The organism is Vibrio sp. 10N.222.52.B12 (assembly GCF_002875385.1).
GTDB lineage: Bacteria > Pseudomonadota > Gammaproteobacteria > Enterobacterales > Vibrionaceae > Vibrio > Vibrio jasicida.
In genome coordinates, this window is the sequence record NZ_MDAW01000174.1 from 1 (window position 1) to 52841 (window position 52841).

Sequence of the window (52841 nt, forward strand, 5' to 3'; positions counted from 1 at the left end):
AGGTCTATATTTTTAAAGAGCGATTCTTCTTTGTGACTCACATCACTTCGGAAGAGGCGGCCATTCTAGCGAGATAATTTTTTGTGTCAAACACTTTTTTCAAATTATTTCGCTTTTCTTTCTGACCTTATCGACGTTGCTTGAACCCTTGTGAGCGCTTGCCCTGTCGATGAGGTGGCATTATAGAGATCGCGCTCACGTTGGCAAGTGTTATTTTGCAAAAATTGCAAAAATAATGGTTAAACGTCGACTTTTCATTCAAAGGCTTATTTATCCAACTTTACCCCAAAGAGTTAAACAACTTATCCACAGAGTTATCCTTTTTTGCCCATTTTTACTTACTGTAAATAAAGAAAGCTGCTTTACAGCAGCTTTCTTTATTTAGCCGATACGTGTGTTTCGGCGTCTAAATGACTAGATGCCAGAACCATCTTGTTCTGCGCCCTCATCTTCATGAAGACCACACTCTCGTTTTAAACCGAAGAAGCGGGTTTCTTCTTCTGACATGCCTGGTTCCCACTTCCTTGTTGTATGAGTATCACCTACCGAAAGATATCCTTGGTCCCATAGAGGGTGATAACTTAAACCATGTTCTTCTAGGTAGTAATGCACATCTTTATTCGTCCAGTCGATCACTGGTAAGAATTTAAATACACCATTTTGAATCGACAAGATTGGTAGACCTGCACGAGATTGGCTTTGCTCTCGACGCAATCCTGAAAACCAAGTACCGACATTTTGCTCACGCAGAGCCCGTCGCATTGGTTCTACTTTGTTTATCTTGTTGTACTTTTCAATTCCCTCTATACCTTGTTCCCAAAGTTTTCCGTAACGTGCTTCTTGCCAATGGGCGCTTTCTTTTGCTCGGTATACTTTAAGGTTGAGGCTCAGTTGCGCTTTCAACTGGTCAATAAATTGATAAGTCTCCGCAAATAGATATCCGGTGTCCGTTAGGATGATTGGAATGTCCGGCTTTTGTTGTGTCACAAGATGGAGCATCACTGCTGCTTGGATACCGAAACTGGATGAGACTGCGAACTCCCCTTCCAAATTCTCCAATGCCCACTTTACTCTCTCTTGTGCCGAAAGCTGTTCGAGATCGACATTGATTTGAGCAAGACGGAGGATTTGCTCCGTCTTAGTTAATGTCAGTAACTCTGCTAGCTCCGGGTTGGACGCTACAGAATCAAGCATGGAAATCCCTCTTTGATATAAACACTTCTTGGATAATGCCAGCTCGAATCGTGAAATCGCCAAATGCTTCGCCTTCTTCACGTTCGGCAGCCCAACGAGCCACCAGCTGATCAATCTCTTCTAAGATTTGCTTATCCGTAATGTTCTCTTTATACATCTTCGGTACTCGAGTACCGCCGCGGTTACCACCTAGGTGTAAGTTGTATCGACCCGGAGCTTTACCAACTAAGCCGATTTCTGCCAACATTGCTCGGCCACAGCCATTTGGACACCCTGTTACACGAAGAATGATATTGTCTTCTTCCGATAGACCATGCTTTTCTAGAATATCTTCAACATCAGTAACAAACTGAGGAAGATATCGTTCAGCCTCAGCCATCGCGAGCGGACAAGTAGGAAATGCGACACACGCCATCGAGTTCTTACGCTGCTCACTCACACCATCATTCATTAAGCCATGTTCACGAGCAATCTTCTCGATCTTCGATTTTTGGCTTTTTGGTACACCAGCAACAATCAAATTTTGGTTTGCCGTCATGCGGAAATCGCCTTTGTGGATTTTGGCAATTTCAGCAACACCTGCCTTAAGTGGTTTACCCGGGAAATCCAACAGACGACCGTTTTCGATGAAGAGTGCTAGGTGATGCTTACCATCGATCCCTTCAACCCAACCAATACGGTCACCACGTTCTGTTAATTCGTAAGGGCGACTTTGCTCAAACTTAACACCAGCACGCTTTTCTACTTCTGCTTTAAAGACATCACTTCCGACACGATCTAATGTGTACTTCGTTTTTGCATTCTTACGGTTCGAACGGTTACCCCAATCACGTTGCGTTGTTACTACAGCAGCCGCAACATCAAGCGTTTTCTCTAATGGGATAAAACCAAAGTCATCCGCTCTGCGTGGGTAAGTTGACGTATCGCCATGCGTCATCGCTAGACCGCCACCAACAAGCACGTTAAAACCAACCAACTTACCGTTATCTGCAATCGCTACGAAGTTAAGATCGTTAGCGTGTACGTCTACGTCATTTTGCGGTGGGATAACCACTGTGGTTTTAAACTTACGTGGTAGATAGTTCTTACCTAGAATCGGTTCGTCTTCTTCCGTGCTTTCTACTTTTTCACCGTCTAACCAAATCTCTGCGTAAGCGCGTGTCTTCGGTAATAGATGTTCACTGATCTTCTTCGCCCACTCGTAAGCCTCTTGGTGTAGCTCCGACTCCACTGGATTAGTGGTACACAACACGTTACGGTTAACATCACCTGCGGTGGCAATCGAATCAATACCAATGCTGTTGAGCGTTTGGTGCATCAACTTGATATTTGGTTTTAGCACGCCGTGGAACTGAAACGTTTGACGAGTCGTAAGACGAATACTTCCATATAAAGAGTGCTCAGTTGCAAACTTGTCGATCGCTAGCCATTGCTTTGGCGTAATGATACCGCCCGGCATACGTGCACGAAGCATGACATTGTGCAGCGGCTCCAACTTTTGCTTAGCACGCTCATTACGGATATCGCGATCATCTTGCTGGTACATTCCGTGGAAACGAATCAATTGGAAGTTGTCTGCAGTGAAGCCACCAGTAATGCGGTCTTGTAGATCTTGTTCAATCGTTCCACGCAGTAAATTACTTTCTCTTTTAAGGCGCTCATTATCCGAGAGTGGACCAAGCACCTCACCTAATACTTCTTGGCTGTTTGATTGTTGATTCGCGCTCATTAGTACACATCCCTTTGGTAACGTTTCGCTTTACGTAGATCGTTGATAAATTCTTCGGCTTCTTCACGAGATAGCTTGCCTTGTTGCTCGGCTACAAATACCAGCGCATCGTGAACATCTTTTGCCATACGAGTGGCATCACCACATACATAGATGTAGGCACCATATTGAATCCATTGCCACACTTGTTCAGCGTTTTCTAGGATGCGATGTTGAACATAAACCTTCTCTGCTTGGTCACGACTAAACGCAACATCAAGGCGAGTCAGCAAACCTGACTTGAGGTACTTCTGCCATTCAACTTGGTAAAGGAAATCTTGAGTAAAGGTACGGTCACCAAAAAACAACCAGTTCTTGCCTTCCGCGTCACGGTTATCACGCTCTTGAATAAAACTACGGAAAGGCGCAATACCGGTACCAGGGCCAACCATGATGATTGGTGTGTTGTCATCTTGTGGCAGTTTGAAGTTATTGTTGTGCTCAACAAACACTTTCACTTCACCACCTTCTTCCAGACGTTGAGCGAGGAAACCTGATGCTCCGCCATAGCGCTTCTCATCACCTTTATCGTATTCAACTAATCCTACGGTTAGGTGAACCTCTTCATCAACTTCGGTTTGGCTTGAAGCGATAGAATATAGACGAGGTGTCAATCGACGAAGTAAACCAACCAACTCTTCTGCACTTAGCTTGGTCTTCTTCTCCGCAAGCACATCTACGACTTGAGTGTTTGCTGCGTACTCACGAAGTTTGTCTTTATCTTCCACTAGCTTTTGTAGTTTCTTACTACCAGATAGCTCTGCAAATTTGGTGACAAACTGAGGGTTTGATGCGGTGATTTCATATTTGCTAACCAATGCACTATGAATAGAAAGGCTTTCACCATCCACTTCTACACTTTCTACACCGGATAGACCAGCCTTAGCTAAGATGGCATTGGCTAATTCTGAACTATTATCGAACCACACACCTAAAGCATCGCCGGCTTGATAAGTTAAACCTGAGTCTTCGAGGTCAATCTCTACGTGGCGAACATCTTTGCCCGAATCACGACCCGTGATTTTCTGGCTAGTCAGTAACGTTGCGGTATATGGGTTTTGCTTGTTATAAGCAGAGTGACCAGGAGCGACTTGACCAACAGGAAGTTGAACCACTTCCGCTTCGTTACCAGAAGAAAGCGCTTCTTTTACTTGCTCAAGCGCTTGTTTACGCCACTCTGCGGCCGGCGCTTCGTAATCCACATCACAATCAATGCGATCGATGAAGGCAGTTGCACCTAGCTTAGATAAGTAAGTATCGAAGTCTTTACCCGTTTGGCAGAAAAATTCGTAGCTAGAATCGCCAAGAGCGATCACCGCATATTGCAGGTTTGGTAGCTTAGGCGCTTTCTTTGATTGAAGGAATTCATGCAGCTCAATGGCATTATCTGGCGCTTCACCCTCTCCATTAGTGGACGCAACGATGATTACATGCGTCTCTTTAGCAAGATTTTTGCCTTTGTAATCACTAGCATCAAATAGCTCTACAACAATGCCTTCTGCTTTGGCTTCTTGCTCTAGTGCTTCAGCAACACCTTTCGCATTGCCGGTTTGAGAAGCAAAAATGATGCTTAGCTTACCTGCTGGTTTTGCAGCGACAGAAGCAGCAGCCTGTGCTATTGGGCCTGCAGCTGCTGAACTTGGTTGGTTTTGCGCTAAACCCCAAAAATAACCACTGACCCAAGCGAGTTGTTGTGAAGATAACTCAGAGACAGTTTGCTGGAGTGAACTAAATTGCTGGTCATTCAGAGGGCTTGCGATTGGTGGGTTTCCACCTTGCCCATTATTTTCTTCCGACACATTCTTGTAAGACTCATTCTTTTGAAAAGACATTGTCACGACATCCCTATTCATTGCGTGACGATAGATTAACCACTCTCCCTAATAACAAGAAAGAATAGATGTGAATGTTTTATAACTTTTTGGAAGTAAGAAAATCAAAGTTAGGGTCAACGATCTTCAATCCGAACTTGTTGAAAGCCGACTGCCATGGCCGATTTAGAGGCCGTATCGAGGTCATCATAGAGACATTCTTCCCCATGAGTATCGGTAAGACAGACAAAACCACCACGGGCATGCCTAAACTCAACAACCCAACCTCCTTCTTGTATTGAAGGTTCGATAATGGCTTCTACCAGCTGGTTATCACGAAATAGATGTCTCAATTCATTTATTGTCATCGCAATCCTTGCTCCAACTTTTATACATTGCTCCTAAATAAGCATGGTCGAAGTCTGAAAACTTGGGCGATTAATTCGATTGAATATAATGAAGTGATATAAAAAAACGCCGCTTATAAGGCGACGTTTTAAAGGAATAAGTTAATTATGTTTAGAAAGAGTATTGAGCACCAACAAAGAAGCCATCAGCAAAAATGAACTCTTTACCTAAGCTCGATAAGAACTCTTCTGACTCAAGGTCAATCACACGGTAGCCACCACGGAAGGTCAATTCAGATTCCTGGAAAGGGATACGGTACTGAACACCAGCCATTAGGTCGGTGCTCTTGATGCCTTTGCTATCGCCGAAGTTCATCTCACCAATCACATCGAAGTTGGTATTAGGTACGGTGATTTCTGCGTAGCCATACCAAGCCCAGATAAGTTCATCAAACTCTTCCGTACGGGCATTTGTACCCGCATCCACATACTTAGTGTCACTCAAATTACTAAAGGTCAGACCCGCATCGAAATGCAGTAAGTCATGTTCAAGAATTTGGTAGTAAAGAGTGAGATCTAATTTGTCGAAACCCATGTAATCTGCATCAACGTTAGAATAACGAAGGCGAGCATTTGGCACGTATTTTATGTCGTGCTCAACCGCAGCATAGAAAGAACCAGTTGTATTGCTATCTCTTCTTACTTCATTAACTTTAGTATCTGCCACCCACACTTCTGCACCTACAGTGGTAGTAAAAGAAGAAGCTTCTTCATTTGCAAAACAAGGATAAGACGCTGCCAACGATAGTGTCGCTAAAGCGATGGTCGCTTTATATGTCATGTAATTTTTACTCCGAGATAGCTGATTTCAACATTAAGGGGCATGTGAGAAATATTATCATACTCTCACTGCCCTCTATCAACTAAATCTCTACAATCCGTTACTTGTAGCGCGGCTGGGCAACGAAGTTTTTGAAAAACCAGATACCAAGTGCTATCACAATTAACCAGGGCAATAATTTCAATACCGCTCCAACCATACCAAGTAAGAACATCACGATTAACGCAATACCCGTCGCGGCAAATACAGTCACCATCGTAATACCAGTCACGAGCAAAGTTGCCGCAAATACTAAAATAAAGATCAGCTCCAACATAATCACTTCTCCTTTGTTTTAGTTTTACTAGAGCAGGTTCTGTACCAACTTATTAAAACAAGAATAAAACCATGATCTATAAGTAAAAATAAAGCCAGAGACATTTCTGCACTCTGGCTTTTCTATTTGTGAGTTGGTAATTTTCACCAACCACTGGTGAAATTTACACGTTCAATTCTTTTGGAATCTTCGCCAGTGCATCTTGCAACACCTCTAAACCAGAACCTGGCTTGTGTGCATTCTCACTGATGTGGCGACGCCATTGACGAGCACCAGGCATACTTTGAAATAAGCCCAACATATGACGAGTGATATGGCCAATGTAAGCACCCTTTGCAAGTTGTGCTTCGATATACGGGTACATCTCTTCAACGATCTCACTGCGCTTCTTCACTGGTGCGGTTGAACCAAACAATTCTTGGTCAACAGATGCTAGCAAGTAGGGGCTTTGATAAGCTTCACGACCAATCATCACACCATCTAAATGTTGTAGATGCTCTTTCGCTTCTTCTAATGACTTTACGCCACCGTTCACAGCGATAGTCAGGTGAGAGAAATCTTTCTTCAACTGGTAAGCGCGTGGGTAATCCAACGGTGGAATCTCACGGTTTTCTTTCGGGCTTAAACCACTTAACCATGCTTTACGCGCATGAATAGTAAATTGTTCACAGCCACCTTTCTCCGACACAATCGATACGAAGTCAGTTAAAAACTCATAAGAATCTTGGTCGTCAATGCCAATACGCGTCTTTACCGTAACAGGAATATCAACCACATCTTTCATCGATGCGATACAGTCAGCGACCAACTGTGGCTCGGCCATTAGGCACGCGCCGAAACGGCCATTTTGAACACGATCAGATGGGCAACCCACGTTTAGGTTAATCTCATCATAGCCACGCTCTTGGGCTAACTTAGCGCACGTTGCCAAATCAGCTGGGTTTGAACCGCCAAGTTGAAGGGCTAACGGGTGCTCTTCTTCGTTATAAGCTAGGAAATCTCCTTTTCCATGAATGATCGCACCTGTTGTTACCATTTCGGTGTACAGCAGGGTTTCTTTGGTCATTAAGCGATGGAAGTAGCGACAATGACGATCCGTCCAATCCAACATTGGTGCTACAGAGAGCCTGCAAGAATGAGTCATGATATAAACACCCGTTTTTACGTTGCCAAGGTAGAGCGCGGCATTGCGCCCCAAAAATTAAGTCGGGTATTGTATACCCACCGTGCAATGGATGCGAGCGCTGTGAATCGCCGCCCCAACACCCTATTTCGGCATTGGTATCTCGTTCTGTGATATCCGTTGCTCACTCTACTCTTCATCGACTTGCTTTAGTTCATGATTTTCGGTCTGATAGTAGGTAAAATGCAGTATTTCTAAACGAACTTCGTATAGAAATGGTTTATCATAAAGCACGTCCGATAGTTATGGTGAAAGATTTGGACCCAACAATCCTTGAACAAATTGAACAAATCTGCGCTGAGCGCGGAGTAAGATTGACGCCGCAGCGCCGACGCGTTTTTGAGCTAATTTGTTCTAATCGCCGCGCCTCTAGTGCGTATGAGCTATTGGAGCAACTGAAAGAGAGTGAGCCTCAGGCTAAGCCACCGACTGTTTATCGAGCATTAGATTTTCTTCTAGAACAAGGCTTTATTCATCGAGTGGAATCAACGAACAGTTTTATTACTTGTTGTTCGTTCAATACTCAACAGCATTTTTTCCAACTGTTAATTTGCAATAAATGTGGCGATGTCGTTGAACTCGAAGACGAGACGCTGATATCCTTATTAGCCAATAACGCCGAGAAACATGGATTCAAGCTAACGAATCAAGTTATCGAAACCCATGGCGAATGCCAGGCGTGTTCCTCGGAGACGAAAGAAGAAAGATAGAAGAACGTTATGCGCGCTGAATTTGTAAACCCGTTTTTAGCTTCTTTAATGAATGTTCTAAAAACTATGGCTTCGCTAGAACTGAAGCCACAAAAACCGCGAATCAAGAAAGATGAGATCGCACGAGGTGACGTTTCTGGTCTTATTGGTATGGTTGGCCCACAAACTCGTGGTTCAATGTCGATTACCTTTGATGAAGCGTTAGCACTAGAAATCATGCAGAACATGCTTGGAGAACGTCCAAACGGACTGAACGAGGAAGTGACTGACATGGTTGGTGAGATCACTAACATGGTGACTGGTGGTGCGAAACGTATTCTAGCGGAAAGTGGGTTCGACTTTGATATGGCAACGCCAGTTGTGGTATCAGGTAGAGGCCATACCATTCGCCACAAGTGTGAAGGCTCAATCATCATCATGCCTTTCTCTTCACAGTGGGGAAATGCCTTCATCGAGATTTGCTTCGAATAATAGAGAATAAATAAGTTGGTAAATGCCAACCTATTTGTTTCTGTCTCAGACAATAAAAAAGGTCAGCACTTGCTGACCTTTTCTTTTTCTATCTATTCAAACATTAAGCTTTAAAAGCTTTGAATGCGTTGATTAGACCGTTTGTAGAGCTGTCGTGTGAACTGATTTCAGAACCGTCAGCTAGCTCAGGTAGGATTTGGTTTGCTAGTTGTTTACCTAGCTCAACACCCCATTGGTCGAAGCTGAAGATATTCCAGATAACGCCTTGAACGAAGATTTTGTGCTCGTACATTGCGATCAGGTTACCTAGCGTGCGAGGTGTGATTTGCTTAACTAGGATAGAGTTCGTTGGGCGGTTACCTTCAAATACTTTGAACGGTACTAGAGACGCCATTTCTTCTTCACTCTTACCTGCTTTCGCAAATTCTGCTTGCACTGTTTCTGCTGGCTTACCAAATGCCAAAGCTTCTGTTTGTGCAAAGAAGTTAGACATCAGTTTTTGGTGGTGGTCGCTTGCTGGGTTGTGGCTGATTGCTGGTGCAATAAAATCACATGGGATCAACTTAGTGCCTTGGTGAATCAGCTGGTAGAACGCGTGCTGACCGTTAGTACCTGGTTCACCCCAAATGATAGGACCAGTTTGGTAAGTCACTGCGTTACCTTCACGGTCAACATACTTACCGTTAGATTCCATGTTACCTTGCTGGAAGTACGCCGCGAAACGGTGCATGTACTGGTCGTACGGTAGGATTGCTTCAGACTCAGCGCCATGGAAGTTGTTGTACCAAATACCGATCAAAGCAAGAATTACAGGGATGTTGATTTCTAGATCTGTCGATACGAAGTGGTTATCCATCTCGTGAGCACCGTCTAGAAGCTCGATAAAGTTGTCGTAACCTACAGCCAATGCAATTGAAAGACCGATTGCTGACCATAGTGAGTAACGACCACCAACCCAATCCCAGAACTCAAACATGTTGTCTGTATCGATACCAAACTCAGACACTGCAGGAGCGTTAGTAGAAAGCGCTGCGAAGTGCTTGGCAACGTGTGCTTGATCGCCAGCAGTTTCTAGGAACCAATCACGAGCAGAGTGCGCGTTTGTCATGGTTTCTTGAGTCGTGAATGTCTTAGACGCGATCAAGAATAGTGTTGTCTCTGGATCGACTTTCTTCAGAGTTTCAACGATGTGAGTACCATCAACGTTAGAAACGAAGTGCAGGTTTAGGTGGTTTTTGTATGGTGCTAGTGCTTCAGTCACCATGTAAGGACCAAGGTCAGAACCACCGATACCGATGTTTACGATGTCTGTGATTGCTTTACCTGTGTAACCTTTCCACTCACCGCCAATTACGCGATCAGTGAATGATTTAATTTTCTCAAGAACTGCGTTTACCGCAGGCATTACGTCTTCGCCGCCAACCATTACTGGCTTGTTAGAACGGTTACGCAGTGCAGTGTGAAGAACAGCGCGATCTTCTGTTTTGTTGATCGCTTCACCACTGAACATCGCTTCAATTGCTGACTTAAGCTCAGTCTCGTTAGCAAGAGCGAAAAGGTGCTTCAGAGTGTCCTCGTTGATTAGGTTCTTTGAGTAATCGACTAGGATGTCTGAGCCGAAGCGTGCTGAGTATTTGTCGAAACGCGCTGCGTCTTGAGCAAATAGCTCTTTCAGATCCATATCTTGTGCAGATTCGAAATGCGCAGTTAGCGCTTTCCAAGCTTGTGTTTGCGTTGGATTGATATTTTTCAACATGGTCTTTATCCCGATGTTACAGTAGGTTCCATTCCTTACAGTCTAGCGAAAACTGCGGAATCCCCGATTTAGCAAATAGAATATAAATAAGATGTTAGGGCGAATTGCCACAAAACAAGTCTTTGTAATTTTTTTTCAGCCATCAATTATGACGGAGTGCCTTTACACTCACATTGAGTTAGGTCACGTTCCCTGTTTCGAATTTAAACAATTCATTTATGATGCTGAGAATCATATCATTTCGTAATGACAGGCTCTAATTGGATTAGGATAGACGCCAAATCAAATTTTTCCAAAGGAACGCATATGTGGGCACAAAAAACACTGCAATTAAAAGCGCGTAAACGCGGTTTCCATCTGGTCACTGATGAAATTGAACAACAATTACCACAAATCCAATCGCTTTCAGTAGGTTTGTTACATTTGTTTATTCAACATACGTCCGCTAGCCTGACCTTAAATGAAAACGCAGATCCAACAGTACGTATGGACATGGAAGCCCATTTTAATAAGTTTGTGCCTGAACGAGCGCCTTACTACCAGCACACTTATGAAGGCGATGATGATATGCCAGCCCATATTAAAGCGTCTTTACTTGGCAGTAGTGTGACGATTCCTATCCAAAACGGTCAGTTAGCTTTGGGAACATGGCAGGGTATTTACTTAGGTGAGCACCGAGATTACGGCGGAAGCCGTCGTGTCATCGCAACCATCAACGGTGAATAGTTCAGATAAAACAAAGGCTAACCAACTGGTTAGCCTTTGTTTTATCTCAATTTAGAAGGGCTGATTGATCATTACTCGGAAGGTGCCTTCATCAGCGCCTTTGGCCATTTCAGCACGAACAACAATACCCTCGACTTGGAAGCGCACTGCACCACCGATGTTCCACTTCATGTCTTCATGTAATGTTTTAAGATTGTATTCATCTGCAACTCTACCCACTTCGACAAAAGCTACCCACTGCCACCATGGTAAGTCGTAGTAGTTAATCAATGGAATATCATCGAGCGGTTGCCAATCTGGTAATACACGATACTCAGCAGAGTAGTGAATCGCGCTGCGTCCATGGTAGCGACCAGCTGTATAACCACGTAGACGATACAAACCGCCTAAACGAACTTGTTCTTGTTCTGGTGGACGACTACACACTGCACCATCACATTGATCCCACGTCGGCGTATCTGCAGTGAAAAAATCAAAGGCGAGCACTTGTTGATCGAACCAATCCCCTAACGGCCCCAATGAATAATATTGGCTGTTTTGAAATTCCCACTTTAACCACAGATCCTCTGATTGCAAACTGTCCGCGCCAGTGGTTAGGTCGAAAGAGGTATGAGAGCCACGCGTCGTGTTACGTACACTGTCTCGATTATCCCAATCAAAGGTCAGAGTAAAGCCCGTCGCTTCTTCCTTTTTATCATTGTAGATATCCAACTCTCGAGACGAGTAAAAAGGCGTGAAGATGATGGAGCTCACTCCCGAGTCAATTGGAGAAGCAAAGCTAACATCTCGAACCGGTTGGAATGCGCCAAGTAACCCATGTTCACGGACATTCCCCCAAGGCAGTAAGTACTTGAATTCAAGCTTATAGTTATCTTCGTCTCCATTAGTCACGGTTTTATCTTCCGTTGAAGAGTCATTCGAGCCTTGGTTGCCTAAGTAGTACGGATTATCGTTAAAACGCGCTTGGTACATCTGCGTACTGAACAACAGATTTGAAGATAGAGCGTAATTGAAGGCAGAAAGAAAACCGACATAGCTATCTTTCTCAGAATAAAGTCCCATTCCGAATAAAGCCGCTTGAGGCTGACCGACACCTTTCGCAACCCCGGCTAAACCGACGGTGCTCCCCATGGTATCCGTACTGAAATAGAAAGGAACAAATGCTGAATCTTTCTCTTTCGCCAGCGTCTGTGGAGATAAAAAAAGGCTGGCAGAGAATGCCAGCACTGAAAATAATATTTTCTTCATGGGTTACTTCGAATATTCCATTTCGACACGAGAAGTCAGTTTAGTCACTAACTCATAAGCAATGGTGCCAATGTGGCTTGCCACCTCTTCTGCAGGCAGTTCTTTCCCCCACAGTATTGCTTCATCACTGACCTTATCTGTCGCATCAGGGCCGAGATCAACAGTCAACATGTCCATTGAGACTCGACCGGCAATAGGCACTTTGCGACCATTGACCAAAACGGGTGTGCCATTCGGGGCAGTTCGTGGGTAACCATCGCCATAGCCAACCGCAATGACCCCTACTTTGGTATCACGCTCGCTGGTCCACATACCACCATAGCCAACACTTTCGCCTTTCTTCACCTCACGAACTGCGATCAAGTGCGATTTTAGTGTCATGACCGGTTGATAGCCAAGTTCTTGCGCCGTTTTATCATTGAATGGTGAAACACCGTACATGATGATCCCCGGACGAACCCAATCCAATTGACTTTGTGGCCAAGCAAGTAAACCAGCTGAAGCTGCAAGAGAGCGCTCTCCCTGACAACCAGCAGTCAAAGACATAAAACGTTCAATCTGCTCAGGAGTGATGTTGCTGTCTAGCTCATCTGCACAACCGAAGTGACTCATGTAACGGAGTGGTTTCGCTACGTTTGAACACTCTTTTAAGCGTGAAACGAATTCGTCGTATTGCTCTGGACGAACCCCCAAGCGATGCATACCGCTGTCGATTTTAAGCCAAACGACCACAGGGGTTTCCAGCTCTGCTTGCTCCAGAGCAACAAGCTGTTCTTCACAGTGCACAACCGTTTGAATGTTGTTGGTCACTAAAATAGGTAAATCACCTGGTGAGTAAAAACCTTCTAGCAGCAGAATGGGTTTTACCACACCACAAGCGCGTAATTGCAGCGCTTCTTCAATTCGTGCAACACCAAAGGCATCGGCGTGTGTCGCATGCTTCGCGACATGACGTAGACCATGGCCGTAACCATTGGCTTTGACCACCGCCATCACTTTGCTGTCTGGTGCTTGCTCTTTTACACGTTGCAGGTTGTATTGCAACGCAGACAAGTCAATGCATGCCATCGCGGCTTTCTTGTAACTCATTGCATTACTCATCATCAATATCAAATGCTGGACCCGCGTAATTATCAAAGCGCGAGTGTTGTCCTTGGAAGGTCAAGCGTACTGAACCGATAGGACCATTACGTTGTTTACCCAAGATAATTTCTGCGGTGCCTTTGTATGGGCTATCTGGGTGATAAACCTCATCACGGTAGATGAACATGATCAAGTCTGCATCCTGCTCGATAGAGCCTGATTCACGCAAGTCCGAGTTAACTGGGCGTTTATCAGAACGTTGCTCTAGGGAACGGTTAAGCTGCGATAGAGCGACAACTGGCACGTTCAGCTCTTTTGCTAATGCTTTAAGTGAACGTGAGATCTCTGCAATCTCAAGAGTACGGTTATCCGACATTGCAGGGACACGCATCAACTGAAGGTAGTCGACCATGATCATTGATAGACCACCATGTTCACGAGCGATACGACGTGCTCGCGAGCGAACTTCTGTTGGAGTTAGACCTGAGCTGTCATCAATGTACATGTTCTTCTTCTGCATCAGGATACCCATGGTAGAAGAAATACGTGCCCAATCTTCATCGTCTAGCTGACCAGTACGGATCTTGGTTTGGTCAACACGAGAAAGAGACGCAAGCATACGCATCATCAACTGCTCTGCTGGCATCTCTAGCGAGAAAATAAGCACTGGCTTTTCTTGCTGCATCGCGGCATTTTCACACAAGTTCATCGCAAAGGTCGTTTTACCCATCGATGGACGCGCAGCAACAATCACCAAGTCAGAGCCTTGTAGGCCTGCCGTTTTCTTGTTGAGGTCAGTAAAACCAGTATCGACACCTGTCACACCATCTTGTGGTGTTTTGTACAGAATCTCGATACGTTCAAGTGTTTTTTCAAGAATGTTATCCACGTTTTGTGGGCCTTCATTCTCACTGGTACGAGCCTCTGCAATTGCAAAAACTTTACTCTCGGCTAGGTCAATTAAGTCTTCAGAGCTACGACCTTGAGGATCGTAACCTGCATCCGCAATCTCATTGGCTACACCAATTAAACCGCGCACAATCGCGCGTTCAGCAACGATATCGGCATAAGCATTAATATTCGCAGCACTTGGTGTGTTTTTGGCCAGATCGGCAAGGTAAGCAAAGCCACCCACATCTTCAAGCTGTTCATGACGCTCAAGATGTTCAGAAAGTGTGATTAAGTCGAGAGGCTTACCCGCTTCTAGTGTGGTTTTCACGCCTTCGAAAATAAGACGGTGTGGACGGCTATAGAAATCACTGCTGACAACACGCTCTGCAACGGTGTCCCAACGTTCATTGTCCAGTAAGAGACCACCAATCACTGATTGCTCGGCTTCCAGTGAGTGAGGTGGCACTTTGATTGCGTCTACCTGACTGTCTGAAGGTTTGCGATTTCTGTTTTCCGCCATGACTTTGCTCGATAACTACTAATGACCCAAGATTATAACCTTAAACCCAACCAAGATGCTTCCCCGATGCGACAATTACTTGTTAAGAATTCAACAAGTGAATGACTAACAATCTGCTTTTCATCGCAGTTAACTTTTGTGATTTAGTTAGAATCGATTTATCCGCAGTGAAACAGATAGTTCACTAAGTTTAGTCGTTCGAGAGGGAGCCTACACCTTGGTTCTTACGTTTAGGTCTAATAAAATTTAACCTACCATTGACCCAATAAAATATCTGTATCAGTATCATGCCCCTCCTTTTTTAATTACGTTCGAGGTATTTGTGTCCCGATACTGGTTACTTGGCTTTAGCTTACTTTGCACGGGAGCATCGTTCGCTGAAGAATCAGTACAGCCAGAGCAAGAAATTGAAGTGCCCGATCCTCTACTTACTGAGGTCGAGTTCGGCTATCAAGCTCACACAGGTAACACGGACTCTCGTTCCCTGAATGCTCGTCTGAGTGCTGAATATACTTCTGGCCGACACCGTTCAAACGGTGAATGGAAGTATTACAACCTTTATAAAGATGGTGAAGAAGACAAGCGTTCTTCGACCTACACCGCGCAAAGTGACTACAAGTTAGGCTCAAAGACTTATTTGTACGGCAGTTTTAAAGGGGTTGATTCGCGCTACAGTGCTTACTTTAAAGACTACACACTTTCTGGCGGTCTGGGTTACCAGTTCGCCTATACAGAGAATTTCACGCTAGAGGCGGAGATCGGCCCTGGCTTTCGTTATCAAGAACCAAACCTTGATGAGATAGACGATGACGATATCGTCTTTCCTGATATCGTTCGAGAAGGCATTTTCCGTGGGAATATCAATACCACGTGGCATGCTTTGGATAACTTAAGTTTTTCTGCCGACATTACCTTAGTAAGTGGTAAAAGCAACACGCGTGTCGATAGTGATCTCAGCGTGACTAACGACATCACTGAAGATATCGCCTTAAAGTTGGCACACTCGCGTCAATACCACGATAAAGTGCCAGAGGGGCTCAGTAAAGCAGACAGTGTATTCTCTGTAAACTTACTGTTCGCCTTCTAATTCTCACTTTTTTCTCTGAAAATCAGACATAAAAAAAGCACCTCAAAAGAGGTGCTTTTTAATATTTCGTCTTGGTACTGAATTACTCAGCAGCAACAACTTGTACGTTCGCAGTAGCGAAAACTTCAGAGTGAAGTTGAACGCTGATCTCGAACTCACCAGTGTTACGTAGAGCACCTTCAGGAAGGCGAACTTCGCTCTTAGCAACTTCAACGCCTGCAGCTGTGATAGCGTCAGCGATGTCACGAGTACCGATAGAACCGAACAGTTTACCTTCGTCACCAGCTTTAGAAGCGATAACAACTGCTTCTAGAGCGTTAACTTTCTCAGCACGTGCTTCAGCAGCAGTTAGTTGCTCAGCAACTTTAGCTTCTAGTTCAGCGCGACGAGCTTCGAACATTTCAACGTTGCCTTTAGTTGCCATAACTGCTTTACCTTGAGGGATAAGGAAGTTACGAGCGTAGCCAGACTTAACGTTTACTGTATCGCCAAGACCACCTAGGTTACCGATTTTATCAAGTAGAATAACTTGCATTGTTTAATCCTCTTTCTTAATAAAACGAACCGATTACTGATGCTTGTCAGTGTACGGTAGTAGAGCTAGGTAGCGAGAACGCTTGATAGCGCGAGCTAGTTGACGCTGGTACTTAGCGCTTGTACCAGTGATACGGCTAGGTACGATTTTACCAGCTTCAGTGATGTAGTTTTTAAGAGTTGCTACGTCTTTGTAATCAATCTCTTGTACGCCTTCTGCAGTGAAACGGCAGAATTTACGACGACGGAAGAAACGAGCCATGGGCTATCTCCTGATCTTAAATTTGAGTAATGTTGTCGGCGTGTAACACTAATTTCCCAACGCCATTTCGGCCGGTCTGATAAGCGACAAAACCGCCTACCTTAATGTTACTGCCTTGTACTAAATTCTGAGTTAATGCTTGTGACCCAAGCCCACTAACCACTACCGGCATTCGACAATATACTTGTCGAGGTAGATTAGCTTCGATAACGGTAGAGCGATGCTCTAGCCAAAATCGACAGTGCTCAATGCCACCAGGGCTTTTACTACGAATGGGCGGCTTGGCAATGGTGCCACTCAGCTCCATTCGATTGGTCATAAGAAATATTACTCAGCAGCTGCTTCTGGCTTAGCTTCAGCACGCTCTTCGCGACGAGGAGCACGCTCTGCACGCTCTTCTTTCTGCTTAAGCATGATAGATTGCTCAGTGATAGCCGCTTTAGTACGCATGATCATGTTACGTAGAACTGCATCGTTGAAACGGAAAGCAGTTTCTAGCTCATCGATTACAGCTTGGTCAGCTTCAACGTTCATTAGAACGTAGTGAGCTTTGTGAAGCTTGTTGATTGGGTAAGCCAGTTGACGACGGCCCCAGTCTTCTAGACGGTGGATTTTACCGCCAGCTTCAGTGATTGAACCAGTGTAACGCTCGATCATGCCAGCAACTTGCTCGCTTTGATCAGGGTGCACCATGAATACGATTTCGTAATGACGCATTGGTTGCTCCTTACGGATTATTAGCTTCCACGATTGGCTCGGTCGTCCAGAGGAAGCAAGGAACTAAAGAAAATTGACCGAGAATTAAGGAAGACGGATAGTACAGAAAGGAAGCAAAATAGGCAAGTGATTATTTGCGTCACTCAGACGATATTTTCTTCGCTCTAGCCCTAGATACGACAAAGGCTGCCAGCAAAGTGACAGCCTTGGAAGCTTAAGACTTCAATGCTTATTTTGCTTTTGCTAGCTCTTCACGCATTTGGTCGATCACTTGCTTGTAGTCTGGCTGACCGAAAATTGCAGAACCTGCGACAAACATGTCCGCGCCAGCTTCCGCAATTTCACGAATATTATCGACTTTCACACCACCATCAATTTCAAGGCGAATATCACGGCCAGACTCATCAATCATCTTACGTACAGCGCGCAATTTATCCAGCGTATGAGGGATGAATGATTGGCCACCAAAGCCAGGGTTTACTGACATTAGAAGAATTAGGTCAACTTTATCCATGATGAATTCAAGGTGTGACAGCGGTGTAGCTGGGTTAAGTACTACACCAGCTTGACAGCCATGTTCTTTGATCAACTGCAATGTACGATCAACGTGCTCTGATGCTTCAACGTGGAAGGTAATCATCGATGCACCCGCCTTCGCGAAGTCTGGAATGATGCGGTCTACGGGTTTCACCATTAGGTGAACATCGATTGGAGCCGTGATGCCATAGTCACGAAGTGCTTTACAGATTGGCGCACCAAAAGTCAGGTTTGGTACGTAGTGGTTATCCATTACATCGAAATGCACCACATCCGCACCCGCTGCGAGTACTTTTTCCACGTCTTCACCGAGACGAGCAAAATCAGCCGATAAAATGGATGGAGCAATAAGAAAATCTTTCATACCTGACCTCAGTAGTGGCGAGCAAACAACAAATAATGTTGCGCGCAATTCTACCGAAGCCAGTGGGGAGATCCACTACTTAGACGTAATAGTGTGAGAATTATGAGGCAGAAGTATCCGAGTTCGGCGCATTAAAAAGAGCCAGTAACTCATCGACTTTGTTTCGGCCGCTGCCATTACGGCTAATAGTACGCTTAACTTTAACAACGCTCAGATCAGCACCATGATACAAGCGGCGCGTGAGTGTCGTATCGTGGTTAGAAATCAAAACAGGAATGCCGCGTTCAGTCGCTGCCCTCTCTGCGATGTCCGCCAATGCGGCTTGGTCATCAAGCGTAAAGCCATTTCCAGCGTAAGAGGTAAAGTTTGCTGTGTTCGATAGTGGGGCATAAGGTGGATCACAGTAAACCACACTGCCCTTACGTGCTCGACTGAATGTCTCAGGATAGCCTTCACAAACGAAAGTGGCTTTCTTCGCTTTTTCAGCAAAGAATTCCATTTCAGCTTCTGGAAAGTACGGCTTCTTGTATGAGCCAAAAGGCACGTTGAAGCCGCCTTTTTTGTTATAGCGACAAAGGCCATTAAAACCAAAACGGTTCATGTATAAGAAGGCCAGTGATCGATACATCACATCGTCTGTGTTGTTGAACTCAGCACGAATACTTAAATACGCTTCTTTACGATTGTTCTCAGCAACAAACCAGCGTTTCGCTTCTGAGATGTACTCTTCAGGACGCTCTTTCAGTAAGTTGTAGAGATTGATCAAATCAGGGTTGATGTCGGCCAATAGATATTGGTCATAATCAGTATTTAGAAATACTGAACCTGCACCAACAAAAGGTTCAACTAGCTTTCGAGCCGGTGGCAAATGACGTTGGATGTCTTCAACCAGACCGTATTTTCCTCCTGCCCACTTAAGAAAGGCTCGTTGCTTTTTCATCTACTGCTCTATCTATCGACCAAAAATTAAGGCTGCGGAATGTAACATATTTTTCAACGAAGCTCAGGATTATTTCACGCGATCAATTTCACGATGCACCTGACCTAAAGATTTTGCCCAAGGACTCAACGATTTCAGTGATTCTGGCAAACTTTCCACCGCATCGCGTGCAAGTTGGATAGTCGGATAATCTTTATAGGTCACAATGTACCATTCCGTCCCGCTGCGCACGGTTGGGTAGATTCTCACTTGTTGGCTAAGTTGGTGTTCATCCAAAAAAGCTTGCACATCTTCCATTGACGTCATTGCGGCTAGCTGCAAGGTATATGCTCTTGGCGAAATCGCTTTGAGCTCTTTTCGCGCAAAAGAGAATTTTACGATCTGCTTGCTGGAAGGGCTCGGTTCTGTTGATGCAACCTGCTCTTTTTGAACCACATTAATCAATGACGAAGCAGCGCTAGTTTTCGCTTGAGGAACAGACTCTTCAACCACTTGTTTGATGTCATCTGTATTGGCTTCCTCTGGCTTTCCTTCCAACAGCGCATCCACGACGTCAGATTCAATCACAACGCGTTGCTGTTTATCTTCAGAGCCAACACTTGCCACTTCATCCGTTACCGCTGGAGGCAGTGAATCAGAATCGTCCGTTGCCTTAGTTAAATCCGCTTGCTCATTGGTATCATTTTGCGCGGTTGCAGAATCTGCACCACTGACTTTTGATTCTGGGGTCGTTAAGGTTGGAATGGCCGTTTGTTCAATACTACCAGTGATCAGCTGAGCTTTATCGTCAGCACTTGGTTGATTGAACATCCACCAGTACCCACCCGCTGCTAACAGTAATAGAACCAGCACCACCAATGCGATATTTAGTGGTGAGCCAACAATTGAGCGGATAATGATCCTTTTTTCCACTTTCATTTCTCCTAACGCCATGATGTCGCCCGGTACAGGGTCGACTTTTTTAAATGCATCTCGAACGCGTTTTTCGGATTCATCATCAACGTACCGAATCACCAAGGATTCAAAGAAACGACGCGCTTCCACTTCTGAGAGCATTTCTACATCAAGCTCTACTGGTTTGTGCTCTTGTCCGTAACTAATACGTGACAATAATGATTCCAATCGACCAGCTTGAGTGAATAACAAGATGTTTATTTTCCACTTCGGATTCACTTGCGCTGCAAGTACTAACGTCCAAAGCTCCGAAACTAACGTTTCACTGAGAAGATGTGCATCATCGACAACAATAGCGATGTCGCATGCCTCGTTACCCAAGATTCTTTCAAGACTGTCAACCAAGGTATCTTGTTGGTTAAATAAAGCATCCGAAACGATCTGGCTCAAGATGAGCATTCGACGTTGAACATCATCTTGATTGGCATGACAAAGTAGCAAACATTGATTTTTGTTACTTGCACCAAGCTCAAGATATCGTTGCGCTAACCAAGATTTGCCATATCCCGCATGGCCATTAATCGCGATAAGATTAGAGCCAAAGTTGGTTAACAATCCTAATCGATCCAATAACTCGGTTTGAGAATCCAATTCCAGAACGTGAGCAAAACTCATCTAATAACCTTAATAAACAACAAGAATGACGCCCGAAGACGTCATTACAAGGTTAAATATCGCGACCGAAGTCGATAGCTTGTTTGATCACATCTTGAGGAGTATCGGCAATGACTTCTGCACTACCAATCCCCGTAGGTAAAACTAAACGAAGCTGACCTGAAAGCACTTTTTTATCACGCATCATGTGCGTCATAAAATCATCAAAAGTCATGCTTTCTGGAGTGTGGACTGGCAATTTCGCACGACGCAGAATCGCCATAATGCGATCAAGCTGTTCTTGAGTGATAAGCCCACGAAGATGTGACGTTTTCGCAGCCATCACGGTGCCAGAAGAAACGGCTTCACCATGTAACCAATTGCCGTAACCTAGCTCAGCCTCAATAGCATGACCATAAGTATGACCCAAGTTGAGCAACGCTCGGATACCCGATTCTTTTTCGTCTTGAGCAACGACTTCCGCTTTAATTTCACAACAACGTGCAATCGCGTAAGTCAGTGCTTCTTCTTCAAGGGCATAGAGGCGATCGAGATTCTCTTCTAACCAATCGAAAAACGCACCGTCATAAATGATGCCGTACTTGATCACTTCAGCAATACCAGCTGCGAACTCACGCTCTGGCAGTGTAGATAAGCAATTGGTGTCAATGATGACCGCTTTAGGTTGGTAGAAAGCGCCAATCATGTTTTTGCCCAGCGGATGGTTAACCGCAGTTTTACCACCAACTGAAGAATCAACTTGAGACAACAAGGTGGTCGGGATTTGAATAAAATCCACCCCACGTTGATAACAAGCGGAAGCAAAACCAACTAAATCACCGATCACGCCACCGCCCAGTGCAATAATCATAACGTCACGTGCATAGCTTCCCTCTAGCAGGAAGTTCATGACTTGATTAAATACTTCTAGGCTTTTGTATTGCTCACCATCGGGTAATTCAAGCAAAGAGGCATCACAACCAAGCTGCTTTAGTTGACTAAGAATTTGGTCCGCGTACAGAGGCGCGACCGTGACATTACTGATCACGACAACCTTCTGATTTGCGTTTTTATTTGAGAGAACTTGAGAAAGGTACGCCGGGTCCTCAAATAACCCGGCGCCAATAGAGATTGGGTAGCTACGCTCTGCTAGATTGACCGTAATCCGTTCCATCGGTGTGCTCCAATTTGAAAAAGATAAATGCTTATCTCTCTTCTAGCATTTTTACGATCTGGTTGGCTACCACTTTTGCACTCTGATCGTCAGTACGAACTGTGTAATCCGCTACTTCTTCGTATAGTGGGTTACGTTCGCCTGCCAAAGATTCCAATACTTCACGAGGGTTGTCCGTTTGAAGTAATGGACGCTTCTTGTCACGGTTTGTACGTGCAAGTTGCTTTTCGATAGTTGTTTCTAGGTAAACAACAACACCACGAGCAGAAAGGCGATTGCGGTTTTCTTTGCTCATTACAGAGCCACCACCAGTCGCTAGCACGATGCCTTGCTCTTGAGTTAAGTCTTCAAGCACCGTTTCTTCACGCTTACGGAAGCCTTCTTCACCTTCTACATCAAAAACCCAAGAGATATCTGCACCGGTACGTTCTTCGATCACTGTATCAGAGTCCACGAACTCCATATGCAGCTGCTGTGCTAGATGTCTACCAATTGTACTTTTGCCGGCACCCATTGGGCCAACAAGAAAAATATTACGTTTCTCAGCCATATTTAGCGGTAATTTACAACGTTAATTCAATAAGATCGCCACAAGAAAACACAGCCAAAGTGCTGTTTCACAAGGCTTGTGGCACCAATTCCTCACAGATAATTCGTGATAAGACCCGAAATTATCCAAGCATGGTGCCACTAATGCAACTTTATTTTTGATCTAATCGTTTTTTTGCTGATTCTGTCTTACTGAATAACGACCTTCGGTGTAACAAAAATCAACAACTCACTTTTGCCTACATTTTCGTAACTTCGGCGGAAAAGCGCTCCTAACAGCGGTAAATCACCTAATAAAGGCACCTTATCGACGGAGTTGGTAATACTATGTTGGAAAATACCACCGAGTACGACGGTCTCTCCGTTATTCACTAACACTTGAGTACCAATACGTTGAGTATCGATCGCTACCGCCTCACCAGTGCCCGTTTTTACCACTTGCCCTGGTCTATCTTGCGTAACACTTAAATCCAGCACCAAACGGTTGTCAGGAGTAATCTGCGGTGTCACCTTCAAACTAAGCACGGCTTTTTTAAAGGTCACAGAAGTTGCACCACTGGATGACGACTCTAAATAAGGGATCTCTGTACCTTGCTCTATATAGGCCGGTTTTTTGTTAGTGGTAATGAGACGTGGACTTGAAATGATTTCAGCTTTTGATTCTTGTTGTAGTGCAGACAGCTCTAAATCCAACAAGGTGTCAGAACCTAGCTTAGCCACTTGAAAGGCAAGGCTGGTTGCATTTGGACTGGTTGCTGCCAAGTTGACGTTAAGGAAGTCATCGATACCGACACTACCACCACCGTCGTCACCTTCGCCGTCACCACCTCCGCCATCATAAAGGCCGATAGTGGCAAGGTTGTTTTCGATAGAACCACCCACCGTGTGACTACCATTAATAGAAGTAAAGCCCCAACGAACACCCAGCTCGTCCATATTACCTTCATTGATGGTAACGATACGCGCTTCAATTTGAACCTGTTTCACTGGAATATCGAGAGACTCTATGATTTCACGAATCACTTCAATGTTACTAGGAAGCTCTCGAATCAACAGAGAATTGGTGCGTTCATCAATCGTCATACTGCCGCGGTCCGACAACATGCTGATATTACCTTCACCATTGATCATCTCTGCGATATCAGAGGCTTTCGCAAAGTTCACTTTGATGATCTCCGAAGAAAGATCTCCCATCTCTTGCTCAAGCTTCTGCTTCTCTAACTGCTGCTTCTCACGCAAGTCCAGCTCATCTTTTGGTGCGACCAGAATAACGTTGCCATCCACGCGTTTGTCTAAGCCTTTTACTTGCAGAATGATATCGAGTACTTGCTGCCAAGGCACACCGTCAAGACGCAATGTGAGGTTGCCTTCTACTGAGTCAGAAACAACTAAGTTGAACTGGTTATAATCCGCGATAAGTTGCAGAACGTTACGCACTGGAATGTCTTGGAAGTTAATCGAAATCAACTTGCCTTCTTTTTCCAGAATACTTTTGTCTGGCACCTTTTCGTTCGGCTTGAGCTTGCCCACTTTAACTTCCAAGTATCGCCCTGTCAGACGGTAATCATGGGTATAGTCTTCATCAATATAAGCCACGAGGCGCGTTGTCGAGGTATCACGAAATATCTCGACACTTTCCACTACGGTAGAGAAGTCTTTTACATCAAGAAGATAAAGCTGATCATCTTTAACTGACGTATTGAGCAAATCGATACTCAAGCCTTCTTGCACGCGCTTGATGTCCACAATGGCAGCAGGCGAAGCAAGCTCAACCACGATCACCGCGTCTTTGTCTTTATTGGTACGGAAATCAATGCTTTTGAAGGCATTAGACTGAACTTCGTTCGCGACTGCGAAAGGGGCTAAAAATAAAAACAACCAAAAAGAGAAGAGCCCTATTAGCTTCCTTGGTATACGTGTTAATCCTTGTCTCATTTTCATCATTACTCAATATCAAAAATAAATGCAGCTATGCCTATCTCAACGCCAACTTAACTTTGCGTTTTTGCCAACAACCCAGACCGTCTGGCAGAGTTTCATTAATCAATAAATAGTTGTGGGATACATGGGTGACCTTGCCGTTGTTGCGCCCTAAATATTGGCCCGGTTTTACTTTATAAACAGTGCCATTCGGCGCTTGGACTAACCCAGATACGCTACTTCCCATTCCCATTACGCCCTTCAAACGCAATTGCCCAAGAGGAAAACGCTCTAACTTGCCAGTTCGCTTCCTTGAAGGTGGTTGCCAACAGTCTTCTCTGGCAACCGGTTGGGTGGCTATAGTCGCCTCCTTCGGCAGCTCAAACGGTGCTCGCATGATTTGAGGGTCGTAATTGACCACCACATATTCTTCGGCAGGCTTGAGCTTGGAGACGTCACGTCGAGCTTGGTTTTCTACATCACGAATAAAACCGGTAAGCGACTCATCATTGGCTTGGCAACCCGTTAGCAACGTGACCATACAAACCATCAGCAAAGAACTATTTCGCATCTTTCTGTTCCTCTGGTTTGAACTGGTATGTATTCGCCTTAACACGGAAGTGCAACGTCTCACTTTCTTGGCTGACACGCTGCCAAGTCACGTCTTTAAATGTGATGATGCGAGGTAATGTCGCTATCGCTTGTGAAAAACGACCAATGTCGTGGAAATCTCCCGTTAACTCGATATTGAGCGGTAACCGATAAAGGAAGTGTTCAGATTGTTTTTTACCCCAGTCAATCCGAGTAAAAGTCAGTTTGTTATCAATACCGAGTTCGTTGACTGAGGCCAACATAGTTGCCAGTTCTTTTTGCGCAGGTAATTGCTGAAGCAACAACTCGTAGCGCGTGGTTAACTCATCAAGTTGAGATTGTAGCTGGGGTAAGGCCGCAACTTTGTTAGCTTTGATGCGCAACGCGACTTTCAAGGTTTGCTCTTCTTGAATCAACGTATTCAAGCGCTCCTCTTCGGGCTTTAAGTAAAACCAATACCCAAAACCTTGGATTAAAAGCACCATTAATAAGATGACCACTAACTGAGGCAGCACTGGCCACTCAGCAATTTCATCCATATCAAGATCTTGCCAATTAACCACGTTGCTCTCCTTCCGCTTCTTTAAACATGAAAGAGACTTTGAACGTTTGGAACTCTTTACCAAAACGCGCTTTACCATGAACGATAGAATGCATCTCTACATCAAGTAACTTCGCAGAGCGTTCCATATTGTCTAACATCGTCGCCAAACGTGGTGTGCTGTCTGAAATACCAGAGATTTCAATCTCAAAATCGTTCATTTTGATTTTGTCGACGTAGACGCCATCCGGAATCACCGACGGCATCAAGTTCATAAACTCAGTGGTTTTGTTACGTCCGTTTTGTAAACCTTCCACCGTTTTCAAACGCTCTAGGATTTTGCCGTGCTCTTGTTCTGCAATCTTCATTGCCTCAATGCGTTTATCCAACTGGGATATATAGTGTGCTAAGTAGTCCAAACGCTGTTGCTGCTGATCTTGTTGATACTGGTAGTATTTACCGATTCCCCACTGCACACCCAGCGCCGCAATAACACCAAGCACAATCAAACCGACAAAACGGCGGCGGTGTTCTTCACGCTGATTTTCACGCCAAGGGAGCAGGTTAATGTGATAGAGCATGATGACCTCCCAGCCACTGGATACCACGAACTGCCAAACCCGCAGCGGTAGTGAAGTGCTGCCAATCTGCGGCGCGGCGCTTGCGCTTAGAAACTTTCATTTCAAATAAGCCCAGTGGGTTAAGCAACTCACATTCGAGCGCCAGTTGACTGGAGAGCTCTTCAGCTAACATTGGGGTGGACGCCCCCTCACCGGAGAGCCAAATACCTTTAATATCTTGAGAACCATTAATAGAGGTATAGAGTTGCATTTGACGTTTCACGCGATCCACAACTTGACGGTTGAATTGTTCTGTCATGACTTGAGCATCATCAGAAAGCGGGTTGTCGTGCAAAAGGCCACTAGCGGCACGAGTGCCACACACAAACTCTTTATGGAATAACTCACCTTGCTCGGTAAACATAGTGAACGAGCTATTTAATACCCCGATGTCCAGTAGGCAGTATTTGCTTTTGTCAGGGTAGCGTTCCGTGGTTAACTTCCAGATATGCCCAAGACTTTGGGAATGCACGTCCACCAGCACGGTTTTTAGGCCAGATTTTTGCAATGCTTCTACGCGGGTTTCCACCACGTCTTTACGTGTTGCGAAAACTTGATAGCTTTCTGTCCCACGCATTTGCTCATCAGATTCCACTAATACAAAATCAAGACTAAGCTCTTCTACAGGGAACGGCGATTGATGAGAAAAAGCCTGTACGACGGCAAACTCTTTTTCACTTTCTTCTAAACTTTGTTCGATTTGCAGTTTTTTGCTGATCACCGCATTGTCAGGAACTGAAATCGCGACTCGATTAGCCCTAAAAGGGAGGTCTTTTTTCATCTCTTTTAGGGTCTTTACAATTTCTTGATGATTTATGGTGTTATTTTCAGCGACAATACCTTCTTTAAGTATTATTTCTTTGTAACCCAGTAAGGCATAACTGTTGCCATTGGGTTTAAGTACCACGGCTTTGAGGCTGTTATGGCCGATATCTATGCCCGTAACTAATAGCTTATCCATCTCTACTCTCGCTCCGAAATTCCTGTGTGCCAGTGTCATTAGCACCCAGAGAATTTTCTTCGTGCAAAGGTTGTTATTAGCATCCAAATAAGAGTTAATATCTCTTATGTGCTAAATTTTTGACCTAAGAGTACAAGGGTTTGCCGTTACACAGCCTCAACCAATCAGGGATTCTCCGGTGAAGTTCATAAAGCGTTTATTATTTTTAACATTGATTTGCATAATTCTTGGAGTCACCACAATTTTTGGCTTCTATCAATACGTGAAGCCTGAATTGCCAGATGTTGCAACACTAAAAAATGTTGAATTACAAACACCTATGCAGGTATTTAGTCAAGACGGGAAACTGATCGCACAGTTTGGCGAGAAGCGTCGAATTCCTGTTACCTACGACGAAATTCCGCAAGATTTAATTCATGCGCTGATCGCGACCGAAGATAGCCGTTTTTACGAACACCCAGGTATTGACCCAATCGGCATTACGCGTGCAGCTGTTGTTGTTGCGTTATCGGGTTCAGCAAAACAAGGTGCGAGTACTATTACTCAGCAGCTAGCGCGTAACTTCTTCTTATCTAACGAGAAGAAGATCATGCGTAAAATTAAAGAAATCTTCATTGCCATTCATATTGAGCAGCTGCTTTCTAAACAAGAAATCATGGAGCTGTATGTCAATAAAATCTTCCTTGGTTACCGCTCTTACGGTTTTGGCGCAGCAGCTCAAGTTTACTTTGGTAAGAGCTTAAATGAACTGACCTTGAGTGAAATCGCAACACTGGCAGGTATGCCAAAAGCGCCATCAACCATGAACCCGCTTTACTCACTAGAGCGCGCAACAAACCGTCGTAACGTGGTTTTGATGCGTATGCTAGATGAGAAATACATCACTCAAGAACAGTACGATGAAGCACGTTCAGAGCCGATTGTTGCTCGCTACCACAGTGCTGAGATTGAACTCTCTGCTCCATACGTTGCAGAGTTAGCACGCTCATGGGCAGTAAAAGAATACGGTGCGGAGCAGGCTTACACGTCAGGCTTGAATATCTACATGACGGTAGATTCAAAACTGCAAGATGCCGCAAATACCGCATCCATCAATAACATCCTTGCGTACGATGAACGTCACGGCTACCGCGGCGCGGAAAAAGTACTGTGGAAAGAAGGCGAAACGGCTTGGGATTCAGAACAAATTGAAAAGCATCTGAAGAAACAACCGACCTATGGCCAGCTCTATCCTGCTATTGTCACTAAAGTCGATGACAAAACCGCGCAAGTTTGGGTGAAAAATAACGAAGAGCAAACCATCGCTTGGACTGGTATGAATTGGGCTCGTAAGTACCTGACTGATCAACGTCAAGGTAGAGCACCGAAATCAGCCAAAGAGATCTTAGCTGTAGGCCAACAAATCTGGGTACGTGAAATCAGTACGACAGATAAAGAAGGCACAACCATCAATAACTGGAAGCTAAGCCAAGTACCAAGCGCAAATACAGCGTTTGTGGCAATGAACCCAGAAAACGGTGCAATACTGTCTTTAGTTGGTGGCTTTAACTTTGTTCATAGCAAGTTTAACCGTGCAACCATGTCTATTCGTCAGGTTGGTTCGAGTATCAAACCATTCATATATTCGGCAGCAATCAATAAGGGCTTAACCCTTGCTTCACTAGTAAACGATGCGCCAATCAACAAGTGGGATGCAGGTTCAGGTTCGGCATGGCGTCCAAAGAACTCACCGCCGACTTACGTTGGTCCAACTCGCCTACGTATCGGTTTAGCGCAGTCGAAAAACGTAATGGCCGTACGTACACTACGTGAAGTTGGCCTAGATGAAACACGTGAATACCTAACTCGCTTTGGGTTTGATATTGACCAAGTGCCTCGTTCAGAAACGATCGCATTGGGTGCTGGTAGCTTAACACCAATGAAAGTCGCGCAAGGCTACTCTGTATTTGCAAATGGTGGCTACTATGTAGAACCGTTTTACATTGACCACGTTGAAAACTCATTTGGTGAAGTACTGTTTAAGGCAAACCCAAAAGTGATTTGTCAGCACGACTGCCCTCAAATGCCAGTACAGCCTGAAGATAAGTTTGCAGCCGAATTTGGTGAGCAAGATGTAACAACGGAAAACATTGCCCCTGATAACGCTCTAGAAAACGACACACCACAATATGCAAAACAAGTTATCTCTGCTCAAAATGCATTCATCATGCGCGAGATGATGTACAGCAATATCTGGGGTGGTGGCAGCTGGCGTGATGGTACAGGTTGGAACGGTACCGGCTGGCGAGCACAGAAACTGGAGCGTCGTGATATCGGTGGTAAAACGGGCACAACCAACGACTCAAAAGACACTTGGTATAACGGTTACGGTCCGGGTATTGTGGCTATTGCATGGGTTGGTTTTGATGATCACTCTCGCACGTTAGGCCGTACCACTGTGAACAGTAACCTAGGGAAAGGCCAAATTTCTGGTGCAGAATCTGGCGCGAAAACGGCAGAACCAGCTTGGATTGATTTCATGCGTGCTGCACTAGACGGAGTGCCTCAACAAGGTAAGAATATTCCAGACGATATCGTTCGAGTTCGTATCGATCGTGATAGTGGCCTACTGACTCATAAAGTTGATGGTTCATCCATGTTCGAATACTTCGAAAAAGGCACAGAACCAACCGAGTATGTCGGCAACAGCCTGGAAGACAGCATCTACTCTGGTGGTAGCGGCGGTGCAGAAGAACTGTTCTAATACCACGCAATACTAACAAAGAAAAAGGGAGCCGATTGGCTCCCTTTTGTTTATATCAGCATTTCAAAGCTAGGCTGCAATTGGTGCTTCTTTCGCTTCAAGAATATTTTTGATGGTCGCTGCTAAGGTTTCAAAGCGCGTACGCAATGGAGAGCCAGGACGGTAAACCAACACAATACTGCGTGATGGTGTTGGGTTCATTGCTGGCACGTAACACACGCCATCTTTTTTCTTTTCATGCGGCACAGACAACTGTGGCAACAGAGTAATCCCTGCTCCCGCCGCCACCATGTTACGCAGTGTTTCTAGGCTAGTCGCTTTAAAGCGCTCATCATCTTTCGCTCCTGCAGCAAAGCAGAAACCCAGAGCTTGGTCTCGTAAACAATGACCATCCCCCAAAGACAACACCGTCTTGCCATTGAGGTCGAGCATATCAATATGATCTAACCCAGCCCATTCGTGATCACAAGGTACCGCAACACTTAAAGGCTCGTTGTACACCTCAATTTCTTTAAAGGGCGCAGTCTCATCAACCGATGCTAAAACAAGACAATCTAACTTACCATCTTCTAATTGACGGACCAATTGGTGGGTCTGCGCCTCATGTAAAAACAGCTCCAAATCTGGAAACTCTTCTTTAAGGTGAGGAACTATTTTAGGTAGGAGGTAAGGACCAACGGTTGGGATAAAGCCAATGTGCATTGGGCCAGTCATGGCACCACTTTGACCGCTCGCCATATCTTTGAAGGTTTTTACTTCACTCAAAATACGTTTTGCTTGCTCAACCAACTGTAAACCAGAGTCAGTAAACAACACGCGACGACTGCTTCTTTCAAGCAGGGCAGTGCCTAACTCGTCTTCTAGTTTACGAATCTGGCCACTCAATGTTGGCTGACTAACAAAACAAGCTTCCGCTGCTTTTCGAAAATGCTTGTGCTCCGCAAGCGCCACCAAGTACTCAAAATCTCGAATATTCATAACGTACGATTCGCTTCTTGTTTGGCGATAGAAATAATCTATCAAAACCATAGCATTAAACGATTAGAGCTATCAAAGTTTTTTTTCAATAATGAGCTCAAGAAAACGAAACTGAGCGCTAAATAACGCTAAGCTCGATAATGAATTATTCATAGATTTAAAAGGAAATCATCATGTTTGCATCAAAAGAAGGTCAAGCTGTACCACAAGTTACTTTTCCTATCCGTAAAGGTGACGCATGGGTGAATGTAACCACGGAAGACTTGTTCAAAGACAAAACGGTTATCGTATTTAGCTTGCCTGGTGCTTTTACTCCGACGTGCTCATCAAGCCACCTACCACGTTACAACGAACTGTTCTCTGTATTTAAAGAACATGGCGTGGATGAGATTCTATGTGTTTCCGTAAACGATACATTCGTAATGAACGCATGGAAAGCTGACCAAGAAGCTGAAAACATCACTTTCATCCCAGATGGTAACGGTGAGTTTACAGACGGTATGGGTATGCTTGTAGATAAAAACGACATTGGTTTTGGTAAGCGTTCATGGCGTTACAGCATGCTAGTGAAAAACGGCGTAGTAGAAAAAATGTTCATCGAACCAAACGAGCCAGGCGACCCGTTCAAAGTATCTGATGCAGATACGATGATGAATTACATCGCTCCTGAGTACAAAACTCAAGAATCAATCACCGTATTCACTAAACCAGGTTGCCCTTTCTGTATGAAGGCGAAACAAAACTTGATTGACCACGGTCTTCAATATGAAGAAGTGATTCTGGGTAAAGACGCAACAACAGTAAGTCTACGTGCAATCTCTGGTCGCACAACGGTACCTCAAGTGTTCATCGGTGGTAAACACATCGGCGGTAGCGAAGAGCTAGAAACGTACCTAGGTTAATAATTTGCCTAATGGGCTTGAGTTGGCAATCTCGCTATCCAGAACTCAGCCCTTGGTCTCCCAGAGCATCCCTCGCCTGGGAGACCACCCCCTCAATCACTTCCTATGCTTAGTCTTGATAACTGGTTGTCTTCACCGTTCAACCAGTTATCAAGATTAATGAACTCAAATTCACTCATCCAAACTTAGTCACTTCAACTGCGTTTGGAAAAAACGAGAATCCATTATGAAACAGTTAAATGTCGACGTGGCAATTATTGGTGGTGGTACAGCTGGTCTTGGCGCCTACCGCGCAGCAAAATCACACACAGACAGCGTTGTGATGATCGAAGGTGGCCCTTACGGCACAACATGTGCTCGTGTCGGATGCATGCCGTCGAAACTTTTGATCGCCGCTGCTGAAAGCGTACACCAAATCGAGAAAGCACCGGGCTTTGGTGTACACCCACAAGGCGACATTTACATTAATGGTCGTGAAGTCATGGACCGAGTAAAGCGAGAACGTGACCGCTTTGTAGGCTTTGTGTTGGAAGGCGTCGATGAGATTCCTGCTGAAGATAAAGTGTCGGGTTATGCTAAGTTTACCAACGACAACACGTTAATCGTTGATGATCACACTCAAATCACAGCTAAGCGTATTGTGATAGCAACCGGTTCGCGTCCTGCTTACCCTGCTGTATGGAATGAGCTCGGCGACCGCTTAGTGATTAACGATGATGTGTTCGATTGGGATGACTTGCCAGAATCCGTTGCAGTATTTGGTCCGGGTGTGATTGGTCTTGAATTGGGTCAAGCGTTGCATCGCTTAGGCGTAAATGTGAAGCTATTTGGTCTTGGTGGTCAAGTAGGACCATTGACCGACCCTGAAGTGATGGCGTATGCCGATAAAGCCTTCAAAGAAGAGTTCTATCTTGATGCCGATGTAAAAGTCGAAAGCATAAAACGTATTACTTCACCAGAAAATGACGGTGAAGATAAGGTCGAAATCCAATTCATCAACCACGATGGTGAACTAGAAACCTTTATTGTCGATTACGTATTGGCAGCAACCGGTCGTCGCCCGAATGTGGATAAACTCGCGATTGAAAACACCAATGTGGCACTGGATGAGCGCGGCGTACCAACGGCGGATCATTACACTCTGCAAACCTCGGTAGAGAGCATCTTTATCGCGGGTGATGCAAGCAATCAAATTCCATTATTACACGAAGCGGCAGATCAGGGGCGTATTGCTGGCGACAACGCAGGTCGTTTCCCTGATATTCGTGCAGGCCTGCGCCGCTCGCCAATCTCAGCAGTGTTCTCTGATCCACAAATTGCTATGGTAGGAGAAACCTTCAAGCAACTAGAAACGCGTTTTGGCACATGTAGCTGTTTCGCTACCGGTCAAGTATCGTTTGAAAATCAAGGTCGCTCACGCGTTATGCTTCGAAATAAAGGCATTCTGCATGTCTATGGGGAACAAGGTACTGGTCGCTTCTTGGGCGCAGAAATGATGGGACCAAACGCCGAACACCTAGCCCACCTGCTTGCTTGGGCACACCAAAATAAAATGACAGTATCTGAAATGCTTGATATGCCATTTTACCACCCTGTGATTGAAGAAGGCGTTCGCACTGCGCTACGAGATTTGAATGCGAAGCTCCACTTAGGTCCAGAGATGATCAAACATTGTCTTGATTGTGGACCTGGTTGCTAACGCTCATTCTCTTTACCTCTCCCAGACAAACAAAAGCCTCGTCATAGACGAGGCTTTCTCATTCCAACTCTATCAGTTCAAACTGAGCAAAGTGGTTGTTTATGCAGTCATCATTGCGTAACGGCTAACAAGCACAATGGCAGTAAATCCAATTGTGAAGAAACCACCAGCAAGGCCTAGTGCTACTTTAAGTTCTGTCGACATTATTATTTTCCTATTGTCTGGCTGACAGCGAACCATACACCAATTACGTGCTACACATTTTTAACCAAGTTAATTTTCCATTTTTGGTTCGATAGACACGACATAGAAACCAGACAAAGAGAAACTCAAACATGAGTTAGCCGTTATAATCAGGAACAAATAGATAGTGTGGATGAACAATGGCTTGTCGAAGTTGCCAAGAGCATTGGTTTTGGAAAAAGATCGGACGTTGCCAGCGATGCATGGATCAACTGACGGTACTTTCCGTCTTATGTTGGATCGTGTGGTGGTTTGCATTTAAAGATGATCCGCAAACTATTGAATCGATCGCGCTGATCTTTGCCGGATTTGCATTTAACGGCTTACTGTTTTTGCACCTATGGATGCGCTTTGTGGTTTTGCCGTGGCAGCGCCGTCATGGAAAACAAAGTAAGGATGATCATCACTCAGATGACAGATAGAAAAAAGCCCCAAAACCAATACCGGTCTTGGGGCTCTCTTAGATTCTTCTAAGAAAAAGCAGTGGTACTTTAATAGACCGGGCTTCCTCTCAAAGGTTCCAAGTTTTTTTCCAATTTTTTTAGTATTTTCTTAAATACTAATAGAATCATCAACCTAGGCTACGTTACTTTTCTGGATCAATTGTTCGAACAAGTTGATCTCTAGTGCAACTTCATCACACGCATGCTGACGTGGACACTGATCGCAATCTTTCAGCACTTTCTCAGGCAACAATGACTTCGAGGTTGGCAAGAAGCTCTGCTTCATAAAGAATTCAGGCGTACGTGTCAGCACAAAGACTTTCTTGATAGCCATCTGACGTGCTTTCTCAACCAGATAGTTCACAATCGCACTCCCCTGCCCTTGGCCTTGCCAACCGGCTTCAATACCGAGAGAGCGAATCTCTGCCAACCCTGAGTCATAGACATACAAAGATGCACAGCCAGTTACCTCTCCGTGGTGCTCGGCAACTGCGAAGGAGCCAATATCACGTACCAACTCATTGCGTGAGCGCGGTAGGTTTTCCCCCATATTCGCCCAATAAGCAACCATACCTTCTACGGTTTCAATATCGGTTAGACGAGCAGGTCGAACTTTCACTGCTGATGTATCACGTTGAGAAAGGCGCTTGTCTGCTTGATCGACGGCGAAAGCAACTTGCTGAGGCGCGACACCACCAAGTGCACAACGCTTCTCTAGGCACGAATCAATGGTAAGAATGTCATACACATCCGCTTCAATCACTTCAGAGAAAGCTTTCAGCTCTTCAATCGACAATTCTTCCAACGCACAGCCTTTGGCAATAGCACCGACCACAGCGACACCGACAATATGGTGCGCTTCACGGAATGGGATGCCTTTCGCCACTAGATAATCTGCCAATTCGGTAGAGTTTGCGTAACCTTGTTTCGCCGCTTCTAGCGTACGCTCACCATTGACTTTGATGCCATCAAAACAAAGTGCCGCCATTTCCATGCAATCGTTCCATGTATCGAGCGCATCGAACAGACCTTCTTTATCTTCCTGCATGTCTTTGTTGTAGGCCAATGGTAACGCTTTAACCGTCATCATCATGCCAGCAAGTGCGCCGTACACACGCCCCGTCTTACCACGAATAAGCTCTAGTGCATCTGGGTTTTTCTTCTGTGGCATCAGAGAAGAACCTGACGTCACGGTATCGGCTAATTCAATAAAGTTAGATTCACCCGAATTGTAGAAGATCATATCTTCTGCTAAACGCGAAAGGTGCAACATCGAGATAGACGCCACAGACATCAACTCCATCACGTGGTCACGGTCAGAAACCGAGTCCAACGAGTTACGTGTTGCGCGATGGAAACCGAGATTGTGAGCTAACTCTTCACGATCGATTGGGTAAGCGGTGCCCGCAAGCGCTCCAGAACCAAGTGGACACGTGTCCAAACGCTTAAGGGCATCACTCAAACGTGAGTAATCACGCTCAAACATTTCCACGTAAGCCAAACACCAGTGCGCAAACGTCACAGGTTGAGCACGTTGCAAGTGAGTGTAACCAGGAAGAACGGTGCCTTGATGTTGCTTGGCAACACCAACCATCTGAGTTTGCAGGCGATCAAGCGCAATTAACAATTGCTGACCTTGCTGGCGACACCAAAGTTTAAGGTCGGTTGCCACTTGGTCATTACGAGAACGGCCCGTGTGTAGCTTTTTACCTAGGTCACCGACCTTGTTGATCAGTTGCTGCTCTACCCAAGAGTGGATATCTTCCGCATCTGAGCGCAAGATTTGATGTGGGTCTTCCATCACTTCCAGCTTGAGCTCATTCAGTGCCAGCTCAAGCTTTTGTTGTTCTTCTGCAGATAACACGTCAACAGAAAGCAATGCTTTAGACCACGCAATTGAGCCTACGATGTCTTGCTCAGCCAATCGGTAATCGAAACGCAATGAATCGTTGAAGTCTTTAAATCTGGTGTCTGCCGCTTGGGTAAATCTTCCGCCCCATAATGCCATTGCGTTTCTCCTGATGACTATTGCTTACGCTAACGTGTTCTTCATTAAGTGTTGACCAAATCGGTGGTCATTTGCTCACTTTTTCTTATGTCTCAACGTTACGATAATCACGGATAAAAATAAAGTAGAAATTCAATATTTTTACATATTTATTCATGGTTATTTTATTTTTATGCCAATGAGGTCAGCAAAAACGAAAAAGACCTGCCAATAGTGGCAGGTCTCTTATCTTATAAGGCGTTAAATTGGCTTATTTTTTCTGGCTGTTCAGCGCACGAATACGGCTTGATAGCGAGTAAAGACGGATAAAGCCTTCAGCATGGCTTTGGTCATAAACTTCATCTTCACCAAAAGTAGCAAACTCTTCAGAGTACAAACTGTTATCCGAACGTTTTTGCGTTACCGTTGCGTGGCCTTTGTAAAGCTTCACAACCACTTCGCCATTCACGTCTTGCGCGAGCTCTTCAGAAGCCGCAAGGATAGACTTACATAGCGGCGTGAACCAACGACCATCATAAACAAGGTGCGATGCTTTCAGACCAAGCTCCTCACGGAATTCAAATGACGCTTTGTCCAGCACCAGTTGCTCTACGGCACGCAGCGCTTCCATCATGATGGTGCCACCCGGAGTTTCGTAGCAACCACGAGACTTCATACCCACTAGACGGTTTTCGACAATATCGATACGACCAACGCCGTGCTTCGCACCTTTTTCGTTTAGGTAAACCAACGCGTTGTATGGTGTCATCGCTTCACCATCTACCTCAACAACTTCACCTTTCGCTACTTTCAGCGTCACGGTTTCCGCTTCATTCGGTGCTTGCTCTGGATCTACAGTCCAAGCCCAGCAATCTTCATTTGGCGCATTCCATGTATCTTCTAAAACGCCACCTTCAGTAGAAATGTGCCATGCGTTCGCATCACGCGAGTAGATCTTAGTAAGAGAAGCCGTACAAGGGATATTGCGCTCTGCTAGGTAATCCAGACATTCTTCACGGCTCACTAGATCCCACTCACGCCAAGGCGCAATAACATGCAGATCTGGTGCTAGTGCTGCAAATGCACCTTCAAAACGTACTTGGTCGTTACCTTTACCGGTACAGCCATGACACAGGGCGTCTGCGCCAACTTTACGTGCAACTTCAACCTGCGCTTTAGCAATGATTGGACGCGCCATTGATGTTCCTAGTAGGTATTTACCTTCGTAGTAAGCGCCTGTTTTTAGTGTCGGGTAAATGTAGTCTGCGACCATTTCTTCTTTCAGGTCAGCGATATAGCACTCTGAAGCACCTGAAGCTTTTGCTTTCGCTTCAATACCTTCTAGCTCCTCTGCACCTTGACCAACATCGGCAACGAAAGCCACCACTTCACAGTCGTAGTTCTCTTTTAGCCACGGGATGATTACTGAAGTATCTAGACCGCCTGAGTATGCGACTACCACTTTATTTACGTTCACTTTGCTCATGTTTTTTCTCCAAACTTAACTGGCGCTGCTCTCGGCGGTCAGTGCCAACCACTTCCTAATGTTGAATTCTTTAACTGTTTTGCTTCTGCTTTATTGCGGCAGAAACTGCGTTCCAATACTTTCACCCGCGAATAGCTGGTTCAGTTTCTCTGGGTAACGCCATGTCGCGACTTCGATAGGACGACCAAGATCATTGGCTGCCTCCAAAGCGGCTTTAACTTTGACGATCATGCCGTCGGTGATTACTTGCCCTTGGATCAATGCATCGGCTTCTTGCTCGGATAGCGTTTTGATCAGGTGACCTTTGCCATCGAGCACACCGCTAACATCAGACAGAAGTACTAACTCCGCATCTAGTGCGCCCGCTACCGCTACCGCAGCTTGGTCAGCATTCACATTCATCATCTGACCTTTTCCAGTCAGACCAATTGAGCTGATGATCGGCAGTGCACCTGCGCTTAGCACCGCTTGTAAAAGGGTTGAATCACCTGGTGATGCTTTGCCTACAGCGCCTAGCTCTGGATCAAGTACTTCAACATGACATAACCCACCATCGGCGAGACTAAGACCCACTGCATTCAGACCATCCGCAATCGCTTGACCTTGAAGCAATTTGTTTGCTGTGCCTGCAAGCGCACCTGCAATCACAGGAATTTGCTCATAAGGCGTTACGCGAAGACCGTTTTTCTTTACGGTTTCAAGCTGAAGCTTTGCCATCAACTCATCAACTAGGTAGCCACCGCCATGAACGATGGCGATTTGTCGCTGTGCTGATTTTTGGTATGCCGCAATAGCAGCAAACAGTTGGCTTAAGGTTTGAGTGCAAGATAGAGCTGCACCACCGAGCTTAATGACTAAAGGAGCTTGATTGGTTTGCGTCATCGCATTTCCCTCTTTCAACGACTACAGCAACGCTGTCAGTTCTGGGTAACCGTAATGAATATTGAGACATTGCATCGCTTGACTCGATGCACCTTTAAGTAGGTTGTCGATCGCAGAAATCACAATGATGTGTTCGCCTTGCACCTTCCAGCCGATATCACAGAAAGGAGTATTTTCGACATCCTGAATACGTGGAATACCATCACCTTTAAGACGAACCGCAGGCTTGCCTTGGTAAGCTTGTTCAAACGCTTTCGCCACTTGTGTTTCCGTCACGCCTTGCGAAAGTTTCATGGTGATCGTGGCAAGAATGCCGCGCTTAAAGTTGCCTAGGTGTGGAGTAAAAATCACATCGCAACCCAAATGCTGAGCAATCTCTGGTTGGTGACGATGGTTAAAGACACCGTAAGGTTGCAAGCTCACTTCGCAGAAGCTGTTAACCATGGAAGCTTTACGCCCTGCACCTGACACACCACTGGTTGCGTTAATCACAGGCCATTGGTTGGTATCCAGTAATGCGTGTTCTAATAAAGGTTTGATTGCAAGCTGTGAAGCGGTTGGGTAGCAACCTGCCACTGCAATCAAAGGAGTGGTTTTTATTGATTCTTGGTTCCACTCTGCTAAGCCGTATGCAGCTTTATCTAGCCAGTTGTTATATTGATGTTCGAAGCTATAAAAGGTGTTGTAGAAGCCTTCGCTTTTCACACGGAATGCACCGGATAAATCGAATACCTGACAGCCTGCCTCTAAGAAAATTGGGGCTAAGTCGTGGCTCACTTCATGTGCTGTAGCCAGAAAGACCACATCTGACGCTTGAGCAACCTGCTCAGGGTCAGTCAGCGGCGAAACTGGCATATCAATCACACCCGCTAACTTGCCGTGCAATTGAGCAATGTTCTTTCCTGCATCTACGCTATTGGCGGAAACGTATAAACCTGATAGCGTGAGTTCAGGGTGTTTGTTGACCATTAAAGCCAACTCTGCGCCGGTGTAGCCGCTGGCTCCGATAATCGTGGTTTTTAGCATTACATGACATCCATATACTTAAGGCTGAAAATGACTATTCATATTTAATTTTTGCTTTATTTTGATTTTTTATTCAATAAATATGATTTAATATGTGTTTTACATTTTTGTGCTCTGTCTGTCAACAGGAGAATTGAAGAATCCATGCAATTACCAAGTTTTCTAGAGGTCTATGAAGGACTGATCAGTACCTCTTCGATAAGCTCAACCGATCCAAGTTGGGATCAAGGCAATGCCAAAGTGATCGAGAAGCTGGCATCTTGGTTTAAAGATCTTGGCTTTAGTGTTGAAGTGATCGAAGTGGAACCAGGCAAACACAATATGATCGCACGTATGGGTGAAGGTGAAGGTGAAGGCGGCTTACTTCTCGCAGGCCATAGTGATACCGTTCCATTTGATGAAGGACGTTGGAGTTTTGACCCACATAAGCTGACCGAGAAAGACAACCGCTTTTACGGTTTAGGTACTGCGGATATGAAAGGCTTCTTTGCCTTTATTTATGAAGCGGTAAAGAAAGTCGACTGGAGTAAACAAACCAAGCCGCTGTATGTGTTGGCGACCTGTGATGAAGAAACCACCATGCTGGGTGCGCGTCATTTCACTGAGAACGCACCTTTTAAACCGGATTACTGCATCATTGGTGAACCCACCAGCCTTGTACCCATTCGAGGTCACAAAGGACATGTGGCAAATGCTATTCGCGTAACAGGTAAATCCGGTCACTCATCGGATCCTGCACTTGGTGTCAACGCCATTGAAATCATGCATGAGGTCATGTTTGCCATGATGCAACTGCGTGACAAGCTAGTGAAAGAGTACCACCACCCTGGTTTTGCCATTCCAAGCCCTACCCTAAACCTCGGTCATATTCATGGCGGTGACAGTGCAAACCGGATTTGCGGTTGCTGCGAACTGCATTATGACGTGCGTCCTCTTCCTGGTATTAGCCTTGATGGTTTGGAGAACATGCTGCGCGGAGCCTTGAAAGAAGTGGAAGCGAAATGGCCAGGGCGATTAGAAATCATTCCCCTGCACGAGCCAATTCCGGGGTACGAATGCCAACACGACCACCCATTTATCGGTGGTGTAGAAGAGATCTGCCAAACCAGTTCAGAAACCGTTAACTACTGTACTGAAGCACCATTTCTTCAACAGTTGTGTCCAACACTGGTTTTAGGTCCCGGCTCGATTGACCAAGCTCACCAACCTGATGAGTTCTTGTCATTCGACTTTATCGACCCAACCATCGACGTGTTATCACGTGCGATGGTGAAATATTGTTGTTAGTCGCATTCTGTACTTTCCTCACAATGCAGCTCGATTGAGCTGCATTTTGTTATCTGCGCCACGCCCCCTCTAGCACGCTATATCCTTCTTTTAGAGCGTTATTTTGTAATTAATTTTCACTTCTCCTTCGATAAGCTGACCTATTTTTGCTCTAAATCAGGAGAGAAGTGGAATAATTGCAATCTATGCGTGCTTTATTTGACTAGAACTGGTGCTTTTCGCTAGATTGGAGTCTTAACAAGGACAATGGATGTAGTTTTTTTACGAGGCAGGATGACAATGAACGAGAAATACGCCGCACTCAAAAGCAATGTGCGCATGCTGGGCCACTTACTGGGCAACACAATTCGCGATGCCCACGGCGAAGAAATCTTCGAGAAAGTGGAAACCATTCGTAAATTATCCAAATCGGCTCAAGCTGGAAATAATGCTGACAGAGACAGCTTAATCGAAGAGATTAAAAGCTTGCCAGATGAGCAATTGACGCCCGTGACCCGCGCGTTCAACCAATTTCTAAACCTGACCAATATTGCTGAGCAATACCACACCATTTCACGCCATTGTGAAGAGCATATCTGCGAACCTGACGCAATTAACTCGCTGTTCTCAAAGCTGGTGCAAAATGATGTGAGCAAGCTAGACACGGCACAAGCGGTTCGCGACCTGAACATTGAATTGGTTCTAACTGCGCACCCGACCGAAATCACTCGTCGAACCATGATCAATAAGCTGGTGAAGATCAACGAGTGCCTATCTAAGCTTGAGCTGAGCGATCTCTCTTTCAAAGAGCGTAAGAAAACTGAACGTCGCCTTGAACAACTTATCGTTCAAAGCTGGCACTCTGACGTTATCCGTCAGCAGCGCCCGACACCGCTTGATGAAGCTAAATGGGGCTTTGCAGTGGTCGAAAACTCACTATGGGAAGCCGTACCTGACTTCTTACGTGAAATGAACGACCGCCTGAAATCTTACCTTGGCGAAGGTCTGCCAATTGATGCTCGCCCAGTGCACTTCTCTTCTTGGATGGGTGGTGACCGCGACGGTAACCCATTTGTAACCCACAGCGTGACTCGTGAAGTACTGCTTCTATCTCGCTGGAAAGCAGCTGACCTATATCTTAACGACATCAACGAATTGATCAGCGAACTGTCAATGACAGTGTGCAACGATAAAGTCCGTGAGCTTGCAGGTGAAGATCAACACGAACCATACCGTGCGATTCTGAAACAACTTCGCTCACTATTGAACGAAACTAAAGACATTCTAGACGCGAAAGTTCACGGCCAGAAATTGGCAGTCAAAGCACCTCTGCAAAAAGTAGAGCAGCTTTGGGAACCACTTTACGCGTGTTACCAATCGCTAAACGAATGTGGCATGGGCGTGATTGCCAACGGCTCACTGCTGGATACGCTGCGCCGCGTTAAAGCATTCGGTATCCACCTAGTTCGTCTCGATATTCGTCAAGAAAGTACTCGTCATGCTGATGTGCTTTCTGAATTGACTCGTTACCTAGGCATTGGTGACTATGAGCAGTGGAGCGAGCAAGACAAGATTGCTTTCTTAACCAACGAACTTGCATCTAAGCGCCCTCTTCTACCTCGCGACTGGGAGCCATCAGAGCCAGTTAAAGAGGTTTTGGATACCTGTAAGATTGTGGCAGCACAACCTCGCGAAGCGTTTGGTGCTTACGTTATCTCAATGGCACGTACCGCTTCTGACGTACTTGCCGTGCATCTACTGCTACAAGAAGCGGGTTGCCCTTACCGCATGGACGTATGTCCACTGTTCGAAACGCTAGACGATTTGAACAACGCAGAAGCGGTAATCAAGCAGCTGATGGGCATTGATCTATACCGCGGCTTTATCCAAAACCACCAAATGGTGATGATTGGCTACTCTGACTCTGCAAAAGATGCAGGCGTAATGTCAGCAGGTTGGGCGCAATACCATGCGATGGACTCTCTGGTTAAGGTTGCAGAAGAAGAAGGCGTTGAACTCACACTATTCCACGGTCGCGGCGGTACAATTGGTCGTGGTGGTGCGCCGGCTCACGCTGCACTACTATCTCAACCACCTAAGAGCCTGAAAGGCGGTCTGCGCGTAACCGAACAAGGTGAGATGATCCGCTTTAAGCTGGGTCTACCTGATGTCGCAGTCAACAGCTTCAACTTGTATGCAAGTGCAATCCTAGAAGCGAACCTACTGCCGCCACCAGAGCCTAAACAAGAGTGGCGTGACTTAATGGATGTGCTGTCCGAGGTGAGCTGTGAAGCCTACCGTAGCGTCGTTCGTGGTGAGCCAGACTTCGTGCCTTACTTCCGCCAAGCAACACCTGAACTTGAGCTAGGTAAACTGCCTCTAGGTTCTCGCCCTGCAAAACGTAACCCGAATGGTGGCGTGGAAAGTTTACGTGCGATTCCTTGGATCTTCTCTTGGAGCCAAAACCGTTTGGTTCTTCCAGCATGGCTAGGGGCTGGTGAAGCGATTCAATACTCAGTAGACAAAGGCCATCAGGCACTACTGGAAGAAATGTGTCGTGAATGGCCATTCTTCTCGACTCGTCTAGGTATGCTTGAGATGGTGTACACCAAGTGCAACATGGACATCTCTCGTTACTATGATCAGCGCTTAGTTGAGGAGCAGCTTCAACCGCTGGGTGATCGCTTACGAGATCAACTTCAACAGGACATTAAGTCTGTCCTGAACGTAGAAAACAACGAGAACTTGATGCAAAGCGATCCTTGGGGACTAGAATCCATTCGCCTACGTAACATCTACGTAGAGCCATTGAACATGCTTCAAGCTGAATTGCTGTACCGTACTCGCCAGACTGAAGTATCTTCTGCAAACTTAGAAGAAGCACTGATGGTAACCATTGCAGGTATTGCAGCTGGTATGCGTAACACAGGCTAACCAAGCTACGCATAAAGAACCAAAGGCTGAGTTAATACTCAGCCTTTGTTACTACTAACCAATCACTTCTACTATTTGAGCAATACGCAACCAGATATTTAATCCAAGAAAAAAACAAAAAGTCCCCACCAAACAACATAAAACACTACACAAAAACACTATTGAGTATTTTATTAGTTTTTTTGGGTAATTTTGTCCTACTATTCCACTTCATGCTTATTATTTATATACTACTTGCCTGCTGGAAGCTCACAAATCCAATCAAATAGGCTCCAGCTCGATGGAAACACCCATCACTCTAGGTGATAAACGGCTTTAAGGTGACAGGACCAACATTGTTGGTGCTATTTACACATAAAAAACTCAAGCGTCAGAAAGAGCGCAAATGAAAGTGTAAGTAGCTTGTTTACAAGTTTATTGACCATTTGGATTGAAGACATGTCATTACCACACGTAATTTTAACTGTTCTTAGCACTCGCGACGCAACCGGTTACGACATCACTAAAGAATTCTCAGCTAGCATCGGTTACTTCTGGAAAGCAAGTCACCAACAAGTTTACCGTGAACTAAACAAAATGGCTGAGAAAGAGCTGGTTACTTGCGTACTTGAACCGCAAGAAGGCAAACCTGACCGTAAGGTTTACTCAATTACTGACGCTGGCCGTGGCGCCTTAGGTGAGTGGTTCGATCAACCAACAGCACACCCAACAGTACGTGATGAGTTCTCTGCTAAGCTAATGGCTTGTGCAGTGCAACCTGCGACACCGTTTCGTGACCAACTTTCTGAACTTGTGGAAGAGTCTCGTAAACTGGTTTCTCATTACAAAGAGATTGAAGCCGCGTACTACGCAACACCATCAACACTAGACAAACAAGCACGACTAGAGCGTCTAACACTTCGTCGTAACTTAATGCTACGTGAAGCGTGGATTAACTGGGCAGAAGAAGTGCTAACAGAACTTGAAGTGATTGGCTAATTCGTCGCTTTGAATAAAACGAAAAAGGCTTGCCGATGGGCAAGCCTTTTGTCTATCTGGGGAAAACGTATTAAGCGCCTACTGCGACTTGTGGGCGAACACCGAGCGTATGGCATAGTGCATAAGTCATCTCTGCACGGTTAAGTGTGTAGAAGTGGAAGTCCTTCACGCCTTCACGGCTTAAGACACGCACCATATCAATCGCTTGGCTAGCACCAACAAGCTGACGCGTCACAGGATCATCATCCAAACCTTCAAACTGTTTGCTCATCCAACCCGGCACTTTCACGTTGTTCTGCGCAGCGAAGCGAGACGCTTGTTTGAAGTTTGATACAGGCAAGATCCCCGGAACGATTTCTACATCAATCCCTGCCGCTACACAGCGATCACGGAAGCGTAGGTAAGATTCCACATCAAAGAAGAATTGGGTAATTGCACGGTTTGCCCCTGCTTCAACCTTACGCTTTAAGTTAAGCAGATCCGATTGTGCGCTTTTCGCTTCTGGGTGTACTTCTGGGAATGCTGCCACTGAGATATCAAAATCATGGCGTGCTTTAAGCAGCTCTACCAAGTCTGACGCATACATATCTGGCGCACCACCACCTGGTGGAATATCACCGCGCAGCGCAACAATGTTCTTGATACCGTTATTCCAGTAATCGTCAGCAATGTCGATCAATTCATCACGAGTTGCGTCGATACACGTTAGGTGAGGCGCAGCAACAAGACCCGTCGCTGCTTTGATTTCTTTGATGATAGAGTGGGTTCTGTCACGCTCGCCTGAATTTGCGCCATAAGTAACAGAAACGAATTTCGGTTGAAGAGTTTTAAGGCGGTGCACTGAGTTCCACAGTGTTTCTTCCATCTTTTCACTGCTTGGTGGGAAAAACTCAAATGAGACGTTGATATTGTCTGATAGTTCAGCGATATTCTGGTTTAAGGCATCAATATGCCCTGCATGTGTGTATCCCATCTTACTCTCCCTGTGGCAACTCCACCACGAAATCAAAATCCTTAAATCGACGTTTAGACGTCTATATGTCTCCAGAATGTATTGAATATGATTTAATGTCAACCTTGTGATTATGAATTTTTCTCAAGTTAATAATTAGGATAGTTCAAGTTCCTAAGTGACAACCTCATCGCCTAACTCTGTGATTCAGTATGGCATTATCAAGACAATAAAAAACCCCGGAAGCCATCCGAGGTTTTGTGGTAGTTCGCAAAATTGGGCTTAGTAAGATTTAGAATAAGCCAGCTAGGCGATTAAGATCAGATTGAATCGCACCGGCCGTCACTTCACGTCCTGCGCCCGGACCACGAATCACTAATGGGTTGTCTTTGTACCATTTACTCTCAATTGCGAAAATGTTGTCACACGGTAGTAAGTTCGCTAAAGCATGCTCTCGTGATAGTGCCTCAACTCCTACCGTTGCTTTACCGTTACGCTCGAGACGGGCGACATAACGTAGCACTTGGTCGTTTCTTTGAGCTTTAGTTAGGCGCTCTTGCAGGATTTCACTTAAGGTATCACCTTGGTCAAAGAAAGCGTCTAGGCTCAAATCTCGCAACTCTTCTGGTACCAACGATTCGACCTTCACACTTTCAGGTTCAATATCCAAACCAGACTCACGAGCTAAGATAACCAACTTTCGCATCACATCAGAACCATCTAAATCTGAGCGAGGATCGGGCTCAGTCAAACCTTGCTGCCATGCTAAGTCGACTAGTTCAGTAAATGGTACCGAACCATCAAATTGTTGGAATAACCAAGATAGCGTACCTGAGAAGATACCCGACAGTGCGACAATCTCGTCACCGCTTTCACGCAAATCTCGAACGGTGTGATTTATTGGTAGCCCCGCACCAACCGTCGCGTTGTATAGCCAATGACGGCCAATCTTAGCGAAAGCATCTTGTACTTGATGGTAATACTGACTATCAGCTGAACCTGCCACCTTGTTCGCCGAGATAAGATGAATACCTTGCTGTGCAATTTCTACATAACGTGCCGCCAGATCTTTACTCGCAGTGACATCCAGTACCACCGCTTCGTCGAAATTTTGAATCGCACCGAGCTTAGTTAGCCAATTGCTATCATTCTCTATGCTTTCATCATCAAAGCGCTGAGCAACCGTTGCTGCATCAATCCCGTTTTCATCAAACCAGTAAGTTTGGCTATCTACCACCGCCACTAAATCAAAGCTCATGCCGTGGCGTTTTTCGAGCTCTTCTTTTTGCTCTGCGAACAGTGATAACCAACTTGAACCAATATTACCTTTACCACACAAGGCAACCGCTACGCGCTTTTGCGCTTGAAACAGCTGACTATGAATACTTTGTACTAACTCTTCCACTTCGGCTCGGCGTAATACTGCGACGAGACTCAGCCCTGATTGTGCCTCTGAGATAAATTCAACCGGAGAGTCTTTTAACTGCTGATAAAAACCAAAGCAATGATTGGCGTTTTTCGTGACCCCTGCACCTACCGCTGCGAGCAGTGAGTAACCCTCTTTCAGTTTAATTTCAGCTTCAACCGCCAACTCTTGAAGGTAAGCCAATGCACCACCGGCTATCTCGGACGTGTACGCTAAGCGCAATGTCTGTTGGTCTTCTTGCGCTTCAAATGCTAGTGGCTCTAATTGAGCGCGCTTTAACGCTTGCAACACTTCTTTCTGCGCTCGCTCAAAATCATGACCATGCACAAATGAAAGTTGCACGAGTAACACTTCATCAAGAGAGGTAATGATTTTAGCGCCACGACCAGATGCTAATACACGCTCAATTCGGGTTGAGCCAGACTCCGGTTGATAGCTGCATTTGAGGTTCAAATCCATCGTACTTTGAGCAACAGGTTGAAGCGTGCGACTGTGCAATACCGGAGCAGCTAAGCGAGCAAGTTCACTTGCTTCATCTAAACGTAGTAGGGGCAACAAGCATGCATCAGAGACTAAACGTGGATCCGCACTATACACACCTGCGACATCACTCCAAATAGTAACAGTACTAGCTTCTGCCAGTGCACCAATGACCGTAGCCGAGTAATCAGAACCATTACGACCTAACAGTACTGTCTCTCCCGCCTCATTCTGTGCCATAAACCCTGTGATAATCACTCGCTGATGATTATGTTGTGCCAATGCTTCTCTAATTAGAGCGTAAGAACGAGCGCGGTCGACTTCTGGCTGTGTACCTACTTCTGCACGTAAAAAGGTACGAGAGTCTTGTGCAACCGCCGGCAAACTCTGCTGCGACAGCAATGCAGCAAGTAAGCGTGAAGACCATACCTCACCATGTCCAAGCACTGCGGCTTTTTGAGCTTCTGTTAACGGAGCCGTTAACTCTGCTAGAGTACTGAATTCATCTTGAAGGGAAGCAAGCAGTTGCGTCTGTGCCTCACCTGTTAACAAAGCTTCTACCAATTCAGTTTGGAAGTGTCTCAAGCTTTGTAATGCTTCATGCGCAACACGACCGTCTTTATCTAAACCTTCAAGAAACTCGATCAAGCGATTGGTGGTTTTCCCTGCCGCAGACACCACGACTAAATCATTTTCGGCTGAATACTCTTTTAGTATTTCAACCACACGTAAATAGCATTCGGGGTTGGCTAAACTGCTGCCGCCAAATTTATGCAGCTGACGTTGTACACTCATGACTTTTCTCTCTCCCGATTACTGTGCTGCTTTTAAAAATGCTTGCTCAAGATCGGCGATCAAATCCTGTGCATCTTCAAGACCAACGGATAAGCGCAGTAACTGTTGAGAAACACCAGCTTCAGCTAATGCCGCTTCCCCCATCGCGCGATGTGTCATCGATGCAGGATGACAAATCAAGCTTTCAACCCCACCCAAGGACTCAGCTAACGAAAACAATTCCAGCTCTTTTACAAACACTTTGAGTTGTTCAAATGATCCTGCGAATTCGAAGCTCAACATAGAGCCAAAACCGGATTGCTGCTTCTTGGCGATGTCATGTCCAGGATGCTCTGGCAAACTTGGGTGATAAATCTGTGCAACTAACGATTGAGTCTGTAAGTAAGCAAGTACATCTTGAGAACTTTCTTCATGAACTCGCATTCGCGCACCCAGCGTACGAATTCCTCTTAATGTCATGTAACTGTCGAATGGTGTTCCCGTCGCCCCAATGCAATTGCCCCACCACGCCAGCTCTTCTGCATGCTCTTCACTCTTAGTGATCACCACACCACCAATAACGTCGGAGTGACCGTTAATGTATTTCGTCGTAGAGTGGATAACAAAATCCGCACCTAGCTCCAAAGGCTTTTGGTACACAGGTGTCAAAAAGGTATTGTCCACGGCAACCAGTGCACCGACTTGTTTTGCCTTTTCACACACAGCGGCAATATCGACCACGCGCACAAGCGGGTTTGACGGTGTTTCTAGCAAGATAAGCTTTGGTTTTTTCGCAATCGCCGCATCAAGAGCTTGCTGATCCGACTGATCGACAAACTGCACTTTAAAATCACCCTTGTTCGCACGAGTATTGAAAAGACGATAGGTACCGCCGTAGCAATCGTGCGGCGCTACAATTAGATCATCAGGACCAAGAAACGTCGATACCCAAAGGTTTAATGCTGATGTACCACAGTTAGTAACAACCGCTCCTTTGCCTGATTCAAGCTCGTACAATGCTTGCTCTAGTAAGCCTCGGTTAGGGTTACCAGAACGGGTATAATCGTATTCAGGCACTTCACCAAATGCAGGGAAGCCATAGTTAGTAGAAAGGTAAATAGGTGGTACAACAGCGTTGTATTGGCTGTCTGACTCGATACCAGTGCGTACAGCAATGGTCGCAGGCTTACGGGTGCTCATGGGTGTATCCTTTCACGGGTGGTGACATCTAAATGGGAATGCGCTATATCTAGCTTGTATTGCTCAATTGATTAACACTCTTCCCTAACTATTAACCTCACTTTACTTGTCTAAAAATGAGACGTCAACACTTCTAGACGTCTATATGTCTTTGCTTATGGCAGTAAATGCAGCTAAAATCAGCACCTATATTTATTTTTCTAACTTATTACATTAATGAAGGTGCGCAATGGCTGACTGGAATGGCGAATACATTAGCCCGTATGCTGAGCACGGTAAAAAAAGCGAACAAGTGAAAAAGATTACCGTCTCAATCCCGCTAAAAGTTTTAAAAGTGCTGACTGATGAGCGAACACGCCGCCAGATCAACAACTTACGCCATGCGACTAACAGTGAACTACTGTGTGAAGCGTTCCTACACGCTTACACAGGTCAACCACTGCCAACTGATGAAGATTTGCGTAAAGACCGTCCAGACGATATTCCTACCGAAGCAAAAGCAATCATGACAGCGATGGGAATCGAATTCGAAGCATTCGACGAAGAATAATTGCTTACAAATTCGTCGATGATAGAAGCTGTGCTGGGGACGGTTTCCAAGAACAAAAAAAGGGACGCGAGAGCGTCCCTTTTTTATTTTTAAATTTTACTTTACCACTGTTGAGCCATGTAATTCTCTGGCATTTCAATACGTGCCACACCAGAGTCAACCGCAGCTTGAGCCACCGCTTTTGCCACGCGTGGTAGTAGGCGTGAATCCATTGGCTTTGGAATGATGTAGTCAGTTCCGAACTCTAGCTTATCGACGCCAGCTGCTTTTAATACCGCTTCCGGTACTGGCTCTTTCGCCAATTCACGAATCGCGTCAACCGCAGCCAGTTTCATTTCATCATTGATCTCGCTTGCACGAACATCCAATGCGCCACGGAAGATGAATGGGAAACACAATACGTTGTTTACTTGGTTCGGGTAGTCACTGCGACCTGTACCCATGATCAAGTCATCACGCACTTCGTGAGCCAATTCAGGTTTGATTTCTGGATCTGGGTTTGAACATGCGAACACAACTGGCTTGTCTGCCATGAGCTTCAATGCTTCTGCAGGTAGTAGATTTGGACCCGATACACCCAAGAAAAGATCCGCACCTTCAATCACATCTTCCAACGTGCGCTTATCTGTGTTGTTAGCAAACAGCTGTTTGTATTCATTGAGATCATCACGACGCGTGTGGATCACCCCTTTACGATCCAGCATGTAGATCTTCTCGCGCATCGCGCCACATTTGATCAATAGTTCCATACACGCGACTGCCGCCGCACCCGCGCCTAAACAAACAATCGTGGAGTCTTCGAGCTTCTTACCTTGCAGCTCGATTGCATTCAACATACCTGCTGCCGTTACGATCGCTGTACCGTGTTGATCGTCATGGAATACTGGCACGTCACAGCGTTCAATCAGACGCTTTTCAATCTCAAAACAATCAGGGGCTTTGATATCTTCTAGGTTGATACCACCGAATGTATCAGCAATATTTGCTACTGTGTCGACAAATTCGTCGATCGTGCGGTGTTTTACTTCGATATCAATTGAGTCTAAACCAGCAAAGCGTTTGAACAATAGCGCTTTACCTTCCATTACTGGTTTAGAAGCCAGCGGGCCAAGATTACCAAGACCAAGAATAGCCGTGCCGTTAGAAATAACCGCAACCATGTTGCCCTTCGCTGTGTACTTATACACGTTGTCAGCGTTCTGTGCGATTTCACGTACAGGTTCTGCAACACCAGGGCTGTATGCAAGAGCAAGGTCATTTGCAGTTTCAGCAGGCTTAGTTAGCTCTACGGCAATTTTTCCTGGGGTTGGATATGCATGGTAATCCAATGCTTGTTGGCGGCGTTCTTCTTCTGGGGTGACTTCTTGGCGATTGTCTTCAGACATGGATCGTTTCTCTTTGTTATTTTTCGGTAAGGGGGAATAAATTCTAAAGGATAGAAGTCAAACTTCATAGGCTAGATTGCGAGCGATATCCTTAAAAGGGCCGATAATAAAAGAGATTAGACCAGATATTAGTGATGAGCACCCTGTTTACAGGTCAGGTGCTCTTTTTATCACTTGGTTTGGATAGGAAAACAGCGAAATATAATCTCACTCTTCATCGACATATTGTGCTTGTAGGTAATTTTCTATACCGGACATCTGGATCAAACCGAGTTGAGTCTCAAGCCAGTCAACGTGCTCTTCTTCGTCTTCGAGAATATCTTGAAACAGATCTCTAGAGACATAATCGCGAATATCCTCAGCGTAAGCGATGGCATCTTTCAAATCTGGAATGGCGGCCATCTCAAGTTTAAGGTCACACTCAAGCATTTCTTTGGTATCTTCACCGATCATAAGTTTGCCGAGGTCTTGTAAATTAGGTAACCCCTCAAGGAACAGAATACGCTCGATCAAGTGATCAGCATGTTTCATTTCATCGATCGACTCGTGGTATTCCTTATCTGCGAGATGCTTTAATCCCCAGTCTTTATACATACGGGCATGCAGAAAATATTGGTTGATCGCGACGAGCTCGTTACCGAGTATCTTATTGAGATGTTGAATAATGATTGGATCGCCTTTCATGGCAAAGCCCTCCTCTTTGGCTTCATTTAAATGTAGAAGCAAATGAGAAGGTGTCAAAAAGGCTCAGCTAATATTTAGCTAGCTTGTTTCAGCATTAGGTATTCAGTTTCAGCTAAAATTTCTTTCGCTTGCTTGATGCACTTGCCGCATTGACTTCCCAACGCCGTACATCTTTTAATTCCTTTTATATCTGTTACGCCTTCATCTATCGCCAACTTCCTAATTTTCTTGTCAGAGACGCCATGGCAAAGACAAACGTACATATTCACTACCTTTAAATTTCACTTTGGAATGAAATATAAACAAGAATCGTTCTTGTTACCAGTTGTATTAAGACGAATTACAGAACGTTTTGTTATAACAGTCTGGACCGCTTTGGCAGTTTTCAGTGACTTAGCGGATGGCTAAAAAGAAGAGAAAATCGAGTAGAACTAAGATCATGTTTTTAAAAAACAAAAAGCATGACTAAGAATGATGGGCTTATAACCATATTGAAAAGAGGAATAGCAGGTATAAAAAAGGGAAGCCTTAGCTTCCCCTTTTCTAGCGCTTCTTCAAATAGAAGAAGAGTGCAAGATTACGATTAATTCAGTAAGAATTAGTCGAAGATCTT

General features: G+C 45.2%; 48 protein-coding genes. 12 read left to right on the plus strand and 36 right to left on the minus strand.

Features of this window, described 5'->3' with window-relative positions:
- Positions 1-414 precede the first annotated feature (414 nt).
- From BCT11_RS27185 to dusA, 7 genes are all read right to left on the minus strand, one after another.
- Positions 415-1194, minus strand: a complete 780-nt coding sequence (locus tag BCT11_RS27185; RefSeq protein WP_102389925.1) for a phosphoadenylyl-sulfate reductase — start codon at positions 1192-1194, stop codon at positions 415-417.
- On the minus strand, positions 1187-2923 hold the full coding sequence (gene cysI, locus BCT11_RS27190) for an assimilatory sulfite reductase (NADPH) hemoprotein subunit (RefSeq protein ID WP_102389926.1): 1737 nt from the start codon (positions 2921-2923) through the stop codon (positions 1187-1189). Before cysI ends, BCT11_RS27185 begins: the two co-directional genes overlap by 8 nt.
- Positions 2923-4794: an assimilatory sulfite reductase (NADPH) flavoprotein subunit gene (locus tag BCT11_RS27195; protein ID WP_102389928.1), complete on the minus strand. Its 1872-nt coding sequence runs from the start codon at positions 4792-4794 to the stop codon at positions 2923-2925. Before BCT11_RS27195 ends, cysI begins: the two co-directional genes overlap by 1 nt.
- A 116-nt stretch (positions 4795-4910) precedes the next feature.
- Complete coding sequence (locus BCT11_RS27200) at positions 4911-5141, minus strand: hypothetical protein (RefSeq protein ID WP_038865472.1); 231 nt, start codon at positions 5139-5141, stop codon at positions 4911-4913.
- 151 nt (positions 5142-5292) lie between these two features.
- Positions 5293-5961, minus strand: a complete 669-nt coding sequence (locus tag BCT11_RS27205) for a TIGR04219 family outer membrane beta-barrel protein (RefSeq protein WP_102389929.1) — start codon at positions 5959-5961, stop codon at positions 5293-5295.
- Between the two features lie 100 nt (positions 5962-6061).
- The gene (gene pspG, locus BCT11_RS27210) at positions 6062-6277 is read right to left on the minus strand and encodes an envelope stress response protein PspG (RefSeq protein ID WP_038881667.1); all 216 of its coding nucleotides are present in this window, start codon (positions 6275-6277) and stop codon (positions 6062-6064) included.
- Between the two features lie 163 nt (positions 6278-6440).
- Entirely contained in the window at positions 6441-7421 is a 981-nt protein-coding gene (gene dusA, locus BCT11_RS27215; RefSeq protein ID WP_061036331.1) for a tRNA dihydrouridine(20/20a) synthase DusA, read from the minus strand.
- Between the two features lie 284 nt (positions 7422-7705).
- On the opposite strand from dusA, the gene zur reads away from it, so the two are divergent.
- Positions 7706-8170, plus strand: a complete 465-nt coding sequence (zur, locus tag BCT11_RS27220; protein WP_102389948.1) for a zinc uptake transcriptional repressor Zur — start codon at positions 7706-7708, stop codon at positions 8168-8170.
- A gap of 9 nt (positions 8171-8179) precedes the next feature.
- Entirely contained in the window at positions 8180-8641 is a 462-nt protein-coding gene (locus BCT11_RS27225) for a chemotaxis protein CheX (RefSeq protein ID WP_005381269.1), read from the plus strand.
- Between the two features lie 103 nt (positions 8642-8744).
- On the opposite strand, the gene pgi is transcribed toward BCT11_RS27225, so the two are convergent.
- Positions 8745-10397, minus strand: a complete 1653-nt coding sequence (pgi, locus tag BCT11_RS27230) for a glucose-6-phosphate isomerase (RefSeq protein ID WP_102389931.1) — start codon at positions 10395-10397, stop codon at positions 8745-8747.
- Between the two features lie 306 nt (positions 10398-10703).
- Here pgi and BCT11_RS27235 point away from each other — a divergent pair, with 306 nt between their 5' ends.
- Positions 10704-11123: a secondary thiamine-phosphate synthase enzyme YjbQ gene (locus BCT11_RS27235; RefSeq protein ID WP_045405858.1), complete on the plus strand. Its 420-nt coding sequence runs from the start codon at positions 10704-10706 to the stop codon at positions 11121-11123.
- A 51-nt stretch (positions 11124-11174) separates the two neighbouring features.
- Here the strand turns inward: BCT11_RS27235 and BCT11_RS27240 are convergent, their stop codons facing one another.
- Genes BCT11_RS27240 through BCT11_RS27250 form a run of 3 tightly spaced genes read right to left on the minus strand, consistent with a single transcriptional unit; the run spans position 11175 to position 14865 of the window.
- Complete coding sequence (locus BCT11_RS27240; RefSeq protein WP_038881662.1) at positions 11175-12371, minus strand: hypothetical protein; 1197 nt, start codon at positions 12369-12371, stop codon at positions 11175-11177.
- Between the two features lie 3 nt (positions 12372-12374).
- Positions 12375-13460, minus strand: coding sequence for an alanine racemase (gene alr, locus BCT11_RS27245; protein WP_038865520.1), 1086 nt, complete (start codon positions 13458-13460; stop codon positions 12375-12377).
- Positions 13461-13464: 4 nt separating this feature from the next.
- Entirely contained in the window at positions 13465-14865 is a 1401-nt protein-coding gene (locus tag BCT11_RS27250) for a replicative DNA helicase (protein ID WP_038865480.1), read from the minus strand.
- A gap of 322 nt (positions 14866-15187) precedes the next feature.
- On the opposite strand from BCT11_RS27250, the gene BCT11_RS27255 reads away from it, so the two are divergent.
- Positions 15188-15952 (plus strand): DUF481 domain-containing protein, encoded by a 765-nt coding sequence (locus BCT11_RS27255; RefSeq protein WP_038865481.1) that lies wholly within the window; start codon positions 15188-15190, stop codon positions 15950-15952.
- Positions 15953-16034: 82 nt separating this feature from the next.
- On the opposite strand, the gene rplI is transcribed toward BCT11_RS27255, so the two are convergent.
- From rplI to pilM, 14 genes are all read right to left on the minus strand, one after another.
- Positions 16035-16487, minus strand: a complete 453-nt coding sequence (gene rplI, locus BCT11_RS27260; RefSeq protein WP_038865482.1) for a 50S ribosomal protein L9 — start codon at positions 16485-16487, stop codon at positions 16035-16037.
- Between the two features lie 33 nt (positions 16488-16520).
- Positions 16521-16748 (minus strand): 30S ribosomal protein S18, encoded by a 228-nt coding sequence (gene rpsR, locus BCT11_RS27265; RefSeq protein WP_000090472.1) that lies wholly within the window; start codon positions 16746-16748, stop codon positions 16521-16523.
- 16 nt (positions 16749-16764) lie between these two features.
- A complete protein-coding gene (gene priB, locus BCT11_RS27270; RefSeq protein WP_005438449.1) occupies positions 16765-17067 on the minus strand; it encodes a primosomal replication protein N in 303 nt (100 codons plus the stop codon).
- Between the two features lie 8 nt (positions 17068-17075).
- The gene (rpsF, locus tag BCT11_RS27275) at positions 17076-17465 is read right to left on the minus strand and encodes a 30S ribosomal protein S6 (RefSeq protein ID WP_010443890.1); all 390 of its coding nucleotides are present in this window, start codon (positions 17463-17465) and stop codon (positions 17076-17078) included.
- A 229-nt stretch (positions 17466-17694) separates the two neighbouring features.
- Positions 17695-18366, minus strand: a complete 672-nt coding sequence (gene rpe, locus BCT11_RS27280; RefSeq protein WP_038865484.1) for a ribulose-phosphate 3-epimerase — start codon at positions 18364-18366, stop codon at positions 17695-17697.
- 100 nt (positions 18367-18466) lie between these two features.
- Positions 18467-19306: a Dam family site-specific DNA-(adenine-N6)-methyltransferase gene (locus BCT11_RS27285; RefSeq protein ID WP_038865486.1), complete on the minus strand. Its 840-nt coding sequence runs from the start codon at positions 19304-19306 to the stop codon at positions 18467-18469.
- A 69-nt stretch (positions 19307-19375) separates the two neighbouring features.
- Positions 19376-20875, minus strand: a complete 1500-nt coding sequence (locus tag BCT11_RS27290) for an AAA family ATPase (RefSeq protein ID WP_102389933.1) — start codon at positions 20873-20875, stop codon at positions 19376-19378.
- Positions 20876-20927: 52 nt separating this feature from the next.
- Positions 20928-22028, minus strand: coding sequence for a 3-dehydroquinate synthase (aroB, locus tag BCT11_RS27295; protein ID WP_102389935.1), 1101 nt, complete (start codon positions 22026-22028; stop codon positions 20928-20930).
- Positions 22029-22059: 31 nt separating this feature from the next.
- Positions 22060-22578 (minus strand): shikimate kinase AroK, encoded by a 519-nt coding sequence (gene aroK, locus BCT11_RS27300; RefSeq protein ID WP_038865492.1) that lies wholly within the window; start codon positions 22576-22578, stop codon positions 22060-22062.
- A 188-nt stretch (positions 22579-22766) separates the two neighbouring features.
- Complete coding sequence (locus tag BCT11_RS27305) at positions 22767-24518, minus strand: type IV pilus secretin PilQ family protein (RefSeq protein WP_038865494.1); 1752 nt, start codon at positions 24516-24518, stop codon at positions 22767-22769.
- 34 nt (positions 24519-24552) lie between these two features.
- Positions 24553-25068 carry a pilus assembly protein PilP gene (locus tag BCT11_RS27310; RefSeq protein WP_038865496.1) on the minus strand — a complete coding sequence of 172 codons (516 nt, stop codon included), beginning with the start codon at positions 25066-25068 and terminating at the stop codon, positions 24553-24555.
- A complete protein-coding gene (gene pilO, locus BCT11_RS27315) occupies positions 25058-25651 on the minus strand; it encodes a type 4a pilus biogenesis protein PilO (protein WP_038865498.1) in 594 nt (197 codons plus the stop codon). Before pilO ends, BCT11_RS27310 begins: the two co-directional genes overlap by 11 nt.
- The gene (locus BCT11_RS27320; protein ID WP_038865500.1) at positions 25644-26210 is read right to left on the minus strand and encodes a PilN domain-containing protein; all 567 of its coding nucleotides are present in this window, start codon (positions 26208-26210) and stop codon (positions 25644-25646) included. The genes pilO and BCT11_RS27320 overlap by 8 nt, the downstream gene beginning before the upstream one ends.
- Complete coding sequence (gene pilM, locus BCT11_RS27325) at positions 26194-27210, minus strand: type IV pilus assembly protein PilM (RefSeq protein ID WP_038865502.1); 1017 nt, start codon at positions 27208-27210, stop codon at positions 26194-26196. The genes BCT11_RS27320 and pilM overlap by 17 nt, the downstream gene beginning before the upstream one ends.
- Positions 27211-27388: 178 nt before the next feature.
- On the opposite strand from pilM, the gene BCT11_RS27330 reads away from it, so the two are divergent.
- The gene (locus tag BCT11_RS27330; protein ID WP_038865504.1) at positions 27389-29953 is read left to right on the plus strand and encodes a PBP1A family penicillin-binding protein; all 2565 of its coding nucleotides are present in this window, start codon (positions 27389-27391) and stop codon (positions 29951-29953) included.
- A 69-nt stretch (positions 29954-30022) separates the two neighbouring features.
- On the opposite strand, the gene oxyR is transcribed toward BCT11_RS27330, so the two are convergent.
- Complete coding sequence (gene oxyR, locus BCT11_RS27335) at positions 30023-30931, minus strand: DNA-binding transcriptional regulator OxyR (protein ID WP_038865506.1); 909 nt, start codon at positions 30929-30931, stop codon at positions 30023-30025.
- A gap of 173 nt (positions 30932-31104) precedes the next feature.
- On the opposite strand from oxyR, the gene BCT11_RS27340 reads away from it, so the two are divergent.
- The 3 genes from BCT11_RS27340 (at position 31105) to BCT11_RS27355 (ending at position 34197) form a co-directional block, all read left to right on the plus strand.
- Positions 31105-31833 (plus strand): redoxin family protein, encoded by a 729-nt coding sequence (locus BCT11_RS27340; protein ID WP_038865508.1) that lies wholly within the window; start codon positions 31105-31107, stop codon positions 31831-31833.
- A 226-nt stretch (positions 31834-32059) separates the two neighbouring features.
- Positions 32060-33532 (plus strand): dihydrolipoyl dehydrogenase, encoded by a 1473-nt coding sequence (locus BCT11_RS27345; RefSeq protein ID WP_102389936.1) that lies wholly within the window; start codon positions 32060-32062, stop codon positions 33530-33532.
- Between the two features lie 383 nt (positions 33533-33915).
- Positions 33916-34197 (plus strand): DUF3624 domain-containing protein, encoded by a 282-nt coding sequence (locus BCT11_RS27355; protein WP_039975341.1) that lies wholly within the window; start codon positions 33916-33918, stop codon positions 34195-34197.
- Positions 34198-34351: 154 nt separating this feature from the next.
- Here the strand turns inward: BCT11_RS27355 and argH are convergent, their stop codons facing one another.
- The 4 genes from argH to argC all read right to left on the minus strand — a co-directional run bounded on the left by argH (position 34352) and on the right by argC (position 39599).
- A complete protein-coding gene (argH, locus tag BCT11_RS27360; protein WP_039975339.1) occupies positions 34352-36226 on the minus strand; it encodes an argininosuccinate lyase in 1875 nt (624 codons plus the stop codon).
- Positions 36227-36476: 250 nt separating this feature from the next.
- Entirely contained in the window at positions 36477-37691 is a 1215-nt protein-coding gene (locus BCT11_RS27365) for an argininosuccinate synthase (protein ID WP_009705512.1), read from the minus strand.
- 90 nt (positions 37692-37781) lie between these two features.
- Positions 37782-38573, minus strand: coding sequence for an acetylglutamate kinase (argB, locus tag BCT11_RS27370; RefSeq protein WP_102389938.1), 792 nt, complete (start codon positions 38571-38573; stop codon positions 37782-37784).
- 21 nt (positions 38574-38594) lie between these two features.
- On the minus strand, positions 38595-39599 hold the full coding sequence (gene argC / locus BCT11_RS27375; RefSeq protein ID WP_102389939.1) for an N-acetyl-gamma-glutamyl-phosphate reductase: 1005 nt from the start codon (positions 39597-39599) through the stop codon (positions 38595-38597).
- Positions 39600-39743: 144 nt separating this feature from the next.
- Between argC and argE the strand changes: the two genes are divergently transcribed.
- The 3 genes from argE (at position 39744) to BCT11_RS27390 (ending at position 44777) form a co-directional block, all read left to right on the plus strand.
- Positions 39744-40886, plus strand: coding sequence for an acetylornithine deacetylase (gene argE / locus BCT11_RS27380; protein ID WP_102389941.1), 1143 nt, complete (start codon positions 39744-39746; stop codon positions 40884-40886).
- Between the two features lie 279 nt (positions 40887-41165).
- A complete protein-coding gene (gene ppc / locus BCT11_RS27385) occupies positions 41166-43799 on the plus strand; it encodes a phosphoenolpyruvate carboxylase (RefSeq protein ID WP_102389950.1) in 2634 nt (877 codons plus the stop codon).
- A 438-nt stretch (positions 43800-44237) separates the two neighbouring features.
- On the plus strand, positions 44238-44777 hold the full coding sequence (locus BCT11_RS27390; RefSeq protein ID WP_038873693.1) for a PadR family transcriptional regulator: 540 nt from the start codon (positions 44238-44240) through the stop codon (positions 44775-44777).
- A 70-nt stretch (positions 44778-44847) separates the two neighbouring features.
- Here BCT11_RS27390 and metF read toward each other — a convergent pair whose 3' ends face one another.
- From metF to BCT11_RS27405, 3 genes are all read right to left on the minus strand, one after another.
- Positions 44848-45750, minus strand: coding sequence for a methylenetetrahydrofolate reductase (metF, locus tag BCT11_RS27395; RefSeq protein WP_038873696.1), 903 nt, complete (start codon positions 45748-45750; stop codon positions 44848-44850).
- A 271-nt stretch (positions 45751-46021) separates the two neighbouring features.
- A complete protein-coding gene (locus BCT11_RS27400; protein WP_102389943.1) occupies positions 46022-48430 on the minus strand; it encodes a bifunctional aspartate kinase/homoserine dehydrogenase II in 2409 nt (802 codons plus the stop codon).
- 18 nt (positions 48431-48448) lie between these two features.
- Positions 48449-49609: an O-succinylhomoserine (thiol)-lyase gene (locus BCT11_RS27405; RefSeq protein ID WP_102389945.1), complete on the minus strand. Its 1161-nt coding sequence runs from the start codon at positions 49607-49609 to the stop codon at positions 48449-48451.
- 229 nt (positions 49610-49838) lie between these two features.
- Here BCT11_RS27405 and metJ point away from each other — a divergent pair, with 229 nt between their 5' ends.
- Positions 49839-50159: a met regulon transcriptional regulator MetJ gene (metJ, locus tag BCT11_RS27410; RefSeq protein ID WP_038873704.1), complete on the plus strand. Its 321-nt coding sequence runs from the start codon at positions 49839-49841 to the stop codon at positions 50157-50159.
- Positions 50160-50260: 101 nt separating this feature from the next.
- On the opposite strand, the gene BCT11_RS27415 is transcribed toward metJ, so the two are convergent.
- From BCT11_RS27415 to BCT11_RS27425, 3 genes are all read right to left on the minus strand, one after another.
- A complete protein-coding gene (locus BCT11_RS27415; RefSeq protein WP_102389946.1) occupies positions 50261-51544 on the minus strand; it encodes a malic enzyme-like NAD(P)-binding protein in 1284 nt (427 codons plus the stop codon).
- Positions 51545-51751: 207 nt separating this feature from the next.
- The gene (gene bfr / locus BCT11_RS27420; protein ID WP_038873709.1) at positions 51752-52228 is read right to left on the minus strand and encodes a bacterioferritin; all 477 of its coding nucleotides are present in this window, start codon (positions 52226-52228) and stop codon (positions 51752-51754) included.
- 74 nt (positions 52229-52302) lie between these two features.
- The gene (locus BCT11_RS27425) at positions 52303-52491 is read right to left on the minus strand and encodes a bacterioferritin-associated ferredoxin (protein ID WP_038873712.1); all 189 of its coding nucleotides are present in this window, start codon (positions 52489-52491) and stop codon (positions 52303-52305) included.
- Between the last annotated feature and the right edge of the window lie 350 nt (positions 52492-52841).

Excerpts from the sequence above, each read along its gene's own strand:
- oxyR (WP_038865506.1), bottom strand. The coding sequence starts at position 30,931 with ATGAATATTCGAGATTTTGAGTACTTGGTGGCGCTTGCGGAGCACAAG.
- BCT11_RS27405 (WP_102389945.1), bottom strand. The coding sequence starts at position 49,609 with ATGAGCACCCGTAAGCCTGCGACCATTGCTGTACGCACTGGTATCGAG.
- BCT11_RS27290 (WP_102389933.1), bottom strand. The coding sequence starts at position 20,875 with ATGAGTTTTGCTCACGTTCTGGAATTGGATTCTCAAACCGAGTTATTG.
- rplI (WP_038865482.1), bottom strand. The coding sequence starts at position 16,487 with ATGCAAGTTATTCTACTTGATAAAATCGGTAACCTAGGTGGTCTTGGC.
- BCT11_RS27195 (WP_102389928.1), bottom strand. The coding sequence starts at position 4,794 with ATGTCTTTTCAAAAGAATGAGTCTTACAAGAATGTGTCGGAAGAAAAT.
- metJ (WP_038873704.1), top strand. The coding sequence starts at position 49,839 with ATGGCTGACTGGAATGGCGAATACATTAGCCCGTATGCTGAGCACGGT.
- rpe (WP_038865484.1), bottom strand. The coding sequence starts at position 18,366 with ATGAAAGATTTTCTTATTGCTCCATCCATTTTATCGGCTGATTTTGCT.
- BCT11_RS27185 (WP_102389925.1), bottom strand. The coding sequence starts at position 1,194 with ATGCTTGATTCTGTAGCGTCCAACCCGGAGCTAGCAGAGTTACTGACA.
- alr (WP_038865520.1), bottom strand. The coding sequence starts at position 13,460 with ATGAGTTACAAGAAAGCCGCGATGGCATGCATTGACTTGTCTGCGTTG.
- BCT11_RS27415 (WP_102389946.1), bottom strand. The coding sequence starts at position 51,544 with ATGTCTGAAGACAATCGCCAAGAAGTCACCCCAGAAGAAGAACGCCGC.
- BCT11_RS27285 (WP_038865486.1), bottom strand. The coding sequence starts at position 19,306 with ATGAAAAAGCAACGAGCCTTTCTTAAGTGGGCAGGAGGAAAATACGGT.
- pspG (WP_038881667.1), bottom strand. The coding sequence starts at position 6,277 with ATGTTGGAGCTGATCTTTATTTTAGTATTTGCGGCAACTTTGCTCGTG.
- cysI (WP_102389926.1), bottom strand. The coding sequence starts at position 2,923 with ATGAGCGCGAATCAACAATCAAACAGCCAAGAAGTATTAGGTGAGGTG.
- ppc (WP_102389950.1), top strand. The coding sequence starts at position 41,166 with ATGAACGAGAAATACGCCGCACTCAAAAGCAATGTGCGCATGCTGGGC.
- priB (WP_005438449.1), bottom strand. The coding sequence starts at position 17,067 with ATGACCAATCGAATGGAGCTGAGTGGCACCATTGCCAAGCCGCCCATT.
- BCT11_RS27355 (WP_039975341.1), top strand. The coding sequence starts at position 33,916 with ATGGCTTGTCGAAGTTGCCAAGAGCATTGGTTTTGGAAAAAGATCGGA.
- argC (WP_102389939.1), bottom strand. The coding sequence starts at position 39,599 with ATGCTAAAAACCACGATTATCGGAGCCAGCGGCTACACCGGCGCAGAG.
- argH (WP_039975339.1), bottom strand. The coding sequence starts at position 36,226 with ATGGCATTATGGGGCGGAAGATTTACCCAAGCGGCAGACACCAGATTT.
- BCT11_RS27365 (WP_009705512.1), bottom strand. The coding sequence starts at position 37,691 with ATGAGCAAAGTGAACGTAAATAAAGTGGTAGTCGCATACTCAGGCGGT.
- BCT11_RS27345 (WP_102389936.1), top strand. The coding sequence starts at position 32,060 with ATGAAACAGTTAAATGTCGACGTGGCAATTATTGGTGGTGGTACAGCT.
- metF (WP_038873696.1), bottom strand. The coding sequence starts at position 45,750 with ATGGGATACACACATGCAGGGCATATTGATGCCTTAAACCAGAATATC.
- aroK (WP_038865492.1), bottom strand. The coding sequence starts at position 22,578 with ATGGCTGAGAAACGTAATATTTTTCTTGTTGGCCCAATGGGTGCCGGC.
- pgi (WP_102389931.1), bottom strand. The coding sequence starts at position 10,397 with ATGTTGAAAAATATCAATCCAACGCAAACACAAGCTTGGAAAGCGCTA.
- bfr (WP_038873709.1), bottom strand. The coding sequence starts at position 52,228 with ATGAAAGGCGATCCAATCATTATTCAACATCTCAATAAGATACTCGGT.
- BCT11_RS27400 (WP_102389943.1), bottom strand. The coding sequence starts at position 48,430 with ATGAGTGTACAACGTCAGCTGCATAAATTTGGCGGCAGCAGTTTAGCC.
- BCT11_RS27235 (WP_045405858.1), top strand. The coding sequence starts at position 10,704 with ATGTGGGCACAAAAAACACTGCAATTAAAAGCGCGTAAACGCGGTTTC.
- BCT11_RS27200 (WP_038865472.1), bottom strand. The coding sequence starts at position 5,141 with ATGACAATAAATGAATTGAGACATCTATTTCGTGATAACCAGCTGGTA.
- BCT11_RS27250 (WP_038865480.1), bottom strand. The coding sequence starts at position 14,865 with ATGGCGGAAAACAGAAATCGCAAACCTTCAGACAGTCAGGTAGACGCA.
- aroB (WP_102389935.1), bottom strand. The coding sequence starts at position 22,028 with ATGGAACGGATTACGGTCAATCTAGCAGAGCGTAGCTACCCAATCTCT.
- rpsR (WP_000090472.1), bottom strand. The coding sequence starts at position 16,748 with ATGGCTCGTTTCTTCCGTCGTCGTAAATTCTGCCGTTTCACTGCAGAA.
- BCT11_RS27390 (WP_038873693.1), top strand. The coding sequence starts at position 44,238 with ATGTCATTACCACACGTAATTTTAACTGTTCTTAGCACTCGCGACGCA.
- zur (WP_102389948.1), top strand. The coding sequence starts at position 7,706 with ATGGTGAAAGATTTGGACCCAACAATCCTTGAACAAATTGAACAAATC.
- BCT11_RS27305 (WP_038865494.1), bottom strand. The coding sequence starts at position 24,518 with ATGAAAATGAGACAAGGATTAACACGTATACCAAGGAAGCTAATAGGG.
- pilM (WP_038865502.1), bottom strand. The coding sequence starts at position 27,210 with ATGGATAAGCTATTAGTTACGGGCATAGATATCGGCCATAACAGCCTC.
- BCT11_RS27425 (WP_038873712.1), bottom strand. The coding sequence starts at position 52,491 with ATGTACGTTTGTCTTTGCCATGGCGTCTCTGACAAGAAAATTAGGAAG.
- BCT11_RS27240 (WP_038881662.1), bottom strand. The coding sequence starts at position 12,371 with ATGAAGAAAATATTATTTTCAGTGCTGGCATTCTCTGCCAGCCTTTTT.
- BCT11_RS27310 (WP_038865496.1), bottom strand. The coding sequence starts at position 25,068 with ATGCGAAATAGTTCTTTGCTGATGGTTTGTATGGTCACGTTGCTAACG.
- dusA (WP_061036331.1), bottom strand. The coding sequence starts at position 7,421 with ATGACTCATTCTTGCAGGCTCTCTGTAGCACCAATGTTGGATTGGACG.
- BCT11_RS27225 (WP_005381269.1), top strand. The coding sequence starts at position 8,180 with ATGCGCGCTGAATTTGTAAACCCGTTTTTAGCTTCTTTAATGAATGTT.
- argE (WP_102389941.1), top strand. The coding sequence starts at position 39,744 with ATGCAATTACCAAGTTTTCTAGAGGTCTATGAAGGACTGATCAGTACC.
- BCT11_RS27205 (WP_102389929.1), bottom strand. The coding sequence starts at position 5,961 with ATGACATATAAAGCGACCATCGCTTTAGCGACACTATCGTTGGCAGCG.
- argB (WP_102389938.1), bottom strand. The coding sequence starts at position 38,573 with ATGACGCAAACCAATCAAGCTCCTTTAGTCATTAAGCTCGGTGGTGCA.
- rpsF (WP_010443890.1), bottom strand. The coding sequence starts at position 17,465 with ATGCGTCATTACGAAATCGTATTCATGGTGCACCCTGATCAAAGCGAG.
- BCT11_RS27340 (WP_038865508.1), top strand. The coding sequence starts at position 31,105 with ATGTTTGCATCAAAAGAAGGTCAAGCTGTACCACAAGTTACTTTTCCT.
- BCT11_RS27320 (WP_038865500.1), bottom strand. The coding sequence starts at position 26,210 with ATGCTCTATCACATTAACCTGCTCCCTTGGCGTGAAAATCAGCGTGAA.